Here is a 48,097-nt window from a genome sequence, read left to right as displayed (position 1 = left end):
AGAGTGTTGGAACCACCCGATCCCATCCCGAACTCGGAAGTGAAACGATACATCGCCGATGGTAGTGTGGGGTTTCCCCATGTGAGAGTAGGTCATCGTCAGGCACTTAATTTACCTTGGGTTCGCTCAAGGCTGAGAAAAGCCCAGTTGAGAAATCAACTGGGCTTTTTTTGTTTCTGATATTAGCTGGACACCTGATCAGTATTAACTCTTAGAGGCTATATCCCATAAGTGGTCATTAAATGCCTTTATAGCGGTATTCAAAGGCTCGCCTCCACTAAGTGAAGATAGAGCTTTCTCGAGAGCTGCAGTAGTGTGATCAAACGGCCAGTAATTCCCTGTGCCTTCATCTACCTGAAGAATCTCGCCCATATGATTTAAAACGGCTTGTAAATCAGGTAGGTTAACTTTCTGTTGTCCGGCTAGCTTTTGAATCTGCTGTGAATAGTCGTCAGGTATTGTTGGGTTACCAGTTGGAAACGGAAGGCTGATTGATTTTCGCTGACTGCTGGTCTGTGATTCCTGTGAGGATATGGCTTCTGTTTTAATGCCTAGATCTATTGCAGCATTAGTCAAAGTTAGTCTAAACGGAATAGTCGACTTTATATTTCCTGAGGCTCTTCCGATGACTTCGAGTGCAGACTGTGGAGTGACTTTACCGCTACCTACGACAAGGTTGAAGTAGTCGATAGCGATATCCTGATTCACGGGGTCGTTGATACCGGAAATAAACTGAGCTAAAGAATGGCTGAGCTCTTTCGGGCAGGTAGATTCTGTTCTCGCAATAAGGCTGGCTAGCTTGGGATTTTCTTTGGCTTCCGCTATCGCTGAACGGCTGCTATCAGCTGTTGCGTAGAACTTTTCGGAATCTCTGAACTGACTTTGGAGCTGCTTTAATTCCGAAGATAGTGATTCATATCGATCCTTCAGCTTAGCCAGATCAAGCCTGGCTCCAGCAATTCTATCATTGTGACGAGTTAATATTTTTTGGATATTTCTCTCGTTTCTGGGGGGAGTGGTTGGTGAATCTAACTTTTTCTGAGCGTCTGCCTTGACTTTAAGTTGCTCTGAAAGTGCCTTTTGTCTTGCTGGTATCTCCTGTGTTGTTAGCCTTAGCAAGGCTCCCCGCTTTTCAGGAATTTGTGCGAGCAAAGCTTCTATTGCCTGGTGGTTCGGAGATGCAGCTTTAGTTGCTCTTTCAATAACTTTTCTGGAAGTTCTATCTGTTACAAGAGCGGTTGTCAGAAAGGATTGAAGGCGGTTTTCGATAGCTGATTTGGAACTGTCGAGTCTATTTTGGTTTTCTAAAAGACTCTGTTGATCGACAGTTAGTTTTTCAAGACTGTTGAGGTAGGCTTTTTCGGCGGAATGTGTCAGTACTTTTTTGACAGATCCGCCATTTAATATCCCTGAATTCGTTAAAAGGTCTCTATCAATTAATCTAACGGTTTTGGCAAGTTCATGTAGTTGGTCTATCTGGTTTAAATGAGCCTGTCGAAGGTTTTCAGGGGTACCTTCTTGATTAAGTGTTGTTGCAGCTGTGTGAAAATCAGGTAATTTGCTTTTGAGTTGAGCTGATAGTTCCTTTTCCAGAGTCGCTTTTTGTGTTTTCGATATCAAACCATCGGTGCAGGCGTGTCTTATTTCATTGAGCATGACTAGCATCCCGGATTGCCTTTTAGTCTCTTTGACTGTTTGACTGAGAAGTTGAGTGCAGTCAGCTTGCGCAAGCTTTGACGCTGCTTGCTGCTTCATAACAGTAAATTTATGCCCACGCCCTTTACCTATGACTGTTGTTTTATCATTTTTCAAGGATAGAGATTGATGAATAGCACTCAGAGACGTTCTAAGATCTTTACACTCCTCTGGTTGTTGCCCTTCGATCAGCTGGACATGTAGCTTATCTGCACTGTGTCCGAGCTTCTGCGGAGTCGCGTGTGTCTCAAGAGCTTTTATTCTTCTGTCGTAGATGTTTTGTTGTAAGCCACGCTTTTCAAGATAAGCCTGTTTATCTGTTTTGCCGTATTGAATTCTTTTGAGCAGTGACTTGGCTCGCGAAACTTTCCTGTCTTTAAAGCGGCCATCGCTACCTAACTGTTTCTCATCTTTATCAGTAACGCCTTGAAAGGACTGTAAGTGTAATGGCTGAGGAGTAGCTCCACTGGCACCTGTTCCCTGATTCATTGCTGTATCCCTTAAGGCTGCTGATATCTGTTTCTCAGAGTAGGTAATTTAAGAGGAGCGGGTGTTTGTTGAAGTCTCTGGCTGAGAAGGGGGGGGACAGGAGGTGCAGCAAAGAGTATTACTGGTACTCGTCAATAATCCTGCCTGAGATAATCCGTTGTTTGAGAGGGCAGTGCCCAAGCTGGTAAGGAAGTTCATTGGGGTGGTCAATTTCCCAGAGGCACAGATCGGCATTCTTGCCAAGATCAATACTACCGTATTGATCTTCAATGCCAAGGGCCTTGGCAGCGTTAATGGTTGTTCCTGCCAATGCTTCAGCTGGAGTCAAACGGAAGAAAATACAGCTCATATTCATCATCAGTCGAATAGAAGCAAGTGGTGATGTACCAGGGTTGGTATCGCTTGCTACGGCGATGGGCACCTGATGCTTTCGGAAAAGTGCAACTGGGGGGCACTGTCCTGATTGCATAAAATAGTGTGTTCCTGGCAGTAATACTGCGATAGCTTTTGCTCTGGCCATATCTTCTACACCTTCTTCTGATATGTATTCGAGGTGATCGCAAGAGTGAGCCTTATGAAAGCTGGCTAGTGAAGCACCACCATTACATGACTGCTGTTCAGCGTGTGCTTTTATCATCAACCCTGATTCTATGGCTGCTTCGAAGAGACGGTGTCTTTGTTGCTGGCTATAGGCATCACAGTCACAATGTATATCAATGGCTGACGCAAGTTTTTCATGGGCAACCGTTGGAATTAATTCATCGCAAATCATATCAACATAGCCGCTGATTCTTCCTGCGTATTCAGGGGGAATGGTATTAGCTATGAAAAGTGTCGGCATAATTTTTATGGGGTAGTGGTCAGGCAGGCTCTGGGCAACCTTGAGCATTTTTATTTCATCCTCAAGATTCAGGCCATAACCAGACTTAACTTCAATGCAGGTCGTACCTTCCTGTGCCAGAGCTTTTATTCTGGGCAGTGCTGACTTAATGAGTTGTTCCTGTGAACGGATTCGGGTTGCCCGTGTTGTTGCAAGAATGCCTCCCCCTTTGTGCAAAAGCTGTTGGTGTGGAATGCCTCTCAGTCTCAGCTCGAATTCCTGTGCCCGATGACCACCAAAGACAAGATGAGTGTGACAGTCAATCAGCCCAGGAGTGATCCAGCCGTTGTGACCATCAATAACATTAAAAGGAAGTTGTGTAGCTGTCACCGAGGACATAGGGGTGATGCAGGCGATCAAGCCATTCTTAACGCCAAGTGCGTGATTGCGTAAAGAACCGTACTGATCAACAGTTGTGCTGGAAAATGTGGCCAGATTTACGTTAATCCAAGCTTGATCACAGCTTTTTAATGATTGAGTCTGAAGCTCTGCCATTATATCCACTCAGCTATATGCCACCATCAAAAAATTAAGTGGAATGGGTGGCTACAGGTGGCAGAAAGCATAGCGCATAATTCAGAACTCGACCTGAGGATTCTGGCAGGGATTTTTTGTGGGGAAACAGCTATCGACGTTGGTTGGATAAATATAAGTACTGGTTAAGGAAAGAGCCTTACGGTTTTACGGAAAACCGTATCAGACTTTTTTGGCTGGAAACCAGAAATGGTAGTTAAAAGGTTGTATGAGGCTTGTACCTTGAGCGGCAAATATAGTTTCTGGATGAAAGCGCAAAATTTGCTGTCGGATCGCGGTTTCCTCAGTTTTATGTATGTCTATCAATAACAGGTACTGTCCTTTCTCCAGGTCGTGATGAAAGCGTGTGATTTTATAATTCTCTTTCATTACTCCAACTAGTCCGCCACTCCAGGCGCCAAACATAGTAAAGGTTCCAGCTACCAGTGCATGAATGGCAATGGAAAGATCGTGTGCATGCAACCAGTATTCAATCAGTAGGGAGAAAGTGGTGCCGAATACAATACCCATCATGGCTCCCAGTAAGCCAGAATGAATGACATCATTTTGCTGAAAGATATGGGCGCTGTGTATATGGCGATGATAAAGACCAGCTTCATCTTTACTGAGGACATGGATATTCCAGTCTGATATGCCTTCATGATGCAGGTCATCAACGATTTTGCTGACACTCTCGAGTGTTTTGGCAAGATAATAAAGACGTTTCACAGCTAAACTCCTACTGCCTGAAATCAGACTCAAAAGTATAGGGTATAAGTTTTAGGTACTCAGACAGCTTCCTGATAAAGTGCGGTATACTCAGTTGGTCGGGCAATAACGGAGGCGCTATGAAGCAGATTAAGGTGGCAGTCAGAAAAAAAGGCGAGCCAGATTCATCGACGGATATGCAGGCTCATGATAGCGAGCTGCGTAAAACTCTGGAAAGGCTGTTAAAGAAAGGTCTTAACCCTATGCAGGTTTGCCAGAAGCTAATTGAACATAACGAGGCTGCACCTGAGGGAAAAGACTGGAGTTACGATCTGGTCGTTTCTGAGTGCCAGCGGCTGAAAATTGATCATCATTAACAGCCGCACTGAGAGCCAGTTTTTTTTATTCAGAGCTGCCCTGATTTCAGCAATTTTCTAAACTGAGCTTGCTTTTCTTCAGGGCTTAACTGTGGAATGTCCGGGTTTGATTCCGAGCCAAGAGGGCTTAAGTCGAGCTTCACATCCTGTTCCGCAGTGGCTGATTCTGTTTCCTCAGGTCCCTGCAGGTAGTTATCGAGAACATCCAGCGCTTCAAGTAATCCCGATGAACTGTCGTCTGAATCATCCAGCTTTGTCAGCTTCTCGGCAATACTGTTCCTGATCTGTTGAACTCTTTCATCAGACGCTTTGCCCTGGTTTTCTTCCAGCCATTTTTTGGCAGATTGACCGTTAGTTGCCATATTTCTTAATCAGTACACTGCGTAATTCAATTGACCATAATAACATGTCCTTTGTTAACATAGTTTTTTGTTAACAAAGCCCGCTGTTCACAGAATAGTCCCTTCGGTATATACCATGCTGTTAGTGGCAGCTTGTAAACCGTACAATTGGGCTTTAAAACCGTACTGCAGAGCTTGGGAGTTGGGTGTTGATTAACGAGGTTGAGAATCAGGCTGCAGAACTGATTAAGCACTTGCAGGCACTTGAAGACAGTTATCAGTCAGACTCGGCATTGCTTCGGGTGGAGCTGCCACTGCCAATGATTAACCTGTTCAGCTGGCTGTCAACGCAGAGCTTTTCAGGTCGCTGTTATTGGCAGGATCGTAACAGCGATATCAAAATTGCAGGCTTGGGACGGAGCTGGTCTCAAGTTGTGAACAACAAGGAAGAAGCCGGTGAAGTGTTCCTGACAGCACACAGTAAACTGCCTGAATCCGGGCGTTGCCTCAGCTACCTCTCGTTCTCTGATAAGCCTCATATGGTTTGGCCTCAGTTCGGCTATGGTGAATTTTTCGTCCCACTGATCGAAATTGTCCAGCGACGCAAAGGTTGTTTTCTGGCTTGCAATCTATCGCGAGACAGCAAAGAAGCCTGGAGGGAGAGTCTGAGTCAGGCCAGGCAGTGTCTAGAAACCATCAATTGGCAACTCACTGATCCTGACTGGGACTATATGCTTGCGGCACCTAGGTTCAGGCCTTGCCCAGATCGCTGGCAAAGCCTGATGGAAAAGACTATGGCTGCCATTGGCCAGAATAATTTAAAGAAAGTGGTTCTCTCCCGTGAAACCAGAATGGCGCTCAACGGTCATCTTGATCTCTGGGTATTGCTGCAACAATGGCAGGTTATTAATCCCCGCTCTTATGTCTTCGCCTTTGAAGCGGATAATGGTGACTTCTTTTTTGGTTGCTCTCCTGAGCGATTATTCAGTCGTGTCGACGGTGTGATTCATACCGAAGCCCTGGCAGGAACAACGTCCAGAGGTGAAAGCCGAGACGAAGACTTTCGGCTGGAATTACGGCTGCTGAATGATGCCAAAAATATCCATGAAAATAATCTTGTATTAGATGATATACGACAAAGACTAAATGAAGTGTGCGATTCTCTGGAGTTTGATCGTAGCCATTCTGTCGTCAAGCTCAAGCGCATTCAGCATCTCAGACATCTGATCAGAGGGGTTTTGAAACAGCATATTGGTGATGGAGAACTGTTTTCAGCGCTTCACCCAACACCTGCAGTAGGTGGCACGGGTAGGGAGGAGGCTATGGCGTTTATTGAATCCGAAGAAGGTTACTCACGAGGGCTTTATGCTGGAACCTGTGGTGTGATTGGTGATCGCAAGTCGGAATTTACAGTTTCTATTCGCAGTGCCTTATTGAGAAACAACAGCTTATCGCTGTTCTCCGGTGCAGGCATTGTTGATGGTTCCAAAGCCTGGGAAGAGTGGAGTGAGTTAAACAATAAGATTGCGACTCTTTTGACCCTGCTCGGTGAACAGGAAATTCCTGAAAGTTGTTGGAACAGCCAGGAGACGATTAATTCAACAGGATTTGCCCATGACTTTTCCCATCAGGCATCATAATCGGAATACCCTCTGGGCTAATCTGTTGCTGGAAGAGTTATGGAGGCTTGGGGTTCGGGATCTCTGTATTGCTCCAGGTTCGCGATCTGCACCACTGACACTTGCTGCTGCCGATATGGAGAAATACCGTAAACATGTTCATTTTGACGAACGTGGTCTGGCATTTTTTGCGCTGGGACTGGCAAAAGGTAGCGGTCGTGCGGTTGCTGTGATCACCACTTCAGGCTCTGCTGTCGCCAATCTTTATCCTGCATTGGTGGAAGCAAAGCAGTTCGGCGTACCTTTGATACTGATTACTGCGGACCGGCCTACAGAACTGGTTGGTTGTGGTGCCAACCAGGCCATTCAGCAGCATGAGATCTTTGCGGACTATCCTGCGGCCAGTATTTACTGGCCAGCGCCAGATGAAAATATTTCAGCAAACTGGCTATTGGGTAGTATCGACCAGGCTTATGCACGCTCATGTGATAAACGGCTGCCTCTGCATATCAATTGCATGTTTCGAGAACCTTTCTACCCGGATGGTGAGTTACAAGATTTTGGTGGTTGGGTTGGTAAAACAGGCCACTGGAACAAAAGTGATAAACCTTACACCGAATACTTCGAAAGTAATGAACCCTCCTGGTCATTCAGTGAAAAGGACGTTAGTGAATTTGTTCAGAGTGATGGATTGCTTGTGGTCGGGAAGTTACCTGAAAGTACTGATAGTTGTGTAATCGCTACGAAGCTTATAGCGCTATCTGAACGGCTAGGCTGGCCAATCGTTGCAGATGTGCAGTCACCTTTGCACGGACATGAAAAGACACTGAAGTATGCTGATCTTATGTTGGTTACTTCAGAGGGTTCGAGACTGCTTGCCGAGGCAGACAGAGTCATACAGGTTGGCAGCCATATCGTTTCAAAAAGGCTGAATGCTCTATTAGCTAATAATGAATGGCAAAGCTATTGGTTATTAAGTGATGAGCAGCGTTGGCTTGATCCTTCTCAGGTCACTTCAGCCCGCTTTATAGCACCGGTGCTCAAAGGTATTACTGAGCTGGTAGGCAGTCTTTCAGGCTACAGTCGTTCAAATGATAGCTCTGTTAAACAAGATAGACTGAAAGAGTTGTCTGAATCTGCAGGCGGAGTAGTGGCAGGCTATACAGAGCAACATGATGATCTGACCGAAGTCTGGCTGGGGCATAAACTGACCCAAATTTTACCATCTTCGACTAACCTGTTTGTGGGGAACAGCTTGCCAGTCCGTCTGCTGGATATGTTCTCAGGAAGTCAGGTCGGCAGAGTTTTCAGTAACCGGGGTGCCAGTGGTATCGATGGTTTGTTGGCAACAGCTGCAGGCTGTGCAACGGGGAGTGAGGAATCTCTGCTGGCAATTGTTGGTGATTTGTCGTTTTTACATGACCTGAATTCAATGCAGTTGCTAGCGAAGGTTGAGACCCCACTGGTTGTTGTAATGGTCAATAATGATGGTGGCGGTATTTTCAGCCTTCTTCCCGTAGAGAAAACAGGTGATGCGGCCGGTAAGTATTTTCAAACTCCACATGGACTGGATGCCCGTCATGCTGCGGAGATGTTTGGTGTTAGATATTCTAACCCTCTCAATCGTTCTGAGTTTACTAAGCAATGCCTGAAGGCTTTTGACATTAACGGCTGTACCCTGATTGAAGTCACAACTCAGCCGGGTCAGGCCGCTGAGCAGATCAAACAAGTGGTCAGCTTGTTGAAGGAGTCGTTATGAGTGAAGTGGTCAATCTTGCTTATCGAACCTGGGGTGTCAGAGAAGGAACGCCTGTGGTTTTGTTGCATGGTTTTCTTGGTGATTGTAGTGACTGGTCTCTACTGGCAGAGCATCTGGCACCGGAGCAGTACTTGGTAGCGATAGATCTTCCTGGGCATGGGCACAGTAGAACGGTTCCGGTAGTGAAAGAGAATGCTTTTGAGGTGTTCAGCGAGCTTTTATCTGCAACTCTGCTGCAGCTGGACATTAAAGAGTATGTACTGGTTGGGTACTCTCTGGGAGGTCGGCTGGCCATGTATCATGCACACAGGTTTCCTGAAGGTATTCAAAAACTGGTGGTGGAGTCGTCTCATCCGGGTCTGGAAGACAGTGAACGTGCAGAAAGGCTGGATAATGACCTGTCCTGGGCATCGCAGTTTCGTACTGAACCTTTATCAGATGTTTTAACAAGCTGGTATCATCAGGCGGTGTTTGCAGACCTTAACAGCAGGGTGCGTGCAAGCTTGATGAAGAGCCGTCTGGCAAATAACACTGAAGGTACAATGTTGGCTGATGCGCTTGAGGGCTATAGTTTGGCTAAACAGCCCTCGCTCTGGAACAGCCTTGGTAGCGCGCATCACCCGATCATTTACCTTCATGGCGACAGGGATATTAAATTTCAGGCTATTGCCCATCAGTTGCTTGAGGCAGGCTGTGTATTGAATATTCATAATGTCAGCAATGCCGGTCATAATATTCACAGAGAACAGCCGGAAGTCATGGCAAACGTTCTCAGAGAAGCACTTCAGTAAGAGAGCGCGCTTGATCATTTCTTCTGCGGCAGTATTTCGCTACGTGCTGCCACTCAAATATTCATTACCACTTAAAGGCTGCTCCCTTGATAACAGGGAAGGCCTTATTGTTGAATTCAAAACGGCTCAAAATAACTACCTTTATGGTGAAGCAGCTCCTCTGCCAGATTTTAGCCGTGAATCTCTGTTTGAAGTAGAAGGCGCATTGGTAAGTGCTGCGAAAGCACTTCTGAATAATCAGAGCATCCCTGCAGATCTTCCCGCCAGTGTCGCCTTTGCCGTTGAATCAGCTCTTGATTCCAATCTGACTAAAGCCTGTGATAATGAACTTAAAGTGGCTCCATTACTGATCGGTAGCCAGTCAGATATTATTCAGAGATTGACGAGCTGGAAGGGGGACTGGCCAGCAGAGTTCAAGTTCAAGGTCGGCCGCCAGTCTGTTGAGCTTGATATAGACGCTACCCGACAAATATTGAAGATCCTGCCTGAAACAGTTCGTCTCAGACTGGACGCTAACCAGCAGTGGTCATTCAATCAGACTTTAAACTATGCCAAAGCGATACCAATTAACAGAGTCAGTTATATAGAAGAGCCGATGATTACGGCCTGCCGTAATGAAGAGCTATATCGTTTGTCTGGTTTAGGGTATGCGCTGGATGAGACACTGCAGTCGCCGGATTATTCTTATTGCAATAGTGAAGGGTTAAAGGCTCTGGTCATAAAACCAACGCTGGTGGGCGGCCTGAGTCGATATCAAGGCTGGATAAATCAAGCACAGAAAGACGGCCATCGTATCGTTTTCAGTTCTACTTTCGAGTCTCATCTGGGAGTAGATTTAATTCGTCGTCTTGCCTGTCAACTGGCTTCAGATGAGTTGCACGGCTTTGATACATTATCTGCTTTTGCTTACCCCCTCTGTTTTGGTCTGCCAGATCAGCGGCAGAGATTGCCGCAGGAAATACTGAATTCAATGGAGCAGATATGGTGCAGCAATATTGCCCGCTGAGGCAGTGGGTCATTGAAGATTCAAATAAGCCGGTAATAAGTCTGAACGGTAAAAAAATTTCACGACTTATGCTTGATACCTGGGTGGAACAGTATCGAGATTACCTCAACGACAGCGGCTTGGACGTCGGTGATCGATTTTTGGTGGTTACTGAAAATCCACTTACATCTGTCATTCTAATTATTGCCTGTTTGCGTTCCGGGTTTATCTATTGTCCGGCGAATCACAGGTTCCCTCTCCAGCAGATTGAGGCTTATGGCAACCGTATTGGAAGCAGATTTACTTTAGGTGTTTTTCTTGAGAATGCTACAGAGCTGCAACTTCCTGAATTAATTGATGAATTTTCACAAAACCCTGCCCCCATTAAAATTGAAACACATCGATTGTTCAATCTGATTGCTACCTCTGGTACCACGGGTGTGCCTAAAGCGGTTGCTCACACTTTTAGTAATCACTGGTGCAGTGCAGAAGGCTCTAAGGCCAATATTGATCTTAAGGAAGGTGATAGCTGGTTGCTTTCCCTGCCATTGTTTCACGTTGGAGGTTTCAGTATCGTCATTCGCTGCCTGCTGGCCGGTGCGACAATGGTGATAGACACTGAAAAGACGTCATTGGCCAATCTGCTGATGCAGGAAAAAGTAACTCATTTGTCATTGGTGAATACTCAGCTCTACAGACTGATTAATCATGAAGGTTTTCATTTTTCTAAAACACAGGTCAATTTGGTTCTGCTGGGTGGTGGTTATGCTTCTGAAGAGGTCGTATCCATAGTTGAAAATCAGGGTGTGCAATTACTGACGACTTATGGGTTGACGGAAATGAGCTCACAGGTGACGACAGGTAAACCCTGTTTTATGAATGCTGGAGTCACGTCAGGTAAACCATTGCCGTACAGAGAGCTTGCGATTAACGAGGCTGATGAAATATGTGTCAGAGGGGAGACGCTGGCGGCCGGTTATTACAGTGATGGTAGTCTGTCTTCTCTGCTGGCGACAGACGGCTGGTTTCATACAGGCGACCTTGGCTGTTGGTATCAAGGCAACCTGAAGGTTACCGGACGGCGTGATAATATGATGATTTCCGGTGGGGAGAATATTCATCCCGAGGAAATTGAGCAGGCTTTACTCAGCCTTGACGGAATCGTGCAGGCAGTTGTGGTATCAATAGCTCATCAGGAATACGGCAGTAGACCCTATGCCTTTGTGGAAACGGAAAACGATAGGTTTGATCCACTATTTACAAAAAGGATGCTGGCAGGCAATATTGGTCGTTTGAAAGTTCCTGACGTAATCCGCTTGCTTCCTGCTGAATATTCCGGCATCGGTATAAAGCCCGATCGTCGTTTACTACAGGCTCTGGCTCGAAGCGATTCCGGGTATTAAATCCTTATGAATTAGCTGGTTGCCATCGTCATCTTATTTTGCAAGCGGCATAATCGCATCTGATGTAGACGGTGGTAGTTGAAGTCCCTGATGAAAACACAAGATCAAAAAACCGTCCGTGCCTTTATCGCTGTAAGAGTTCCACTGGAGCTGGCAGCCATTTTGCACAAAAAAGCCCAACACCGGGCTGGCGATCTGCTGCAGCACAAGCTGCGCTGGATGGTACCTCAGCAGCAACATGTAACACTGAAATTCCTTGGTGAGTGTGACGATACCAGTCTTGAGCAATACGCTCATACTCTCGAGCACGCACTGACTGATATGCAAACTTTTGATTGTATGACAGGCTGTTTCGAGTTTTTCCCCGATGCGCACCAGCCTCGAGAGTTGGCGCTGAATATGCATTCAGGTCAACAGTTGAATACGCTGGCACGAATCTGTGAGCGCACCGCAAAAGAGTGTGGCATGCGGCGTGAGTTGAGAAACTTCCGCCCTCATGTAACGCTGGCGCGCTTTAATCAGCATCATCATGTCACTCATAGCGACTTCTTTAATATTCCAAGTTATCGCATGAACGTCAGTGAAATTGTACTGATGAAGAGTGAGACAACTGAAGAAGGTACCCGCTACAGTGAGATGAAGCGTTTCTCGCTACAGCCTCTGGCAAAATCTGCCTGATATCACACTACCTCCGTACTTTCTTATCTTGTGAGCTGTGTAGTCATTGAGCAGCTCCTTGATAGGCGTCAATTTTCATACTGGTTTCCTGTGCTAACTTCTCGCTGATTAAAATGGGAGAAGTATATGGAGCTGGTCTGTCCTGCCGGAAATTACCCTTCACTGAAATCGGCCGTCGATAACGGTGCCGATGCCGTCTATATCGGTTTCAGAGATGAGACAAATGCCCGCCATTTTGCCGGTCTGAACTTTTCAGACAAGCGAGCCGTCAAAGCTCTTGAGTATGCCCGTGACCGCAATGTCAGAATTCTTGTCGCCGTAAATACATACGCTCAGGCTGATAACTGGAGCAAGTGGGAAAGAGCCGTTGATACTGCCAGTGATCTTGGCGTTGATGCGTTGATTGCTGCTGACCCCGGTGTATTGGGATACGCTGCCGAAAAACACCCATCTCTGAACCTTCATCTTTCCGTTCAGGGTTCTGCTACCAATCAGGGTAGTCTGGATTTTTATCACCAGAATTTTGGTATCAAGCGTGCAGTTTTACCTCGTGTACTGTCTCTGAAACAGGTTGCGGCTTTAGCTGATAAAAGTCCCGTTGAACTTGAAGTATTTGCCTTTGGCAGCCTTTGCATTATGGCTGAAGGTCGTTGCCTGCTGTCTTCTTATATTACCGGAGAGTCACCCAATACGGCGGGAGCCTGTTCTCCCGCGAGTGCTGTCCGCTGGCAGGAAACCGCTGCTGGTGGTATGGATACAAGGCTGAGTGGAAAGCTGATTGACCGATTCAAGGCCGGTGAGCAAGCCGGTTATCCAACGCTCTGTAAAGGCCGGTTTGATGTGGAAGGTGAGATTGACCACGCCCTTGAAGAGCCAACCAGCCTTAATACACTGGATTTGATTCCCGGGTTGTCTGCTATGGGTATTAGCGCAGTAAAGATTGAAGGCCGTCAACGGAGCCCGGCTTATGTTGGTGAGGTGACTCGTGTCTGGCGCGAGGCGCTGGATCACTATAAACAGTCTCCGTCGTCCTATCAGGCTAAAGATCAGTGGATGAGTGCGCTCGGCAAACTGTCGGAAGGCAGTCAGACAACACTGGGCGCTTATAGCAGACCCTGGCAGTAATTTACGGGAATAAAAAGTATGCAAACAACACTAGGGCCACTGCTGTATTTCTGGTCAAAAAATGATGTGTTTGAATTTTATGAGCAGGTAGCTGAGTCCGGTTTCGACCGTGTATGCCTGGGCGAGGTCACTTGCGGTAAGCGTAGAGAGCTAAAGCTGGCTGATTGGTTGGAACTGGCCAAACGTCTGCAGGATAAAGGTAAGAATGTCATTCTTTCTACCATGACGTTGCTCGAGTCACAGTCTGACTATTCGCAATTAAAGAAAGTTTGTGGCAATGAAGAGTTTCTGGTGGAAGCTAACGATATGGGGGCAGTTCAGGAGTTGTCCAGCCGTGGGCTGGACTTTATCACAGGCCCCTCCGTTAATATCTACAATGCCTACACATTGAAGCACCTTCAAAAGCTGGGTTTAAAGCGCTGGGTTATGCCAGTAGAATTGTCTGCGGAAAAATTGAAGGCAATTCTTGCTCAGGCTGAAGCGCTGGGTATTAAAGAACAGCTGGAAACTGAAGTATTCAGCTATGGTTATATGCCGCTGGCGTATTCTGCCCGTTGCTTTACGGCCAGGGTTAACAAGCTGAATAAAGATGCCTGTGAGTTTACCTGCCTGAAAACCCCTGAAGGTATTCCGCTGGCGACTCAGGAAGGTGAAAAACTGTTTACGATTAATGGTATTCAGACCATGTCCGGCCAGTGTATGAACCTGCTGGATCAATGGTGGATGATGGAAGATATGGGTGTTTCTTCCATGCGTTTTTCTGCTCACTCCAAAGATGTCTTTACTGCTCTTGATGGTTTGCTGACAGAGCTGGATCAGGAAAAGCCAGGGAGTGGGATAAAAATCGATGATCAGTGTAATGGCTACTGGTTTGGTCGAACGGGTCTGGAAATGGAACAGGTCTGATTGATTAAAGCGTTGCTGTCAGCGAATGACGGCAACGCTTTTAACAGGCATTTAGTGCTTCGTAAATCTCTGACTGATATTCATGGCTGTTGCCATGACTTTGCGTGCCAGAGGAGGTAGTTGCTCAAGGTCGATACTATCTAACAGGTTTTTCAACCCTAGCCCTAGTTCGGTATCTCCCTCAATCATCAGTTTGCGCTGGAAAAACAGCGTGTCGGGATCTTCCTTTCTTAGCGCGAGGGTTGTGAAAGCCTGGCTGCTGCCTTTAAAGACAACATCAGCCTGCTGATTATCTGCAACCAGTAATTTTTCACCGTCAAAGCCAAAGTAAAAAGCCAGCTCAAGATCAGTGACAGTCAGCTTCACCCAGCGATCTTCCAGAAAATCAAACTCTCCCTCTTCTATGGCTGTTCCCAGTAAGTGGTTAATCAGCTTTTCAAGAGGCTTATGGGTTACTGTCTCAGGAAGAATGCGAACCGGTTTGGCCAGCAGTGCTGGAGTCGGCAAAAGACGTCTGATTGATAGCATGTAAGCTTGTGTCCTGTCAGGAGAGTTCAGTAACCAGTTGCAGTCGTTTTTCGATAGTGCTGGCATTGATCTGGTAAAGCTGGTCCAGCAGATTCATCTGTAATGAGCCCGGCCCCTTGCTTTGTTCTGCAGCAATTTCACCAGCAATAGCCAGACATGAAAGGCTGGTGACGGTAGCCATCCAGGGATCTTCAGATGCGGCCAGGAAAGCGCCAGTCAGTGCAGTAGCGGTACAGCCAGTGCCAGTCACTCTTGCCATGAGAGGGTGACCGTTACTGATAGCAGCGAGTCGCTTGCCATCAGCGATATAGTCAACAGCACCAGTGCAGGCCAGAACCGAGCCCAGTTCTCTGGAGCTTTCCTGCAGGAAAGCTAGCGTAGAATCACTGTCGTCAATACTGTCGACGCCCTTACCGCCTTCGCGGCCACCAACAAGAGCAATCAGTTCGGAGGCATTGCCTCTCAGAACCGTTGGTCGAAGCTTCAATAGCATACTGTTGGTTTCCATGCGATAGCGGGTTGCGCCCGCACCAACAGGATCCAGTATCCATGGCTTCCCAAGCTCATTGGCCCGTTCAATGGCTGAAACCATTGAGGACACCTGGCTTTTAGTCAGTGTTCCGGTATTAATCACCAAGGCGCCAGCCAGGCTGACCATTTCACAGACTTCTTCAGCTGCATGAGCCATGATGGGGGATGCGCCAATTGCCAGCAAAGCATTTGCAGTATTGTTCATTACAACCTGATTGGTAATGTTGTGAACAATAGGCTGACTGTCACGGAGTGACTTCAGGCAGGAAGCAATTTTTAGATGCATACTGATCAAGGAACCGGTTAATAATTAGTCGCAGAAACTATAAATGAAAAGCCGTGGCAATGCCTTGATATTTATCAGCAGCTGATAATGTATGGCTATTTGGTGAAATAAGCTGGCGGATAATACTTAGTGTGGTTGAAATAACTGTCGTAGTGATTTTTGGATTTATTTTAAATCTGATAATAGTGGTAAAAACAAGATATTAAGCTATTGAAAATACCTCTTGGCAGAGATAAATTATGCGCGTCGAGAAGTCCATCAACTTGCTGGTTCCAGGAAGCTTTCTTCTTGATATAAACCATTCTTGTCAGCATAAAATCTGATCAATTAATTAAGAGTCTACTTCGGATTATTAATCCGGGGTCTCTGCGTCCCCCGTTCTGAGGTTAAGAGGATGTCTATTAAACGTGAAACACTGGCTGATACATTTGCCATGATCAGCTTTGCCTTCATCATTGGAATGATGGTGGAAGTGTTTGTTGCCGGGTTGAGTTTTCATCAGTCCCTGCAGTCGCGTCTTTTAAGTATTCCTGTAAACCTTATTACCGCCAGGCCCTATGGAATTTACCGAGACTGGTTAATGGCTTTTTCCCAGTGTTTTCCAAATAAGTTTCTTGGTGAAACCCTGATGGATATTCTTGCTTTCATTTCATTCCAGCTGCCACTTTATGCAGCTTTGATTGCATCTACCGGTGCCAGTAAAGAACAGATAATAACAGCCTGCATTGGTCAGATAGGTTCAATGGTTGTGATGGCCAGACCTTTTGGTATGTACATTCAAACCTGTCGCAACTGGTTTGTTCCCGCGTCAGTATCTGTTGCATAGATGTCCGATGTGTAAATGCCGGTTGCATAAATTCTGTCTGCTTAATTTTCCTATCCTGTTGTTTTTTGATGATATTTATCCCTATTTGATAGGGGTAAATATCTAATAAGTGCTTTACTCCATTTAGACTATTCAGTTATATTTCAAACCAACCTGCCCGAATGTGTTGTACGGGAAATTTAATCAGAGTCGTGTATTACGATCTGGTGAAGTCACCATGTCTTTGTTTGCACCTGACATCAGAGTCAGTCATTAATTTTAAATTATTGTGCGAATAATGAGTTTGTTATCCACAAACGTGCACCTTTCAGGCAAAACGCCACAAGTAATAAACAGTTTTGTCACTTCAGGTGATAAAGATACGTGGTATATAATAAGCAGCTGAAGCAGAAGTCAGTGAGAGTGTTTTTTAAGCAACTCAATGTCTTCTGAAATAACGAGAAGTCGTATCACGACTCAGTTGCCTGACATAAAACGACTATAAAAAGGTTCAGGGGGAAGCATGTCCTTATTGGAAGTCAATGACCTGCGCATTGAGTTTCCTTCCCGTCACGGTGTTGCCGTGGCCGTAAAGGGAGTCTCCTTCACTGTTGAAAAAGGTGAAGTACTTGGTCTGGTGGGTGAATCCGGAGCCGGTAAGTCTACCGTTGGTAATGCCATCATTGACCTGCTGAGTGCCCCGGGCCGTGTAGCGGGTGGTGAAGTTACCCTGAGTGAAGAAACCATATCCGGTTTAAACAGCGAAGCTATGCGAAAGGTTCGCGGTCGTCGAATCGGCTTTATTTTTCAGGATCCAATGACCTCATTGAATCCCTTGCTGACTGTTGAAACCCAGCTGACCGAAACCATTATTGAAAACCTGGGTTTTACTGCTGAACAGGCGCTTGAACGTGCTATCGAAATGATGGAAGCGGTAGGCATTCCAGAACCTGAACTTCGTATTAAGCAATACCCTCATCAGTTCTCTGGTGGTATGCGACAGCGTGTGGTCATTGCTATTGCTCTGGCTGGTGAGCCTGAACTGATTATTGCTGACGAACCCACCACCGCACTGGATGTATCCATTCAGAACCAGATTCTGGATTTGATTCGTAAACTCTGTAGAGAACGCCAGGTAGGCTGTGTCTTTGTTACTCACGATATGGGCGTTATTGCCAATGTGACTGACCGTGTTGCGGTTATGTACATGGGTGAGCTGGTGGAGCTGGGTACAACAGAACAAATTCTTCAGCGTCCTGAGCATCCCTATACCCAGAGCCTGATCAGTGCTGTACCAAGAACCGATGTAAAACTTCATCGTTTTCCTCGTGTTGAATACATTGAGAAAGTCGAAACCAAGGCCATTGACGTTAAAAATCACTGGCTGGGGCAGCGTGAAGAATTTGGTGAGCTGAAGGGCGACGCACTATCTGGTGAAAAAATATTGCTTGATGTTAAAAACGTCGAGCTGAAGTTTGAAACCCAGTCCGCCTTCCTGAAAAAGAACAGAAAATACGTTACTGCTTCCAATAATGTGTCTTTTCAGGTGAAAGACGGTGAAACCTTTGGCCTTGTCGGTGAGTCAGGTTCAGGTAAATCAACCATTGCCCGAGTGATTGCCGGTCTCTACCGACCTGATGCGGGTGCTATCGAATTTGCCGGTCGTGATATTACGCACCTCTCTGAAAAAGAGAGAATGCCGTTTCGTCGTCAGATTCAGATGGTATTCCAGAATCCGTATTCCAGCATGAACGCACGAATGACGGTAAAAGACATTATTGCCGAACCTATTCGTTTTCATAAGCTGGCTGAATCAGAACAGCAGATACGACAGATTACTGCTGATTTGCTGGACCATGTAGGACTTGGGCAGAAAGCTGGCATTAAATATCCTCATGAATTTTCCGGTGGTCAGCGTCAGCGTATTTCCATTGCCCGCGCTTTGGCTACGCGACCAAGATTTCTGATTTGTGATGAACCGACGTCTGCACTGGATGTTTCTGTTCAGGCTCAGATTCTGAATCTTTTGAAAGATTTACAGGAAGAACTGGGTCTGACCATGCTATTTATCAGTCATGACCTTCCTGTTATTCGCCAGATGTGTGATCGTGTTGGTGTTATGAAGCACGGTACTCTGGTAGAAGTAGAAGAGACCGAGAAATTGTTTGAGACGCCTCAGCATGAGTACAGCCGTAAACTGATCGAGTTGATGCCAAGAGTGGATCAGCTGTCCAGGGCCGGTTTGGAAATTGAAGAGCATAGAGAACCTGCATTGGTGTAACCCTTGTGGGGTCTCAAGCCATGTCAGAGTTACTGGCATGGTGGCAGTGTTAACTGCCACACAATAGCTGTATGTAAAAACTATAAATAACTATAAAGGCAATAAAGCACTATCCGTGCGGACACTGCCGTATAAGAAGAAAGCACCTTATATTGGGGGAAGAATGAAAAAGCTCGTTAAATCTCTGGCAGGTATTGCTCTGGCATCCTCGCTGGCACTGAGTGTAAACGCTGCGTCCCTGAAGATTGCCTATGACTCTGATCCGGTATCTCTGGATCCGCATGAGCAGCTGTCCGGTGGCACTCTGCAGATGTCTCACCTGACCTTTGACCCAGTTGTTCGCTGGGGTAAGGATCACGGTTTTGAAGCCCGTCTGGCTGAGAAGTGGGAACGTGTTGACGACAACACCATGCGTTTCCATCTCCGCAAAGGCGTAAAGTTCCACTCAGGTAACACACTGTCCGCTAACGATGTTAAGTGGACATTTGATCGTCTGGTTTCCAGCCCTGACTTTAAAGCGGTTTTCCCGGCGGGTACCGAAATAAAAGTGGTTAATGACCAGACGTTCGATATCGTGACAAAGCAGCCATATCCTCTGATCCTGAACTCTGCAACCTACATCTTTCCGATGGACAGCAAGTTCTACAGTGGTAAAGACGACAAGGGACGTGACAAGGGGCTGCTGAAGAAGCATGGTGACAGTTTTGCTTCCCGTAATCAATCCGGTACCGGCCCTTACATCATCACCGAACGTCAGCAGGGTGTTAAGGTTCAGTTTGAACGTTTCGCCGACTACTGGGACAAGAAGTCTCCGGGTAACGTTGATGAAATCACTCTGACGCCAATCAAGGAAAACGCTACCCGTGTTGCAGCACTGCTGTCCGGTGGTGTTGATTTTATCTTCCCTGTGCCACCAAACGACCACGAACGTATCAAGCGTAACGGTGACACGGATCTGGTGACTTTGACCGGTACCCGTATCATTACGTTCCAGCTGAACCAGGAACGTGTTGAAGCCTTTAAGGACAAGCGAGTTCGTCAGGCGATTGTTCATGCCATCAACAACGAAGGCATTGTTAAGAAGATCATGAAGGGCTTCGCTACTGCTGCTGGTCAGCAGGGACCAGAAGGTTATGCGGGTTTCAGTGAAGATCTGGCACCACGCTACGACCTGAAGAAAGCCAAGCAGCTGATGAAAGAAGCCGGTTACGAAAAAGGCTTCACCATCTCCATGATGGCGCCTAACAACCGTTACATTAATGACGCCAAGATTGCTCAGGCTGTGGCCGGTATGCTGCGCAAGATCAACGTGACTGTTGACCTGAAGACCATGCCAAAAGCCCAGTACTGGCCATCCTTTGATGAACGTGCTGCGGACATCATGATGATCGGCTGGCATGCAGATACTGAAGACTCTGCAAACTTCACTGAGTACCTGACTGCCTGTGCCGATGCAGACAGTGGCTGGGGTCAGTACAATAGCGGTAACTACTGCAACACGGCTGTCGACAGTCTGGTGAAAGCAGCGGGTAAGGAAACGGATCCTGCCAAGCGTACCGAGATGCTGCAAAAGGTTGAGCGTGAGCTGTATGAAGATGCTGCTTATGTTCCTCTGCACTGGCAGAACCTGGCCTGGGGTGCCCGTAAGGGAGTGAAAGCGGAAGACGTTGTTAACGTAATGAACTTCCCTTACCTGGGTGATCTGGTTGTTAGCGAGAAATAAGAGTGAGAAATCACTCTGACGGTCACTCCTGTTATCAGTGAGTGGCTGTCATTAGGCAGGTTGCATTGCTATTCATGCATGAGGCCTGCCACTACTCTGTTCAGTCCGTGTCGTATTAGATTGCTTATAAAGCGCAGGGAATCACTGACTTCCACCATGAAGATTCAGTGCCTTGATAAAAATATATAAGCCTTGGGCGCAATAATCTTCAAAGACCCGTTTTGAACTCAGACTGTTCAAAAGGCAGCCAAGTCAAATAAACAGCCATGAGCGAAGTTTTTTATCACCTTCAGTGATGATAAAAAAATCATGGTAATAAAAGCGGATAGAAGTCTATTCAAGGTTGAATACCGCAGGATTAATTTATGTTGTTATTTTTATTCAGACGACTGATGCAGGGTTTAGTGGTGATGTTTGTCATCAGCCTGATCAGTTTTTCCATACAGGACAATCTGGGTGACCCTCTGCGTGAGATGGTTGGCCAGGCAGTTTCTGAAGCCGAACGTCAACAGCTTCGTGATGAGCTGGGATTGAATGATTCTTTTCTGACTCAGTATGGCCGCTTTATTACCAAGGCTATGCAAGGTGACCTGGGGACCTCCTACTTTTTCAAGGAGCCTGCTCTGGATGTTATTCTTGGTAAGATGCCGGCGACACTGGAACTGGTGTTTGCCGCAACCCTTATTATTATCTTCACCTCCATTCCCGCAGGCGTTTATTGCGCGATAAAACCGAACACCCTGCTGACCAAAGCCATACTCGGTATCAGTATTCTGGGTATTTCTGTGCCAGTGTTCCTGACCGCTATCTTCAGTATTTATCTGTTTTCTATTGAACTAGGCTGGTTGCCATCCTATGGACGAGGTGATGAATTAGTGCCTCTGTTAGGAGGGTGGGAAACCGGTTTCCTGACCGCAGATGGTTTGAAACACCTGATACTTCCAGCAGTATCTCTGGCCAGTATTATGTTGCCGTTGTTTATTCGCCTGATTCGTTCCGAGATGGTGGAAACGCTGTCTACCGAGTATGTAAAGTTTGCCAAAGCCAAGGGCCTGAAGAAGGCGCGTGTTTACTTCCTCCACGCTCTGAAAAACACCATGCTGCCGGTTATTACCGTAGGTGGTGTGCAGATCGGTACCATGGTCGCTTATACCATTCTGACAGAAACCGTATTCCAATGGCCGGGCATGGGCTTCCTGTTCCTGGAAGCAGTCAACCGTGTTGATACGCCTTTGATTGTTGCTTATCTGATTGTTGTTGGTGGTGTTTTTGTTGTTGTGAATACTCTGGTAGACCTGATTTACGGTCTGATTAACCCAACCGTGAAACTGGCCGGAGGTAATGCCTGATGACTGACTCAATTGTTATTGACGCCAATATCAACGCCAATGTTGAGGCGGCACCTTCCCGCTGGCAGCGCATTCGACAGTCTAATATCTGGTACAACTTTACCCGCGACAAAGTAGCCATGGTTTCCGCAGCTATCTTTGCTGTGCTGTTCCTGGCGGCGATGCTGGCACCTTTGATTGCTCCGACAAATCCATACGACCTGTCCAATGTCGATATCATGGATTCGGAAATTGCTCCTTCGTGGAGTGAAGAGGGAGAAGAGCGTTTCCTTCTGGGCACCGATGCTCAGGGCCGGGATATGTTCAGCACCATTCTTTATGGTGCCCGCATTTCTATTGCCATTGGCTTCCTGGCCGTCATGCTGCAGGCGTTTATCGGGATAGTGATTGGTTTGATTGCCGGTTATCGTGGTGGTCGTGTGGATAACTTCCTGATGCGAGTGGCGGATGTTCAGCTGTCGTTCTCGACTATGATGGTGGCGATCGTTGTGCTGGCTGTGTTTCAGGCGTCCTTTGGTACCGAGCTCTACAGTCAGTTGGCGATGTGGATGCTGATACTGGTGATTGGTATTGCCGAGTGGCCACAGTATGCCCGTACGATTCGTGCTTCGGTTCTGGCAGAGAAGAAGAAAGAGTATGTGGAGGCGGCTCGTGTGATGGGTTTTGGTCCTGGGCGTATTATGTTCCGCCATATTCTGCCTAACTGCCTGTCACCGATTCTGGTTATCTCTACGGTACAGATTGCCAACGCCATTATCAGTGAAGCGGCTCTGTCGTTCCTTGGTCTGGGTATGCCGGTTTCAGAACCTTCTCTGGGCTCTCTGATCTCCAGTGGTTTTGAATATATCTTCTCTGGCAGCTGGTGGATTACGGTTATTCCGGGCGCTGTGCTGGTAGCACTGGTTCTGGTGATTAACCTGCTGGGTGACTGGTTGCGGGATGTGCTGAATCCCAAGATTTATAAAGGCTGATAGACTTTAATCGATACTCAGTTAATTGGAAATAAGGCCGGTCTTTCTTTATGGGAGCCGGCCTTTTTTGTGCATGACGGTTGGTGTCTGTGGATACAGACAAGGAAACACCGACACGCTGTGAACTCATCCGTGGGCGCTCAACTCCGATCCCCCTGCCGGAGGATGGTCGGCTTATTCCTTATCTGTATCCAGTTCTGTGGTGTTCGTTGAGGTCGCTTAGACAGTTTAGGGTGTTAGTACTCTTTTGTTCTTTAGCTGACTGAGTATCAGAATGGTGAAGAGTAAAGCCATCGTCGGGTTAACCCAGCTGCTGCTGTCGGGTACCAGTGCTCTGGAAATATCCAGCGCAAAGAGAACGCCTGCTGCGATCAGGCCAGTCTGCCAGGCCAGTTTTTTATCCTGCCAGTGATGAATAGCGGCGGTGAACCAGAAACCAATCATGGTGCCCAGGAGAATATAATCGGTGTTCACGCTTCTTGGGTTGAACATAAGGTGATAACAAACAGCCAGACTCAGTAAATAGAGCAAACCATTCTTGGTTCCATGTCGTATTACGGCATAGGCACAGGCGATCCAGGTCAATACAGCCAACAGTAATTTCGCTACCGTCTGATGAAATTCGGGAACGGTGTAGCCGGTCAGCTGTATTGAGATATTAAACAGGCTGGCCCATTTGGGTGTGAACATACCTCTGTCCATGGCTGAGTCTGCCATTTCGACAAAGTTATGGTACTGCGCCATGCCGTAGTCCAGCCCACCAAACAGTATGGGCAGTGCCAGAAATCCCAGCAGAAGTGGAGGTACCCTGAACCATAAGGGTTTGAATAGCGACGTAACCAGCAGGAAGAAAACCGCAAAGGTTGGCTTCAGGCTCATGGTCAGAGCCAGCAGAAGCGCAGCTGAAGTCCATTTACGTTCAATGATCTGACAGGCAATCAGCAACATCACGGCAATCAGAAATACATTCATCTGACCGTTTCGAAAACCTGAGAATGCAATAGGGACTGCAACAAGGCTGTAGACACCAAGCCAGTTCAACAGGCTGCGCTGGCTGTGACCGTAATAATGTTTGATCAGGCGAACGCTGCCCCAGAGATAAAGTCCGATCACCAGCAGTCGCCATAGCAAGTCCGCAGCAAGAGGTGATAGATAAGTGAAAGGTACGAACAGAAGTGCAAAGGTAGGGGTGTAAATAAAGCCGCCAGGGCCTGAATAGAGTTTGACACTATCCAGCCAGCGGTCAGCACCTAAAAGGTAGCTGTCCACAACGGTATGGTCGCCTGGTTCAAGAATGGCTTTTATAAAGACCAGTGTAAGAGCCAGTCCCCAAAGGAAAAGTCCGAACATTGCTGCCGGGTGCAGGCGATCTGGTGCTGATGCATTTGAGTTAGAAAAGGGTCTTGTCAGTAATGATTTCATTCCAGCAACCTTTGCTGTGTTCGACTGTGATCTTATTGGTATTCGACAGCCTCGAAAAACTATAGAGGGCATGCTTATAAAGTAACTAGCTACCAAGAAAATGCCAATTATCATCATTAGCGGAGAGAGAAGCTTTACCCGCTCAAAGGTTTTGTAGGTGTTCTGGCGAATCCGGCAGGGGTATTTAACTAATTAGTTAAGCTGTTATTCAATTTTGGCAGTGGTAAAATCGTACCAAGTCAGGTGTATCAGTGAAGATGTAGGCTATGTCCAGAATTGCCATGCTGTTTGCGTCCAGAGAAGGGCAAACAAGAAAGATTATCGAGAAAATACAGCCCCTATTGACCAAAGCAGGTCACCAGGTGGATTTGATTCAGATAAAGCCTGAGCCGAGAGAGATTAACCTTAAACAATACGATGCCTTCTTCCTGGGGTGTTCTATTCGGTATGGCAAACACCATCGTTGGTTTTGTGATTTTGTGGAAGCTAATGCGGATATTCTGAATAAGCGCTTATGCTTTTTCTTTTCTGTGAATATGACGGCTCGTAAACCCAATCGTTGTGAGCCTTATATGAACCCATATTTGGTAAAATATCTTGAAAATAGCTGCCTGACGCCAGATAAAGTGGCTGTTTTTGGCGGTGCGCTGAAGTACTCACAATACAATTTCCTTGAAACTCAGCTGATTAGAATGATTATGAAGCTGAATAAAGGGCCTACCAGTACCGAGAGTGATATTGAATTTACAGATTGGGTAAAGGTCATTAATTTCGCGGAAGATTTCAAACTAGCGCTTGGAAAGGTAGAGCCGGAAACGGAAGTTGCCTGAACATAAAATTTATGACGCTCTATCAAGCTATTTTTGATAGAGCTACTTTTGAAAGAGCTATCTTCGATAGAGCATCAACAGTAATGTCACTCCGTAGATGACTGGCATAAAAAGAGCGAGTGCAAGAATAAGAAAATCCATTTCCATAATTATCTGCTTTCAAGGTAGTCTGAATATCAAACTACCAGAAGTCATTCTATTGAATCAAATCAGGCTATTAGGCTCGTGCTTTGATTTTCTTCTTTTGCCAGCACTCGGTAAGGTTGATACCTATTTTATCCAGTAACTGACCCACTGCGTTCAACACCTTATAGCGGGATAGAGCCAGCTGGTGTTTATTGGTAATGTAAGCTCGTTGTGCCTGAAAGCTTTCATTCTCACTGTCGAGTAAATCAAGCAGAGAGCGACGGCCAAGATTGAATTGTTGCTGATAAAGAGCAACCGTTTTACCACTGGCGTCCATGTGTTCTTTCAGAAAAGGTGCTTCTTCAGAGTGAGAACGCATTGCTGACCAGTTCAGCTTCAGGTTTTCAGCAACAAAATTTTTGCTGTCACAGGTTCTGGCTCTGCTCTCTTCCTGTTGGTAGGCAGCCTGTTGTTGCCTGGCACTGTCAGCGCCACCACGGAAAAGGTTATAGGTCATACTGATAACCGCGGTGCTGTCATCATATTTACCGGGAATACCCTGGATATCACGATCCCAGTGTTTTGAAAGTGTGAAGTCTATTTTAGGTAGAAACTCACTTTTACTTTGCTTGTAGCTAAAGGTGCTGGCCTGATATTCCTGCTCTGTGGCATGTATTACAGGGTGCTCCAGCATCGCTGTATCCATTGCTTTACTGAGAGTATCCGGCAGAAATAGATCGTCTACCGCAGGAAATTCGAGGTTGTCTGGTGTTTGATCGACAAGCCTGAAAAAGCGGGTTTTCGCATTTCTCAGGTTACTGTCAGCATTCACTAGATTGGCTCTGGCGCGCGCTACCCGGCCTCGAGCCTGCAGTAAATCTGACTGGTTAGTAAAGCCTTTCTCGGTGCGCTGTGAAACCAGATGGAAGATTTTTTCATGCATATTCAGGTTTCTGGTCGCCAGCTTTTGCTGCTGGGTTGCATCAAGTACAAGTAGATAGACTTCTGCTACTTCCAGTGCGATGTTTTCAGCTTTATCTCTGAGTTGTTCCCTGACAGAATCTCTTTGTGCGAGGCTTTTTTTGACCCCATTTGTGGTGGCCATACCATTGAAAAGGTTCTGCTTAAGGGTCAGAGAGTTCTCTCTGATGCTTTGCTCATGATCATTTGAAACAAGTGTGCTATTGCGTGTTGCAGGCGTATCCAGTCGTTGATAACCAGCGGCCACTCTCAAGTCAAGATTGGGCAAATATTCACTTTTAACAATATCAACACTTTCACTGCTGGCTTGATAGCGGTGCATATCAGCCTGCAACTGCGGGTGACTATCAAGTGTTTTATTGATAGCGGTTGAAAGGTTGATAGCGCATGTATTGGCTGATTGAGCCAGGCAATAAATTGAGAGTATTGCCGTTACTGAATGCTTAATAATCATGATGCCAGATCTTTACCTGATGAATCCGGAGTGTGATCCTCTGTTGTATTTCTTTCCCTGTACTGGTTATTCAAACTAGCACAAGTCGATTAAAATGCAGGCGATTATTAATGCTGTGGACTTAGAAAAAATTGAAGAATCTATTGATTGCATGAATATGAATGTGAATAATCCAATAATTGAATGAATAAAAAATAAACTTGTTTATTCTTCGTATCGAGTTTTAAAGAAGGTAATAGGTGAGCCCTGTTGGTATATAAATATAACCTCGGAAATAAAGCATTTTTTTTATTTGTCAGCCTTCTGTTGATATTTTCTCTGCAGCTGCAAGCAAAAACTCTCCAGTCGCGCTTGATTCAGGGTGGGTTTCATATCGGTAAGGTTCAACCCCATGAAGACATTATCTATAAGGGGCAGTCTGTCAGAGTTGATGAAACGGGGCGTTTTATTATCGGTTTTGGACGGGATGCGTCCTTAAAACAGAGTTATATCGTCAGGTCAGGCTTGGGTCAGCAGAGACAGGTAGATCTCAAACTGGAAAAAAGGGACTACAAAGTTCAGCGTATAAAAGGGGTGGCCAGGAAATATGTGACGCCACCAGAGAGAGTACTCAAACGAATTCGTAATGATAATCGTCAGGTAAAAGAAGCCAGGAAATATGATACTGAATATGGATTCTTCTTTAAGGGCTTTTTACGCCCAGCAGAAGGGCCTGTTAGTGGCGTTTATGGCAGTCAGCGTTATTTCAACGGTAAGCCGAGAAGGCCGCATTTTGGACTGGATATAGCGGGTCCGGTTGGGGCGGGAATTCTGGCACCAGCGGCAGGTGTCGTTCGGCTCGCTGAGTCTGATATGTATTATTCCGGTGGAACATTGATCATTGATCACGGTGCTGGTATCTCCAGTAGTTTTCTACACCTCAGTAAATTGAACGTTAAAGCAGGTCAAAAAGTGAAACGCGGAGAAGTTGTTGCCGAAATGGGCGCAACAGGTCGTGTCACCGGGCCGCATTTAGACTGGCGAATTAACTGGTTTGATGTTCGAATGGATCCCGCGCTGATGTTAATAGAATGAATCCAGTCAGCTGTTTTTTCGTATAGAAAGATAATTTGCCGTTAAGTACCCGGACATATGAATTTATAAGCTATATCCCCGGCTGTGGCGGTGATATAGCAATTTAATATTCGATTAAGTGTGTCTACACACTTAAGACGAACGTTTTTTGATTCTGTAGAGGAGGAGTAACAGATTATGAGTGGTATTGATAAAGATCAGTTGCCAACGGGAGAGCAGGCAATTAAAGGGAAGCCTGAAGGTGTTGCCATACCTGAAAGCCATTTTGTGAACGGTCACTCGTTGACAGAAATTCCTGAACAGTTCTCTGTTATCTATCTGGGAATGGGGTGTTTCTGGGGAGCTGAACGACTGTTCTGGCAGAAGGACGGCATCTGGACGACGGCTGTTGGTTACATGGGCGGTTCCACTGTGAACGCAACATATGAAGAGGTGTGCAGTGGCGCAACAGGTCATGCCGAAGTGGTGATGGTGGCCTATGACCCATCTGTTATCAGTTTGGATGCGTTACTTAAGTTATTTTGGGAATCACATGATCCGACGCAAGGAATGCGTCAGGGGAATGATCGCGGTACTCAGTATCGCTCTGCTATCTATATGACAGAAGAAGAGCAGGCTGAAAAAGTGCAGTCCTCAAAGGGTGACTATCAGCAGGCGTTGATTAAAGAGGGCAGAGGGAATATAACGACCGAAGTTCAGACGGCCTCCGACTTCTATTATGCTGAAGCCTATCATCAACAGTATCTTGCTAAAAACCCTGAAGGATATTGTGGTCTGGGTGGGACAGGTGTTTGCCTACCTCCTTCTCTTAATCAGTGAATCTGCTGGTTAAATGCTGGCTCAGACGGATAACCTCTGTCTGAGTTTCTTCATTTTGTATGAAATCATTTCTTCGGGTAACACCGCTTTATTTTATTAGCGGATACTTATAAGCTTCGTTGAACGTACTAATACCAAGAATAAACGCTGGAAAGGGGACTTCGATGAAAGCTGTGCGTTGGTTGTTGTTACTTTCGACCTTTACTGTGCTGAATGTTCAGGCGGCCTGGATACTCGATAATGAACGTTCAAAGTTTTATTTTACCTTCACAAAGAACACTCACCTTGCTACAACGGCAACCTTTGAGCAGCTAAAAGGCAGTATCTCCGATAAGGGAACTGCAATGCTCTATATTGATCTGGCCAGCCTCGAGAGTGGTATTGTTAAACGTGATAACCGCCTGAGAGAGTTGTTCTTTCGAGTAGCTGATTTCCCTATGGCTGAAGTGAGTGTTCGGCTCAGTAAGCGCATAGAAAAGAAAATTATTACGGGTGAAACGGTCTTAATAAAGTCATCTGCCAAAGTAAAGCTTAATGGTAAGCAGGTAAGAATGAGACCAGAGTTGTCCGTTTATCAGCATGAAAATGGTGATATTGAAGTATCCAGTATTCAACCGGTCTTATTAAATGCTACGACATTTGATTATGATGATCAGGTGCAGGCGATGGTCGATCTGGCTGGTGTCAATAATATTTCAAAAACAGTGATGATTAACTTCAGGCTTTATTATCAGCAAGGGCAGGAGAAGCCTGAAATTGTTGAAGAAGTGTCAGAAGAGTCCTGAACTACCGACTCAGGACCGTTCAGTAGAAGGTTGAACGGTCCACAGGCAAACGCATATTTCCGTGTTATTGTTCAAATTCTATTTCTGGACATATCTCTAACGAGAAACCTTACCGGGTTCATTGCATCCATTATGTTTGCAGCAACGGGTGATGCTTCGCCACTAATCATTGAGGCTAATAATTCTCCCGATAGAGGTCCTGTTATCATTCCTCTGGATCCGTGGCCGGCATTAATATAGAGCCCCTTGAGGTAGCTGGGTTGCTGATCGAACTTGTGGCGGGAATTTTTCCTTAACATGGCAAAATCATTCATAAACGTCTGTCGATCAATAACGGGTCCAACGACAGGTAAATAGTCTGGTGTCGTACAACGAAAGCCTGCTTTGCCGCCTGTAATTGTAGCCTTCATACCGCCTGCTGCATTCATGAAGTGTGAATGCCACTGCTGTTGCATTTCGAGATTCTGTAGATGCTCTGACTCATTAACGGCTTCTGATTGACTGTTGAAGTCAAACGTTGCTCCCAGTGTATGGCGGTTGTTTTCTGCCGGTGCCACATAACCTTCACCGCAAACGGTGGTTTTCAGCTTTTTACTAGCGTCGGTCGCTTCGATCTCGGTAATCTGTCCTCTGATATCTTTTAGTGGTAGATGGGACAGTTGCTCAAGATGCTTGCTGGCCGTTGCACAGGCAACAATGGCGATATTCGCTCTAAATTGGATTATTTCATTACTGGCTGAGTTCAGTGCCGTAATATTCCAGCTGTCACCTTCCTGTTTCAGTGACTCAACTTTGATATTGCTTTGTACCGATATATTGGGATGGTCAGCCAGCGTCCTGCAAAGCTCAGCGGGTTTAACCCAGCCAGCGGCCGGAAAATAAAGGCCACTATGTTCTACGGGAATACCCGAAATTCTAGATAGCTGGTCTTTGTCGTAAAAGCTAAGTAGATCTTTAGGGAAGGCAGCGGCAAGCTCTTTATAACGCTTCTCAATCTTTGCACTGATAGCCATTTGAATAACCCCTGACGGTTGCCAGAGATTCTGTTTTTCTGTTGAAAGTTGTTTCAGCAGATTAATTGAATAGCAGTACCCTTGTGCAATATATTGGCTGAGAGCCGTTTGATTGGCTGACAGTTTTGCATAGAGAATACCTTGGGAATTTCCCGAGGCCGCCATAGCGAGTTGTTGACGCTGTTCTAAAAGAGTGACTTTCCAGCCACGTTCTGCCAGTGCATGGGCAGTGCTGGTTCCAGCAATACCACCGCCAATCACAATTGCTGTTTTATTTTCAGAAGCAGGTTGGGCTGGTGGTTGAAACCACACAGGTCGATAAATGCTCTCGGCAGATTCTTTTACCAGACAGCCATGCATTATTTCCCTTTTAAGGCCAAAGTCGCTGGCTTTTTCAATATTGAAATTGGCAGCGATCAAACCCTCTTTCACGGTTCTGGCAGAAGTAAAGGTTGCATAGGTTGTGTGCAAATGGCTCTTGCTGGCCATGGCCTGAAACAGTTCCGGTTGCCACATTTCGGGATTTTTAGCGGGCGTAAAACCGTCCAGAAACCAGGCGTCAACTTTACCTTCCAGTTGTGGCAGTGTGTCCAGAACATCACCCAATAATAGCGTCAGCTTTATTCGGCCATCTGAAAAACTCAGGTGCTGGTGGCCCGTTGTTGCAGAAACATAGGATGAGGTTAACTGTTGAGTCAGTTCTTTCAGACTGGTCATTTTCTCCAGTGATCGTTGCCAGTCCTCTGGAGAAAGAGGGTGCTTTTCGGCAGAGATAAAATGAAGTCTGGCAGTTTCAGGTGCCTGAGCAATAAAGTGTTGCCAGCAACAAAGAAAATTCAGGCCTGTACCAAAACCTGTTTCACCTATAGTGAATAATTCGTAGCCTGCCAGTGAAGAAAAACGTTCAGTCAGCTTATTGTGCTTAATAAAGGTGTGATGAGCATCTTCCAGACCTGAGACTGTGTTGAAGTAAATGTCATCAAATGTTTTTGATGTGGGGTGGTTGTCGTTTTTCCAGTCCAGCTGTGCATGCTCAAGGCGACTTGAATGTTTATTGCTGCTGTTCTTGTTATTGTCGTTGCTCATGCGGCTTCCTGAATAATCTCTGAAATACCCTGAATACAGGTTTCCCGTTTCACCTGTTCAAACAGCTCCTGAGCCTGTACCGAGCTTTTGCTCATCATACTGAGCCACTGTTTCAGGCGGCCATCCAGATAGCGTCTTGGGTTGTTGATAAAGTAAGGGTGCACCTGTTCAGGATCATCGGGAGTCTGGGTAACTTTCTCGGTAAAGCGCTTGATCAGTTCCAGTGATCGCTGCCACTGTGCCTCAGGGCAGTCTTCCGCACTACTGTTGGCAATGGCTACCGGCAAATCTGGGTTTCTGAGAACACCTCGGCCTACCATAATGTCGCTGCAGCCAGACATCTCTCGACACTTTTTGGCATCTTCTGCAGAGAAAATATCACCGTTAGCAATCAACGGGATATTAATGGCTTCACGAATAGCCACCAGTTCCTGCCAATGTGCGGGTGGTTTGTAACCCTGCAGCTTGGTTCGGGCATGAACGGTCAATGATGATGCACCGGCCTGTTCGATGGCTTTAGCATTAATAACCGCTGGTTCACTGTCCAGATAGCCCAGGCGCATTTTTGCTGTGACGGGAATATCATCAGGTACGGCTTCCCTCACGGCTGAAACAATGTCGTAAAGCAGTTCGGTGTCCTGCAATAAAACGGCACCGCCCTTATGTCTGTTAACGGTTTTAGCCGGGCAGCCAAAATTCAGGTCAATGCCTAAAGCGCCGAGTTTTGCTGCCTTGGCCGCATTGAATGCGAGCAGTTCCGGGTTATTTCCCAGTAATTGAATATGAACCGGAGTTCCACTCTTTGTGCGGCAGCCATGCTTCAGTTCAGGGCAGAGCCGGTGAAAAGTGAGAGTCGGCAGGCGTGTTTCGGTGATGCGAATAAATTCAGTGACACACAAGTCGATGCCGCCAGCTTCAGTCAGCAGCTCTCTCAACAGGTAATCAACAACTCCTTCCATAGGAGCCAGGGTAATGGTGCTCATTCAGTCAGTATCTGGCGTCGGGCGAACCGACAAATGTATCAGATAACAATGAAGCGGCAAGTCGTATTACTGTCAAGAACCAAATGAATCAGGAATGCCTCTGTCAGAAGCGGTATTGTCCGTTCCTGACAGAGGCATTCGTTGATTGTTGATCTGTAGCAGCATTATACCTACCCATGTTGTGGATAATGCGAATGTAGGGATGATGATTGTTGGTAAATGTTAGAGTTTGTTCGGAGATTGCTTATTTGTCCCTGACAGGGTAAATTTGCCGCTGCGATATATCAGGGAAAGTTGTGTCGATCTGGACATGGCTCCACTGGCTGATTATAAGAGCGCCGTATAAGAGGCTGCCAGCAGCCCGGAGTCGTTTACGTTACTTAGGGTAATAATAGAAGAATTACAAAGGATCTAGCTGATTATGTCCCCGTCTGAGTTATTGTCAGAAGGCTGGAGCCTGATGGCTTTTGGAATGGGTTTTGTGTTCCTGTTCCTGTCTCTGCTGGTATTTGCTACCAGCCAGATGTCCCGCTTTATTGGTCACTTCTTTCCGGAACCCGAACCGGTAAGAGTTGCATCAGGCAGCCGCTCCAGAGCTACTACCGCAAAAAATAATGACCATGAGCTGGTCGCAGCCATTAGTGCTGCCATCAAGATGCACCGCTCTAAAAAAGAATAACGATCTAAAACTATTTTTGGCTTTACTGGGGGAAACTTGTCGATGTCTGACGTTAAACCATTGGGAATCACTGATGTGGTTCTGCGCGATGCGCACCAGTCCCTGTTCGCAACCCGTATGCGTCTGGAAGATATGCTGCCGATTGCCGAGCAGCTGGATCAAATTGGCTACTGGTCTCTGGAAACCTGGGGTGGCGCTACCTTTGACGCCTGTATCCGTTTTCTGGGTGAAGATCCATGGGAGCGACTGCGCGCCCTGAAAAAGGCCATGCCCAATACCAAACAACAAATGTTGCTGCGTGGTCAAAATTTGCTGGGCTACCGCCATTATGCGGACGATGTCGTAGATAAGTTTGTTGAGCGTGCTGTTGCCAACGGTATGGATGTGTTTCGTGTCTTTGACGCGATGAACGACCCGCGTAACCTGAAGCAGGCTATGGCGGCAGTTAAGCGTGAAGGTGCTCATGCCCAGGGTACTATTTCTTACACCAAGAGCCCTGTGCACACACTGGACAGCTGGGTTGATCTGGCCAAACAGGTAGAAGACCTGGGTGCAGACTCTCTCTGCATCAAGGATATGTCCGGTATTATCACACCGTCTGACGTCTATGAGCTGGTATCCCGTCTGAAGAATGAAACCGACTTCGAGATTCAATTGCATTGTCACGCAACCTCGGGTCTGTCTTCCATGTCTCTGCTGAAGGCTATTGAAGCGGGTATTGACCGTGTTGATACCGCTATCTCTTCCATGTCCATGACCTACGGCCATTCACCGACTGAAGCCATTGTTGCGGCTCTGGCGGGTACCGGTCGTGATACGGGGCTGGATCTGAACAAGCTGGAAGAAGTCGCGACTTACTTCCGCGAAGTGCGTAAGAAGTATGCCAAGTTTGAAGGTGCGCTGCGCGGTGTTGACGCCCGTATCCTGACGGCACAAGTACCTGGTGGCATGCTGACCAATATGGAAAGCCAGCTGAAAGAGCAAGGCGCCAGCGATAAGTTTGACGAAGTACTGCAGGAAATTCCACGGGTTCGTGAAGATCTTGGTTTTATTCCTCTGGTAACGCCAACGTCTCAGATTGTTGGTACTCAGGCGGTTCTGAACGTACTGACCGGAGAGCGTTACAAGAGTATTTCCAAGGAAACCCAGGGCATTCTCCGTGGTGAATATGGTGCAGCACCTTCCGAGTTCAACAAAGAATTGCAGGAGCGTGTACTGGCCGGTGATGAAGCGGTTACCTGTCGTCCAGCTGATTTGCTTGAAGCTGAAATGGACAAACTGTCTGGCGAGCTGAAAGACATTGCTGCAGAAAAGAACATTTCTCTGGCGACTGATGTCGTAGACGATGTACTGACCTACGCGCTGTTTCCACAGGTTGGTCTCAAGTTCCTCGAAAATCGTGGTAACCCGGATGCCTTTGAGCCAGCTCCAGGTAATGAGCCTGAAGTGAAACCTGCTGCTAAATCCGCTGCATCTGATAGCGGTGTTTACACGGTTAAGGTTAACGGTAATCAATATGTGGTTGAGGTAAACGAAGGTGGTGATGTAACCAACCTGAGTCAGCCGGTTGCTGTTGCTGGCAGTGCTCCTGTTGCTGCACCGGTAGTGGGTGATGGTGAGCCTCTGCCTGCGCCGTTGGCGGGTAACATCTGGAAAGTACACGTTAACCCTGGTCAGGACGTTCAGGAAGGTGACGTGCTGCTGATTCTTGAAGCTATGAAGATGGAAACTGAAGTTCGTGCGCCAAAAGGCGGCAAGGTTTCTTCTGTCGATGTACGTGAAGGTGACAGTGTTGCAGTTGGCGACGTCCTGTTAGCCATAGCCTGAGTGAAGGAGCAGTAAATGGATAAGCTTCTTAATCTCTGGCACGGTTCCGGGATTTACAACATGACCGGTGGCCAGCTGGTCATGATTCTGGTCTGCTTTGGCTTGCTGTACCTGGCTATTCGCAAGAATTTTGAACCATTGCTGCTGGTACCGATTGGTTTCGGCGGCATTATGGCCAACATTCCTGAGGCAGGTCTGGCCTATACCGCGCTTGAAATAGCCGTGCATCAGGCGCGCCCTGAAGTGATGCAGGCCATCAATGATGTGCTTGGTACCAGTGCTCTTGCGGGTAACGAACTGTTGAAAGCCTATACGGCTGCAGGCAGTGTCGCTCATGCTACGGTCGGTCATATTGTCGCTGATGCCGGTTACAGTAACGGTGTCTTGTACCAGTTCTACTCGGTAGCGATTGGCAGTGGTGTTGCACCTCTGTTGATCTTTATGGGGGTAGGTGCCATGACCGACTTTGGTCCGTTGCTGGCTAACCCTAAAACGCTGTTTCTGGGAGCAGCTGCTCAGTTTGGTATCTTTGCCACGGTATTGGGTGCGTTACTGCTGAACATGACCGGTCTGATGAGTTTCAGTCTCGCTGATGCCGCTGCTATCGGTATCATCGGTGGTGCTGACGGTCCAACGGCTATCTATGTATCCAGTGTTCTGGCACCACACCTGCTGGGTGCGATTGCTGTAGCGGCCTACTCCTATATGGCGCTGGTGCCACTGATTCAGCCACCGATTATGCGTGCATTGACTACTGAGGCTGAGCGCCAGATCGTTATGACTCAGCTGCGCGCTGTATCTAAAGTAGAGAAAATCGTTTTCCCGATGGTTCTGCTGATTCTGGTTGCTTTGCTGCTACCAGACGCTGCGCCTCTGCTGGGTATGTTCTGCTTCGGTAACCTGATGCGTGAGTGTGGTGTGGTTGAACGTCTATCTGATACCGCTCAGAACGCTCTGATCAACATTGTTACTATCTTCCTGGGCCTCTCTGTGGGTTCCAAGCTGGTGGCAGATAAATTCCTGGCTGCAGAAACGCTGGGTATTCTGACTCTGGGTGTGGTGGCATTTGGTATTGGTACGGCTTGTGGCATTCTGATGGCGAAGCTGATGAATCGCTTCAGTACCAACAAGGTTAACCCTTTGATTGGTTCTGCCGGTGTCTCTGCAGTGCCAATGGCAGCGCGTGTATCCAACAAGCTGGGTCTGGAGGCCAATCCTCAGAACTTCCTGTTGATGCATGCCATGGGGCCAAACGTAGCTGGTGTTATCGGTTCTGCGGTAGCAGCGGGTGTGATGATCAAATACCTTGGCGGCTGATTGAATCACTGCTATTTTCTGCATAAGTCTCTATGAGATAAACGAGGGTGGATTTCCACCCTCGGCTCTTCCTTCTAAAACCACTCCAATACTACCCATTCATTGACCTGACTCACGCTTCAGTAATTGACAGACATATGTCTGAAGGTTAGTTTTCATGCTGTCTGAAACCAACGCAACTGGGCTTTTCCGTATGGAATATAAAACACATGTCGTACCCGTGAAGAAAAATATCGCGCTGGTAGCACACGATAAGAAAAAAGGGGAACTGGTGGAGTGGTCACTTCGCCATAAAGAGGAGCTGGCAGGTCATAACCTGTTTGCTACCGGTACTACCGGTAGCCTGCTGGAAAAAGAGCTGGAAATGCCGCTGACCAAGTTTATCAGTGGTCCTTTGGGGGGCGATCAGCAGATCGGTGCGCTGATTTCTGAAAATAAGCTCGACCTTCTGGTGTTCTTCTGGGATCCGTTTGAATCTCAACCACACGATCCGGACGTAAAAGCACTGCTGAGAATTGCTGCTGTCTGGAATATTCCGGTGGCCTGTAATCAGAGCTCTGCTGACTTCATGTTCTCATCGTCTTTGATGCAGCAGACTCATGAGCGCAGAATTCCGGACTACGAGAAATACCTGAAATCCCGTCCTTTCTGATTCCTGTCAATGAAAACGCCATGCTTTTTCAGGGTATGGCGTAATTTCTGTACAGTATGGATCAAGTCAGTAGAGCACTAAATCTGTAAAAACGTGTTTCTCTCGATCAAGGTCAGATCGAAGCGGCAGTGAGGCTTCGACGCTTTTTGTAAGTGACCTTTGGTTGTTTATCGCACTTTGGTTCTTCAACAACAGCCGGTTGATAGTTAACGGCTCTCTGAGTGTCATTTCTGCGAGCGGTGTAATGACTTTTCCTGCGTGTGTGGCCAGTATCTACTCTGGACGTCGGGCTTGTCAGCGCCATACCTGGCAGAAAATGTGACTGGCTGTCAAAGTCATCAGTGGGCATCGATTCCTGTTCAGGCTCAAAATCGCTTCCCTGCTCCAGCAGCTCTTCCTGATCTTGCTGATCTTCATCCTGAATATTCAGGCGCATACGATAAGGGTGGCCAAAGCCTCGTCTTCTTCGAGGCTTGTTTGATTTGGGTTCGGGTGGCTTAAGTCCAGTGAACTGCTCATAGACAGTTGCGTAAATATATTTACTCATTAGTTTCTCCAGAGGAGACTCAATCCGTAATTAATTAAATTCATTATTTAATGAAAGATATTATTAAATTAAAAATAATGCCTGAATAGGTAACAGTACTTAAATAAAAGCTATGCAACCCAATGACTTAAAGATTTAAAGTAATAGAATTTATTGGGTGGCAAGAATAGCAGTGATTGAAAAATTACGTGGTAAGGCCTTCAATAATATTTTTGAATGTAAGCAAATTGTTAATAACCATAAATAGAATGTATAGCTTCAATGCTGATAAGTTTTATCAAAGAGAGTAATAATAGTTATAAAAGAAGTCTGCCTTTTTTTGGTGCGCTTCGAGTGTTATCGATTGTTTCCGGTTGGTGGCTTCTGGTTGATGGTGTTTTGCTTGTAAGTCTTCTGACGTCTTTACAGGCGCTGGTTGTAGCCCTTTCTGAAACTGTCACACTAATAGGTATTGCTCACGATAGGCTTAACAGCAAACTTAAGATATTTTTTAATTATTCGAAGTCCACTGACAATTAAACGAGAGGGAAGGTCAGCTCAGACAGGAAGATCATTGATACAATCCATATTGTCACATCTATACTGTTTGTTTTTTGACATGGCACAAGCCGACATAAAAATTCCTTTTCTGATCGCCCGGCAAAATCATAACGCTGGCGTGTTCAGTGATAAGTACTTCAGCAGTTTTTCAAACATGAGGAGCTTCTTTAGATGAGCACTCCAGTTAATGAACTTCCTGCAGGATGGGAAGGGTTTGCACAGGGTGAATGGGTCGAAAACATCAATGTTCGCGACTTTATTCAGAAAAACTACACCCCTTATGAAGGCGGTGACGACTTCCTTGCCGATGCGACTGATGCAACTACACGTCTCTGGGCAGACGTTATGGAAGGCATCAAGGAAGAGAATCGCACTCACGCTCCTATCGATTTCGATCACGACCTGCCATCTACTATCACTTCACACGAAGCTGGTTTTATTAACCAGGATCTGGAAACCATTGTTGGTCTGCAGACAGACAAGCCCCTGAAGCGTGCGCTGATTGCTAATGGTGGTATCCGCATGGTGGAGACTTCCTGCAAGGTTTACGGTAAAGAACTGGACCCAATGGTCAATAAGATCTTTTCCGAGTATCGCAAGACTCACAATGCGGGTGTTTTTGACGTTTATACGCCATCCATTCGTGCTTGCCGTAAGTCCGGTGTTATCACCGGTCTGCCGGATGCTTACGGCCGTGGCCGTATCATTGGTGATTACCGTCGTATCGCTCTGTACGGTATCGATCGTCTGATCAAGGACAAAAAAGGCCAGCACGCTTCTCTGGATTCCGTATTTGAATCCGGTGAAAATCTGGAGCAGACCATTCAACTGCGTGAAGAGATCATGGAGCAGATCCGTGCTCTGATGCAGATGAAGGTAATGGCCGCCAAGTATGGCTGCGATATCAGCGCTCCTGCGGCTACTGCTCAGGAAGCAGTTCAGTGGACTTACTTCGGCTATCTGGCTGCAGTTAAATCCCAGAATGGTGCAGCTATGTCTCTGGGTCGTACTGCTTCATTCTTGGATGTTTACATCCAGCGTGACATTGAAGCGGGCAAGATTACTGAGTCTGGCGCCCAGGAAATGATCGACCACTTCGTAATGAAGCTGCGTATGGTCCGCTTCCTGCGTACCCCTGAGTACGATGATCTGTTCTCCGGCGACCCAATCTGGGCGACTGAGTCCATCGGTGGTATGGGCATTGACGGCCGTACGCTGGTGACCAAGAGCAGTTTCCGCTTCCTGCACACTCTGTACACTATGGGTCCTTCACCTGAGCCAAACATTACTGTGCTCTGGTCTGAAGCACTGCCGCAGGGCTTCAAGGAGTTCTGTGCCAAGGTATCCATCGACACCAGTTCCATCCAGTACGAAAATGACGATCTGATGCGTACGGATATGGACAGCGATGATTACGCGATTGCCTGCTGTGTATCACCAATGATCATTGGTAAGCAGATGCAGTTCTTCGGTGCCCGTGCCAACCTGGCCAAGACTCTGCTGTACGCCATAAACGGTGGTGTGGACGAGAAGCTGAAGCTGCAGATCGCTCCAAAAGAAGCGCCAATCACAGACGACGTTCTGGATTACGATACTGTTTATGCCCGTCTGGACAAACTGATGGACTGGCTGGCAACCCAGTACGTGACTGCCCTGAACAGCATTCACTACATGCACGACAAGTACTCTTACGAAGCGGCTCAGCTGGCTCTGCACGACCGTGACGTAATGCGTACCATGGCTTGCGGTATCGCTGGTCTGTCTGTTGCTGCTGACTCCCTGGCTGCTATCAAATACGCCAAGGTTAAGCCGGTACGTGATGAAGATGGTATTGCTACCGACTTCGAAATCGAAGGTGATTATCCGAAGTTTGGTAACAATGAAGAACGTGTTGATGCCATTGCCTGTGAGCTGGTTGAATCCTTCATGAAGAAGGTTGCTTCCAACAAAACATACCGCAATGCAACACCAACCCAGTCTATTCTGACCATCACATCTAATGTTGTGTACGGTAAGAAGACCGGTAATACTCCAGACGGTCGTCGTGCAGGTCAGCCATTTGGCCCGGGTGCAAACCCAATGCACGGTCGTGACACCAGCGGTGCTATCGCATCCCTAAGCTCTGTTGCGAAGCTGCCATTTGCTTATGCGAAAGACGGTATCTCCTACACCTTCTCCATCGTACCAAAGGCACTGGGTAAGGACGAAGACGGTCGTCGTAAGAACCTGGTAGGCCTGATGGACGGTTACTTTCATCACGAAGTTGAGCGTGAAGGTGGTCAGCACCTGAACGTCAACGTGCTGAATCGTGAAATGCTGGAAGATGCAGTGGAAAATCCGGATAAATATCCGTCCCTGACCATCCGTGTTTCCGGCTATGCAGTACGCTTCAACTCTCTGACTCAAGAGCAGCAGCGTGATGTTATTGCCCGTACCTTTACTGCCAGCATGTAAGCTGAGCGTTAAGTGCCCAGACATGCGAATTTAAGGGCTGTTTGCCCGCTGTAAGCGGGCGAACAGCAGTTTAATATTTGGTTACGTGTGTCTGTACACTTAAAAGGTAAAAAAAGAGGTCGGCATTAGCCGGCCTTTTTTATAGAAGAAAGACTATTCTTTCGAAGATATAACAGTTTCCAATCAGGTTTCCCCTATGTCCCTTGGCCGCGTTCACTCTCTTGATTCCTTTGGCACTGTTGATGGCCCCGGTATTCGCTATGTAATATTTATGCAGGGCTGCCTGATGCGCTGCCGCTACTGCCATAACCGTGATACCTGGGATTTGAAGGAAGGTGGTGAAGTAAAGAGCCACAGGGAAGTGTTTAATGAAGTAAAGAAAGTTAAAAACTTTCTCTCGGGTGGCATCACCGTCACTGGTGGCGAACCTCTACTGCAGCCCGAGTTTGTAAAAGACCTGTTTGCCGAGTGTCGTAAAGAGGGTATTCATACCTGTCTTGATACTAATGGTTTTTCCAAGCAAATTAATGATGACGTTGTTCAACTGCTTGAAGAAACCGATCTGGTAATGCTGGATATCAAACATATGGATGAGGAGATGCACAAAAAACTCACCTATGTCACTGGCAGCCATACCCAGCGCTTTGCCCGCTATCTCAATGAAATTAACAAGCCGGTATGGATTCGTTATGTGGTCGTTGATGGTTATACCATCAGGCCGGAATACGCTCGTATGCTGGCTGAGTTTATTGCACCTATGAAGAATGTTGAGAAGGTTGAAATTCTCCCGTATCACAGTCTGGGGGTACATAAGTGGGATTTGCTGAATGATACTTATGAACTGGAAAAGGTTGTGCCGCCGACTCAGGAACAGCTGCAGCAGATTCAAAAAGAGTTTACGAGATTAAATATTAATGCAGCTTATTAATAACGGAGTCGTGGAGCATACAACTTGACAGCACTGGTGATAGCTCGTTGATAGAGATCTGATGGTTAGTTCACTGCCTGTGAAGATGGGGGGATAGCCAATAGGTTTGATAACACTTTAAGATCCCTGTAGCAGTCGTACAAATGCCGGCAAACAATACCAAGGTTACTGCAACTTGTGTCGCGTATTGAGCCGCTTCAATATCGCTTAAGGATTTTTTAGTGGCGACAGGAGCGCATTGAGAACAGCCTCTGCAGGTAGCAGAGTCAGCTGAACTAGATGCAGAACTGTTAGCTGTATCACAAGCAGCAGCCATAATCGTTGGCTGGTCAAGCATAGCTAGAGAGTTATTGCTGATGTTACCAGTTTCATCAAAGCTCAGAATATAGCCTTTTATGAGAGAAGGGTTATTCAAACTGTTGTTGTACCTGTGACTAACTGCCTGGGCAATAGTGGTTCTTAAAACGTTGGTGAGAACCTGAATGTGTACCAGACAGCCGCTCAAGTCTATGCTACTGTCCGAATGGTCCCCAGGGCATTCATGGCAGCGACATTTCTCGGAGACAGTCAGCATTTTGCTGAACAGGCCTGTCGTCTGGAATGCCTTTTTTCCAGCGTTATCCAGATAATCGATAATCAGGTTTGATGGAGTGGTAGCGTCGAGCGGAGTATCGGTTATTTCTGCTCGCTCAAGGTCTTTATATAGCTCGTCAGTATCAATAATCACCATGATTTCACAACCTGTAAAATCAACTTCTGGCTGTGGAATATAATCAGTAAGACTTGTTTCAATAAGCGGGTATAAAGTATATCTGCAGAAAAGACTGGAAATTGCGAGGCTGCTGGTAAAAGCAAACCCTACGTAACTCCAGTAATCCTGTGCAAAGTGAACACTTCTCCAGAAAAAATTCCAGCCTGGTGTCAGTGATTTCCAGTGATCATTTAATTCAGGAGCTTCCTCTTCTGCCCCATACTTATTTGATATTTTCCTGAACTCTCTATCGAGTTGGCGAATGCGAATTCGCATTTGAGAATACACAGGAGAATTTCGAATAGTCAAAGGGATAATAATTTGCCCACCGCACGCGTTAGCTGCCTCGATAGCAGGGTGTATAAAAGAAAGTTGGGAGCGAACCTGTTCAAACTCTGACTCCAGAGAACGTGCTAACCCGGAATTTGTGGCACCAATATGGCCGTTTTTATGGTTGATAAACCCCACAACCTCAACTGTTGGGTGTGAGTCGGGAAGTTCATGAAGCAATATTAAATCAGTGTCAGGAATTTCGATATTTTCTGTGTGGTGATCTACAGCAATAGCAATATCGTTCTCTGCAGTTGCTTGCTCTAGTGAGTATCTTCGGCGAATTGAAGTTTTTGGTTTCACAAGGCATAAGAAATAAGTATAAGGGCTGCACTGTTTTATTTTCGAGCCTTCTACGTGGTCCCCATACTCACACTCATCCCATGCACTAATTGGTAAACTCAGGCCTGTCGCGACGAAAAAAATACTGGACAGCAATAGCAAGCAGTAAATACGCTGAGGTGTTTTTTTTATTGTGAAGACATCTGTAATAAACATTACATGCAGATTCAACAATATGGTTCAGACAATATAGCCAGTTTTTTGTCGAATGCGACTGATGTGATGAAAGGTGTCTGATTATTAGCAGACACCTTTGAATTCGTTATAGGTTTTTTACGTAGATTTTAATTGATTAGCTTTAGTGAGAGAATATCCGGTTTTCCTGCTCCTGAACCCTGATAAACGTAGTACGCTTACTCAATTCTTTCAGGGTTGCTGCACACTGTGAAAGGGTTGCTAATAATTTCTATCAGTGGTGTTGATTTATACGCCTATAGGTTGCTTTACAGAATGAGTAACAAATCATAGGTAGAATGGTACCTGTTATAAATACAACAACATTAGCTGCGATAAGTGCGGTACTTGCATAATAACTGGAGGCGGTCGTAGGCGTCAGTGGGCATGACTGGCACTGGCAGTGAGAGGGAATGCCGAACAGTTCATCGTTGGTGTTGTCAAAAGACGAAAAATTGGCAAAATTGAAAAGTCTCTCTTTCAAGACGGTGTTGCCTATATCAGGGTTAGAAATATTCGTGGCGTAGATTTCAATTTCCGAGATGTTGCCTGGTGGTAGATCCAACCTGTTATGAACATTGCCAAGAATGTTTGCGAGAAGTACGTCCAGAAGTATCAGTCCATCAACCAGGCAGCCGGCAAACTCACCTGCGGCTCGTCGGTCAATGCTGCCGCAGTATGGGCATTGGCATCGCTCGGCTGCGTCAGCAAAACGAATCAATTCACCGGTGGTTTGAAAGGTACGGGAGAAGCTTGTGTTGATAGCATTCGTAATTTCATTAACTGTACTGGCACTGGTGAGGCGACCCATGCCATTGCCGGGATCGTATATCAGGACATCCTGTCGGTACATGTCTCTAATGAGTTCGTCTGTGTTGATCAGTATGAACACCCGGCAACCGGTAAAGTTGGTTGTTGGTAACTCTTCATAAGTAGTGACGCTCAGGGCAACAGCCTCGGCGTAGGCGTTAGAAAATAGTGATAAAGCCAGTGCCCCAAGCGGTGAAAAAAAAGCCAGATGATGATAATAGCTACTCACTGTAAGCCAGGCTTTTCGGATAGCGGTAGGAATCTCGGCTTCTACATCGAAATCCGATGCTATCTTGTAAAGTTTGTCCATAAGCTCTTTAAGTTGAAACAGTCGATCCGTGTTGAGTTGAATTGCAGGTGTCATGTAAGTGATAGGAGTTCCGTCGGGTGTCAAAGTAAATATTTTGCTTGAACGGAAGCTTTCCAGAGCGTTTTTTGCCGATTTTTCTCTGATTTGAGTAGGTAAACTGCGTTCACTAATAGCTAGCTTGTTTTTAGTGAAATCGATTGCTGCAATAAGGTGGACTATATTGCCTTCTTCCTCTGGTAAACAGGAATTAGAGATTATTATGTTCGTACCTTCCGTGTCTGTAACAAGATCAGCCTCCAGCTCAACTCCAATATGTTCTGGTGTGGCTGCAGCTGTAGCTCGGTGACGAACCGATTGCTTATCCTCGTCTTTGTCTTTGTCTTTGTCTTTCTTTCTGTTGCAATGTTCAAGATAAAGAAAATATTGATACCCTGAATTTTTCTTCAGTTTTCCATCGTCATTTAAAAAAAGGCTAAGATCACACGAATAACTATATTCCCAGTCGTTTGAAGCGGAAACTAGTGGGTAAAGCAGCAGAAGGCTGATGAAGACTAATTGAGGAAAGACGCTACGATGACCTTTAAGCAACACCATATAAGTGACCAAGTGTGTAATCACAAAACAGGAGTGTAGTTGCTTATTTATCGTATGGAATGAGTCGTCATAAATAATGCTGGAAATGAGAAAGCAGCTATCAGATCGGAATAATGATAGCTGCATGAGGCGGAAAAATTAATTAAAGATTCGGTTTTCCTGCTCCTGAACCCGAATAAACGTAGTACGCTTACTCAGCTCTTTCAGGGTTGCAGCACCCACATAAGTGCAGGTAGATCGAACGCCACCCAGAACATCCTGTACGGTATCAACAACCGGGCCTCGATAAGGAACCTTCACGGTTTTACCTTCAGAAGCACGGTAGTTAGCCACACCACCGGAGTGTTTGTCCATTGCCGTCTGTGAACTCATACCGTAGAACAGTTTGAACTGTTTACCGTCTTCTTCCACCAGTTGGCCACCGGATTCATCGTGACCGGCAAACATGCCGCCAATCATAACGAAGTCAGCACCGCCACCGAAGGCTTTGGAAACGTCGCCAGCGCAGGAGCAACCACCGTCAGAAATAACCTGACCGCCGATGCCGTGTGCTGCATCTGCACATTCAATAGTGGCAGACAGTTGCGGATAACCAACACCGGTTTTAACGCGTGTGGTGCAGACGGAGCCTGGTCCAATGCCTACCTTAACGATGTCAGCACCTTTCAGGATCAGTTCTTCTACCATCTCACCGGTGACAACATTACCAGCCACAATGACTTTATCCGGATGTGCTGCGCGAACTTTGGCAACGAACTGAACAAAGTGTTCAGAGTAACCATTGGCTACATCGATGCAGATAAAGCGAAGTGTGCTGCTCAGGGCGAGGATGTCGCCCAGTTTGGCAAAGTCATTGTCAGAAGTGCCACTGCTGACCATGATGTGGTTTTCAATGCCCTCGGGAGCATTGGTCAGAAAAGTCTGCCACTCTTCGATGCTGTAATGCTTGTGTACAGCAGTCAGCATTTTGTGCTCGGCCAGTGCCAGCGCTATTTCAAAGGTACCGACGGTATCCATGTTAGCGGCAATGACGGGGACACCGGTCCACTCCTGATCGGTGTGCACAAAACGGAAAGTACGTTCCAGACTTACCTGAGAACGACTCTTCAGGGTTGAACGCTTGGGTCTGAACAGAACATCTTTAAAGCCCAGCTTAATATCAGCTTCAACACGCATAATTTTCCCGTTAAGACTCTTTGTTGGCCTAAGAAAAAAGTTTGGTTTGGAGTGTATAAGGTGGTTCTGGGTGGACTTTCAAAAACAGTGAATCAAAAGCAATGAAAGTGCGTTCGTTTGCAACGCTTATACGGCACTATCTTAAACAAGAAATTTGGAAATGAGAACGTTTTTTTATTTTCTGGCTATAGGGCAGGGGAGAAAGAAAAGCCTGATTTAAGGCGGTTGTATGTCTGGAGCGGAATTAATTCGGTATTCGAGAAGTAAAAGCCCTGACTAAAACGACAGGGCTCTGAACGGTTTTTAACCAATCAAATCCTGGATTTTAGTTTTAATCAGGTCAATAGCGATACGGTTCTTACCACCGTGCGGAATAATCAGGTCAGCGTGCTGGCGCGCTGGTTCGATAAACTGCAGGAACATTGGTCGGACTGTTTCCAGATATTGCTTGATCACGGAGTCGACATCGCGGCCACGCTCAACAATGTCACGCTTCAAACGTCTGATCAGACAGATATCCAGCGGTGTGTCCATATAGAAACGCAGATCAAACGCTGCACGCACTTCCGGACGGGTAAACAGCAAAATGCCTTCAATCAGAATAACGCGGGCCGGTTGAATACGGCGGCATTCTGTTTTGCGATTGTGCTCAGTGTAATCGTACAAAGGTACATCAACAGCCTGGCCTTCCTTGAGCATGTTCATATGCTCAAGCATCAGGTCATGATCCATAGAGTCCGGGTGGTCGTAGTTAGTACGGACACGCTCTTCCATGGTCATATGAGACTGATCACGGTAATAGGAGTCTTCAGAGATGACACAGACATGTTCGGACTGAAGTTCTTCTACCAGAGTGTTGGCCAGCAGACTTTTTCCGGAAGCAGAAGCACCGGCGATGCCGACCAGAATAGTTTTCTGTTTCATAGTTTGGCTCTCTTTTAGCTCTTCTCAGTTCGATCTACAGGAATAGGTCTGCCGTTCTCGTCAATAGCTACGTAGGTGAAGATGCCTTCGGTTACCTTGCTGCGAGTCTGGTTCAGGGGCATGTTCATTTTCCACACCTCCAGTTTGATTCGCATTGAGGTAGTGCCAACGTGCATGAGTTCTGCGTAACAGCAAACAACTTCACCGACCTTTACAGGCTGGTGAAATGACATGGATTCAACAGCGACCGTGGATACCCGGCTGAAACTGCGCTGTTTTCCAGCAATACCGCCAGCAATATCCATTTGGGACATTAACCAGCCGCCAAATATATCGCCATTGGGGTTGGTATCAGCAGGCATTGCAAGCGTGCGAAGCATCAGCTCGCCACGTGGCTCCAACATTGAAGGCTCCATTGACTGAAGGCCTGAAAATATCCGCATGAACGGTGAACGTTCAAAAAGCATTTCAGGGACAATTAGTTAAATTGGCGCGCATCCTAAGCCTGTGCCGTAGGCTTGTAAATTGGTACTTACTGCAAGATTGCAACAAACTGTAATGAGTGCAGCAATCTTTCAGCCCGGATATTGGCTGTGATTGGAAAAACGTCAGAGGTTCAGGTATAAGGACAGCGTTTACATTCAGTTAAAAAGGTCTCTATGAGTAATCAGCCACTGGCTAACCCGAGTCAGCTTATTCTTCGCAACAGTACTGAACTGGAATGCAGCCGTCTCCTTATGGTAGGTATGCCTGCTGACGGTCTGGCAGAGAAGCTGATTGATGAAGGTGTTGCAGAATCTATTCATGGGCTGACCAAAGATTACTCAGTATTCTCAGCGATCGATTCCCGGTGGCAGAGCAATGAGTCGTTGAGTCTGGAGTTTGGTCCGATTTTTAAAGAGCAATCCGGATCATATGATGGCGCACTGATTTTTCTGCAGAAGAGCAAGCCTTTGATGGCGTTCTGGCTGGACATGGTTCACTCACTGCTGAGTGACAAAGCTATTGTCTGGCTGGTGGGCGAAAACGGCGAAGGCATTAAGTCCTGGCGGAAAAAGTTGAAAGAGCGTTATGGTGATGTTCGTAATCTGGATAATGCTCGACATTGCAGTTTGATAGAAGCATCAGCTGCAAAAGAAGATATCAAGCCATTCAATCTGGATAACTATTGGTCAGAGTTTGACCTTCAAGCATCAGACCAAGAGCTTAAAATTCGCTCACTGCCCGGTGTATTCAGTCATGGGCGTGTGGATGTGGGCACAAAAGTTTTACTGGAGACAATGCAGCAAATACCGGAAGGGCCGGTATTGGACTTTGGTTGCGGTGCTGGCGTTATTTCAGCCTTCATGTCGGTAATGCAACCGGCTAACACGTATACGCTGGTAGATGTGGATGCTTTGGCCTTAGCCAGTTCTGAAACAACAAT

The 48,097-nt window shown here is 46.6% G+C and carries 41 protein-coding genes and 1 rRNA gene (1 of these 42 running past the window's edge); 26 read left to right on the top strand and 16 right to left on the bottom strand.

Going from position 1 to position 48,097, the window contains the following annotated elements; genetic code table 11:
* A 5S ribosomal RNA gene (gene rrf / locus EOPP23_RS17210) occupies positions 1-104 on the top strand; the annotation flags it as partial.
* A 100-nt stretch (positions 105-204) separates the two neighbouring features.
* Here the strand turns inward: rrf and EOPP23_RS17205 are convergent.
* The 3 genes from EOPP23_RS17205 to EOPP23_RS17195 form a co-directional block, all read right to left on the bottom strand.
* Complete coding sequence (locus tag EOPP23_RS17205) at positions 205-2,184, bottom strand: hypothetical protein (RefSeq protein ID WP_153767209.1); 1,980 nt, start codon at positions 2,182-2,184, stop codon at positions 205-207.
* A 118-nt stretch (positions 2,185-2,302) separates the two neighbouring features.
* A complete protein-coding gene (gene hutI / locus EOPP23_RS17200) occupies positions 2,303-3,559 on the bottom strand; it encodes an imidazolonepropionase (RefSeq protein ID WP_153767208.1) in 1,257 nt (418 codons plus the stop codon).
* Positions 3,560-3,760: 201 nt separating this feature from the next.
* Positions 3,761-4,306, bottom strand: coding sequence for a hypothetical protein (locus tag EOPP23_RS17195; protein WP_153767207.1), 546 nt, complete (start codon positions 4,304-4,306; stop codon positions 3,761-3,763).
* 119 nt (positions 4,307-4,425) lie between these two features.
* Here EOPP23_RS17195 and EOPP23_RS17190 point away from each other — a divergent pair, with 119 nt between their 5' ends.
* Positions 4,426-4,662, top strand: coding sequence for a hypothetical protein (locus tag EOPP23_RS17190; protein WP_153767206.1), 237 nt, complete (start codon positions 4,426-4,428; stop codon positions 4,660-4,662).
* 29 nt (positions 4,663-4,691) lie between these two features.
* Here EOPP23_RS17190 and EOPP23_RS17185 read toward each other — a convergent pair whose 3' ends face one another.
* Positions 4,692-5,024, bottom strand: coding sequence for a hypothetical protein (locus tag EOPP23_RS17185; protein ID WP_153767205.1), 333 nt, complete (start codon positions 5,022-5,024; stop codon positions 4,692-4,694).
* Between the two features lie 188 nt (positions 5,025-5,212).
* Here EOPP23_RS17185 and EOPP23_RS17180 point away from each other — a divergent pair, with 188 nt between their 5' ends.
* From EOPP23_RS17180 to EOPP23_RS17145, 8 genes are all read left to right on the top strand, one after another.
* On the top strand, positions 5,213-6,643 hold the full coding sequence (locus EOPP23_RS17180; RefSeq protein WP_194842656.1) for an isochorismate synthase MenF: 1,431 nt from the start codon (positions 5,213-5,215) through the stop codon (positions 6,641-6,643).
* Positions 6,618-8,381 carry a 2-succinyl-5-enolpyruvyl-6-hydroxy-3-cyclohexene-1-carboxylic-acid synthase gene (menD, locus tag EOPP23_RS17175; RefSeq protein WP_153767203.1) on the top strand — a complete coding sequence of 588 codons (1,764 nt, stop codon included), beginning with the start codon at positions 6,618-6,620 and terminating at the stop codon, positions 8,379-8,381. Before EOPP23_RS17180 ends, menD begins: the two co-directional genes overlap by 26 nt.
* A complete protein-coding gene (gene menH, locus EOPP23_RS17170) occupies positions 8,378-9,172 on the top strand; it encodes a 2-succinyl-6-hydroxy-2,4-cyclohexadiene-1-carboxylate synthase (protein ID WP_153767202.1) in 795 nt (264 codons plus the stop codon). The genes menD and menH overlap by 4 nt, the downstream gene beginning before the upstream one ends.
* 10 nt (positions 9,173-9,182) lie before the next feature.
* Positions 9,183-10,178 (top strand): o-succinylbenzoate synthase, encoded by a 996-nt coding sequence (gene menC / locus EOPP23_RS17165; RefSeq protein ID WP_194842655.1) that lies wholly within the window; start codon positions 9,183-9,185, stop codon positions 10,176-10,178.
* A complete protein-coding gene (gene menE, locus EOPP23_RS17160) occupies positions 10,154-11,560 on the top strand; it encodes an o-succinylbenzoate--CoA ligase (RefSeq protein WP_153767200.1) in 1,407 nt (468 codons plus the stop codon). The genes menC and menE overlap by 25 nt, the downstream gene beginning before the upstream one ends.
* Positions 11,561-11,650: 90 nt before the next feature.
* Entirely contained in the window at positions 11,651-12,238 is a 588-nt protein-coding gene (thpR, locus tag EOPP23_RS17155) for an RNA 2',3'-cyclic phosphodiesterase (protein WP_153767199.1), read from the top strand.
* Positions 12,239-12,364: 126 nt separating this feature from the next.
* A complete protein-coding gene (locus EOPP23_RS17150; RefSeq protein WP_153767198.1) occupies positions 12,365-13,363 on the top strand; it encodes a peptidase U32 family protein in 999 nt (332 codons plus the stop codon).
* Between the two features lie 18 nt (positions 13,364-13,381).
* Positions 13,382-14,269: a U32 family peptidase gene (locus tag EOPP23_RS17145; protein WP_153767197.1), complete on the top strand. Its 888-nt coding sequence runs from the start codon at positions 13,382-13,384 to the stop codon at positions 14,267-14,269.
* 51 nt (positions 14,270-14,320) lie between these two features.
* On the opposite strand, the gene EOPP23_RS17140 is transcribed toward EOPP23_RS17145, so the two are convergent.
* Together EOPP23_RS17140 and thiM are read right to left on the bottom strand one after the other, a co-directional pair.
* A complete protein-coding gene (locus EOPP23_RS17140) occupies positions 14,321-14,797 on the bottom strand; it encodes an SCP2 domain-containing protein (protein ID WP_194842654.1) in 477 nt (158 codons plus the stop codon).
* Positions 14,798-14,813: 16 nt separating this feature from the next.
* A complete protein-coding gene (gene thiM, locus EOPP23_RS17135; RefSeq protein ID WP_153767195.1) occupies positions 14,814-15,614 on the bottom strand; it encodes a hydroxyethylthiazole kinase in 801 nt (266 codons plus the stop codon).
* Between the two features lie 394 nt (positions 15,615-16,008).
* On the opposite strand from thiM, the gene alaE reads away from it, so the two are divergent.
* From alaE to EOPP23_RS17110, 5 genes are all read left to right on the top strand, one after another.
* Positions 16,009-16,440, top strand: coding sequence for an L-alanine exporter AlaE (alaE, locus tag EOPP23_RS17130; protein WP_153767194.1), 432 nt, complete (start codon positions 16,009-16,011; stop codon positions 16,438-16,440).
* A 502-nt stretch (positions 16,441-16,942) separates the two neighbouring features.
* Positions 16,943-18,700 carry an ABC transporter ATP-binding protein gene (locus EOPP23_RS17125; protein ID WP_153767193.1) on the top strand — a complete coding sequence of 586 codons (1,758 nt, stop codon included), beginning with the start codon at positions 16,943-16,945 and terminating at the stop codon, positions 18,698-18,700.
* 163 nt (positions 18,701-18,863) lie between these two features.
* Positions 18,864-20,423, top strand: coding sequence for an ABC transporter substrate-binding protein (locus tag EOPP23_RS17120; protein ID WP_153767192.1), 1,560 nt, complete (start codon positions 18,864-18,866; stop codon positions 20,421-20,423).
* Positions 20,424-20,788: 365 nt separating this feature from the next.
* On the top strand, positions 20,789-21,772 hold the full coding sequence (locus tag EOPP23_RS17115; protein WP_153767191.1) for an ABC transporter permease: 984 nt from the start codon (positions 20,789-20,791) through the stop codon (positions 21,770-21,772).
* Positions 21,772-22,743 (top strand): ABC transporter permease, encoded by a 972-nt coding sequence (locus tag EOPP23_RS17110; RefSeq protein ID WP_153767190.1) that lies wholly within the window; start codon positions 21,772-21,774, stop codon positions 22,741-22,743. The genes EOPP23_RS17115 and EOPP23_RS17110 overlap by 1 nt, the downstream gene beginning before the upstream one ends.
* A 228-nt stretch (positions 22,744-22,971) precedes the next feature.
* On the opposite strand, the gene EOPP23_RS17105 is transcribed toward EOPP23_RS17110, so the two are convergent.
* A complete protein-coding gene (locus tag EOPP23_RS17105) occupies positions 22,972-24,165 on the bottom strand; it encodes a glycosyltransferase family 87 protein (protein WP_194842653.1) in 1,194 nt (397 codons plus the stop codon).
* A 266-nt stretch (positions 24,166-24,431) separates the two neighbouring features.
* Here EOPP23_RS17105 and hemG point away from each other — a divergent pair, with 266 nt between their 5' ends.
* Entirely contained in the window at positions 24,432-24,995 is a 564-nt protein-coding gene (gene hemG / locus EOPP23_RS17100) for a menaquinone-dependent protoporphyrinogen IX dehydrogenase (RefSeq protein ID WP_153767188.1), read from the top strand.
* 217 nt (positions 24,996-25,212) lie between these two features.
* Here hemG and EOPP23_RS17095 read toward each other — a convergent pair whose 3' ends face one another.
* Positions 25,213-26,556 carry a TolC family outer membrane protein gene (locus tag EOPP23_RS17095; RefSeq protein WP_153767187.1) on the bottom strand — a complete coding sequence of 448 codons (1,344 nt, stop codon included), beginning with the start codon at positions 26,554-26,556 and terminating at the stop codon, positions 25,213-25,215.
* A gap of 306 nt (positions 26,557-26,862) precedes the next feature.
* Here EOPP23_RS17095 and EOPP23_RS17090 point away from each other — a divergent pair, with 306 nt between their 5' ends.
* The 3 genes from EOPP23_RS17090 to EOPP23_RS17080 all read left to right on the top strand — a co-directional run bounded on the left by EOPP23_RS17090 (position 26,863) and on the right by EOPP23_RS17080 (position 29,234).
* Positions 26,863-27,630 (top strand): M23 family metallopeptidase, encoded by a 768-nt coding sequence (locus EOPP23_RS17090; RefSeq protein WP_228550751.1) that lies wholly within the window; start codon positions 26,863-26,865, stop codon positions 27,628-27,630.
* A 177-nt stretch (positions 27,631-27,807) separates the two neighbouring features.
* Positions 27,808-28,449: a peptide-methionine (S)-S-oxide reductase MsrA gene (gene msrA / locus EOPP23_RS17085; protein WP_153767186.1), complete on the top strand. Its 642-nt coding sequence runs from the start codon at positions 27,808-27,810 to the stop codon at positions 28,447-28,449.
* A gap of 164 nt (positions 28,450-28,613) precedes the next feature.
* Positions 28,614-29,234: a YceI family protein gene (locus EOPP23_RS17080; RefSeq protein WP_153767185.1), complete on the top strand. Its 621-nt coding sequence runs from the start codon at positions 28,614-28,616 to the stop codon at positions 29,232-29,234.
* Positions 29,235-29,305: 71 nt separating this feature from the next.
* Here EOPP23_RS17080 and mnmC read toward each other — a convergent pair whose 3' ends face one another.
* Entirely contained in the window at positions 29,306-31,333 is a 2,028-nt protein-coding gene (gene mnmC, locus EOPP23_RS17075) for a bifunctional tRNA (5-methylaminomethyl-2-thiouridine)(34)-methyltransferase MnmD/FAD-dependent 5-carboxymethylaminomethyl-2-thiouridine(34) oxidoreductase MnmC (protein WP_153767184.1), read from the bottom strand.
* Entirely contained in the window at positions 31,330-32,316 is a 987-nt protein-coding gene (locus tag EOPP23_RS17070) for a tRNA-dihydrouridine synthase (RefSeq protein WP_228550750.1), read from the bottom strand. The genes mnmC and EOPP23_RS17070 overlap by 4 nt, the downstream gene beginning before the upstream one ends.
* Before the next feature lie 421 nt (positions 32,317-32,737).
* Between EOPP23_RS17070 and EOPP23_RS17065 the strand changes: the two genes are divergently transcribed.
* From EOPP23_RS17065 to EOPP23_RS17050, 4 genes are all read left to right on the top strand, one after another.
* Entirely contained in the window at positions 32,738-32,995 is a 258-nt protein-coding gene (locus tag EOPP23_RS17065; protein ID WP_153767183.1) for an OadG family protein, read from the top strand.
* 42 nt (positions 32,996-33,037) lie between these two features.
* Complete coding sequence (gene oadA, locus EOPP23_RS17060) at positions 33,038-34,822, top strand: sodium-extruding oxaloacetate decarboxylase subunit alpha (RefSeq protein ID WP_153767182.1); 1,785 nt, start codon at positions 33,038-33,040, stop codon at positions 34,820-34,822.
* Positions 34,823-34,837: 15 nt separating this feature from the next.
* Entirely contained in the window at positions 34,838-36,139 is a 1,302-nt protein-coding gene (locus tag EOPP23_RS17055) for a sodium ion-translocating decarboxylase subunit beta (RefSeq protein WP_153767181.1), read from the top strand.
* A 157-nt stretch (positions 36,140-36,296) separates the two neighbouring features.
* Positions 36,297-36,791 carry a methylglyoxal synthase gene (locus EOPP23_RS17050; protein WP_370514798.1) on the top strand — a complete coding sequence of 165 codons (495 nt, stop codon included), beginning with the start codon at positions 36,297-36,299 and terminating at the stop codon, positions 36,789-36,791.
* Positions 36,792-36,903: 112 nt separating this feature from the next.
* Here EOPP23_RS17050 and EOPP23_RS17045 read toward each other — a convergent pair whose 3' ends face one another.
* Positions 36,904-37,338 carry a hypothetical protein gene (locus tag EOPP23_RS17045; protein WP_153767179.1) on the bottom strand — a complete coding sequence of 145 codons (435 nt, stop codon included), beginning with the start codon at positions 37,336-37,338 and terminating at the stop codon, positions 36,904-36,906.
* 711 nt (positions 37,339-38,049) lie between these two features.
* Between EOPP23_RS17045 and pflB the strand changes: the two genes are divergently transcribed.
* Positions 38,050-40,332, top strand: coding sequence for a formate C-acetyltransferase (gene pflB / locus EOPP23_RS17040; RefSeq protein ID WP_153767178.1), 2,283 nt, complete (start codon positions 38,050-38,052; stop codon positions 40,330-40,332).
* A 196-nt stretch (positions 40,333-40,528) separates the two neighbouring features.
* Positions 40,529-41,260 carry a pyruvate formate-lyase-activating protein gene (gene pflA, locus EOPP23_RS17035; protein ID WP_153767177.1) on the top strand — a complete coding sequence of 244 codons (732 nt, stop codon included), beginning with the start codon at positions 40,529-40,531 and terminating at the stop codon, positions 41,258-41,260.
* Between the two features lie 70 nt (positions 41,261-41,330).
* On the opposite strand, the gene EOPP23_RS17030 is transcribed toward pflA, so the two are convergent.
* The 5 genes from EOPP23_RS17030 to EOPP23_RS17010 all read right to left on the bottom strand — a co-directional run bounded on the left by EOPP23_RS17030 (position 41,331) and on the right by EOPP23_RS17010 (position 47,075).
* Positions 41,331-42,644, bottom strand: a complete 1,314-nt coding sequence (locus EOPP23_RS17030; RefSeq protein ID WP_153767176.1) for a DHH family phosphoesterase — start codon at positions 42,642-42,644, stop codon at positions 41,331-41,333.
* A 448-nt stretch (positions 42,645-43,092) separates the two neighbouring features.
* Positions 43,093-44,571, bottom strand: a complete 1,479-nt coding sequence (locus tag EOPP23_RS17025; RefSeq protein ID WP_153767175.1) for a hypothetical protein — start codon at positions 44,569-44,571, stop codon at positions 43,093-43,095.
* Positions 44,572-44,709: 138 nt separating this feature from the next.
* Positions 44,710-45,747, bottom strand: a complete 1,038-nt coding sequence (locus tag EOPP23_RS17020; protein WP_153767174.1) for a GMP reductase — start codon at positions 45,745-45,747, stop codon at positions 44,710-44,712.
* A gap of 303 nt (positions 45,748-46,050) precedes the next feature.
* Positions 46,051-46,671, bottom strand: a complete 621-nt coding sequence (gene udk / locus EOPP23_RS17015) for a uridine kinase (RefSeq protein ID WP_153767173.1) — start codon at positions 46,669-46,671, stop codon at positions 46,051-46,053.
* A 14-nt stretch (positions 46,672-46,685) separates the two neighbouring features.
* Positions 46,686-47,075, bottom strand: coding sequence for an acyl-CoA thioesterase (locus EOPP23_RS17010; RefSeq protein WP_153767172.1), 390 nt, complete (start codon positions 47,073-47,075; stop codon positions 46,686-46,688).
* 255 nt (positions 47,076-47,330) lie between these two features.
* On the opposite strand from EOPP23_RS17010, the gene EOPP23_RS17005 reads away from it, so the two are divergent.
* Positions 47,331-48,097: the 5' portion of a class I SAM-dependent methyltransferase gene (locus EOPP23_RS17005; protein ID WP_153767171.1), read on the top strand. Its footprint extends 298 nt past the window's final position; only the first 767 of its 1,065 coding nucleotides appear in the window; it begins with the start codon at positions 47,331-47,333; its stop codon lies off the right edge, out of view.

The organism is Endozoicomonas sp. OPT23 (assembly GCF_009653635.1).
Lineage (GTDB): Bacteria > Pseudomonadota > Gammaproteobacteria > Pseudomonadales > Endozoicomonadaceae > Endozoicomonas_A.
The sequence above is the reverse complement of the archived record's forward strand: the minus strand, read 5'-3'. Positions and strand labels throughout refer to the sequence as shown.

Bases quoted from the DNA above. Each gene is read 5' to 3' on its own strand.
- EOPP23_RS17205 (WP_153767209.1), bottom strand. From the start codon at position 2,184: ATGAATCAGGGAACAGGTGCCAGTGGAGCTACTCCTCAGCCATTACAC.
- hutI (WP_153767208.1), bottom strand. From the start codon at position 3,559: ATGGCAGAGCTTCAGACTCAATCATTAAAAAGCTGTGATCAAGCTTGG.
- EOPP23_RS17190 (WP_153767206.1), top strand. From the start codon at position 4,426: ATGAAGCAGATTAAGGTGGCAGTCAGAAAAAAAGGCGAGCCAGATTCA.
- EOPP23_RS17185 (WP_153767205.1), bottom strand. From the start codon at position 5,024: ATGGCAACTAACGGTCAATCTGCCAAAAAATGGCTGGAAGAAAACCAG.
- menD (WP_153767203.1), top strand. From the start codon at position 6,618: ATGACTTTTCCCATCAGGCATCATAATCGGAATACCCTCTGGGCTAAT.
- menH (WP_153767202.1), top strand. From the start codon at position 8,378: ATGAGTGAAGTGGTCAATCTTGCTTATCGAACCTGGGGTGTCAGAGAA.
- menE (WP_153767200.1), top strand. From the start codon at position 10,154: ATGGTGCAGCAATATTGCCCGCTGAGGCAGTGGGTCATTGAAGATTCA.
- thpR (WP_153767199.1), top strand. From the start codon at position 11,651: ATGAAAACACAAGATCAAAAAACCGTCCGTGCCTTTATCGCTGTAAGA.
- EOPP23_RS17150 (WP_153767198.1), top strand. From the start codon at position 12,365: ATGGAGCTGGTCTGTCCTGCCGGAAATTACCCTTCACTGAAATCGGCC.
- EOPP23_RS17145 (WP_153767197.1), top strand. From the start codon at position 13,382: ATGCAAACAACACTAGGGCCACTGCTGTATTTCTGGTCAAAAAATGAT.
- EOPP23_RS17140 (WP_194842654.1), bottom strand. From the start codon at position 14,797: ATGCTATCAATCAGACGTCTTTTGCCGACTCCAGCACTGCTGGCCAAA.
- thiM (WP_153767195.1), bottom strand. From the start codon at position 15,614: ATGCATCTAAAAATTGCTTCCTGCCTGAAGTCACTCCGTGACAGTCAG.
- alaE (WP_153767194.1), top strand. From the start codon at position 16,009: ATGTCTATTAAACGTGAAACACTGGCTGATACATTTGCCATGATCAGC.
- EOPP23_RS17125 (WP_153767193.1), top strand. From the start codon at position 16,943: ATGTCCTTATTGGAAGTCAATGACCTGCGCATTGAGTTTCCTTCCCGT.
- EOPP23_RS17120 (WP_153767192.1), top strand. From the start codon at position 18,864: ATGAAAAAGCTCGTTAAATCTCTGGCAGGTATTGCTCTGGCATCCTCG.
- EOPP23_RS17115 (WP_153767191.1), top strand. From the start codon at position 20,789: ATGTTGTTATTTTTATTCAGACGACTGATGCAGGGTTTAGTGGTGATG.
- EOPP23_RS17110 (WP_153767190.1), top strand. From the start codon at position 21,772: ATGACTGACTCAATTGTTATTGACGCCAATATCAACGCCAATGTTGAG.
- EOPP23_RS17105 (WP_194842653.1), bottom strand. From the start codon at position 24,165: ATGAAATCATTACTGACAAGACCCTTTTCTAACTCAAATGCATCAGCA.
- hemG (WP_153767188.1), top strand. From the start codon at position 24,432: ATGTCCAGAATTGCCATGCTGTTTGCGTCCAGAGAAGGGCAAACAAGA.
- EOPP23_RS17095 (WP_153767187.1), bottom strand. From the start codon at position 26,556: ATGATTATTAAGCATTCAGTAACGGCAATACTCTCAATTTATTGCCTG.
- msrA (WP_153767186.1), top strand. From the start codon at position 27,808: ATGAGTGGTATTGATAAAGATCAGTTGCCAACGGGAGAGCAGGCAATT.
- EOPP23_RS17080 (WP_153767185.1), top strand. From the start codon at position 28,614: ATGAAAGCTGTGCGTTGGTTGTTGTTACTTTCGACCTTTACTGTGCTG.
- mnmC (WP_153767184.1), bottom strand. From the start codon at position 31,333: ATGAGCAACGACAATAACAAGAACAGCAGCAATAAACATTCAAGTCGC.
- EOPP23_RS17070 (WP_228550750.1), bottom strand. From the start codon at position 32,316: ATGAGCACCATTACCCTGGCTCCTATGGAAGGAGTTGTTGATTACCTG.
- EOPP23_RS17065 (WP_153767183.1), top strand. From the start codon at position 32,738: ATGTCCCCGTCTGAGTTATTGTCAGAAGGCTGGAGCCTGATGGCTTTT.
- oadA (WP_153767182.1), top strand. From the start codon at position 33,038: ATGTCTGACGTTAAACCATTGGGAATCACTGATGTGGTTCTGCGCGAT.
- EOPP23_RS17055 (WP_153767181.1), top strand. From the start codon at position 34,838: ATGGATAAGCTTCTTAATCTCTGGCACGGTTCCGGGATTTACAACATG.
- EOPP23_RS17050 (WP_370514798.1), top strand. From the start codon at position 36,297: ATGCTGTCTGAAACCAACGCAACTGGGCTTTTCCGTATGGAATATAAA.
- EOPP23_RS17045 (WP_153767179.1), bottom strand. From the start codon at position 37,338: ATGAGTAAATATATTTACGCAACTGTCTATGAGCAGTTCACTGGACTT.
- pflB (WP_153767178.1), top strand. From the start codon at position 38,050: ATGAGCACTCCAGTTAATGAACTTCCTGCAGGATGGGAAGGGTTTGCA.
- pflA (WP_153767177.1), top strand. From the start codon at position 40,529: ATGTCCCTTGGCCGCGTTCACTCTCTTGATTCCTTTGGCACTGTTGAT.
- EOPP23_RS17025 (WP_153767175.1), bottom strand. From the start codon at position 44,571: ATGGTGTTGCTTAAAGGTCATCGTAGCGTCTTTCCTCAATTAGTCTTC.
- EOPP23_RS17020 (WP_153767174.1), bottom strand. From the start codon at position 45,747: ATGCGTGTTGAAGCTGATATTAAGCTGGGCTTTAAAGATGTTCTGTTC.
- udk (WP_153767173.1), bottom strand. From the start codon at position 46,671: ATGAAACAGAAAACTATTCTGGTCGGCATCGCCGGTGCTTCTGCTTCC.
- EOPP23_RS17010 (WP_153767172.1), bottom strand. From the start codon at position 47,075: ATGTTGGAGCCACGTGGCGAGCTGATGCTTCGCACGCTTGCAATGCCT.